Origin of the sequence: Polycladomyces zharkentensis (assembly GCF_016938855.1) — a bacterium.
Lineage (GTDB): Bacteria > Bacillota > Bacilli > Thermoactinomycetales > JIR-001 > Polycladomyces > Polycladomyces zharkentensis.
In genome coordinates this window covers 765-58,435 of sequence record NZ_JAFHAP010000017.1, presented here as the reverse complement: position 1 = coordinate 58,435, position 57,671 = coordinate 765, and the positions used below count along the sequence as shown (strand labels likewise).

The 57,671-nt window shown below is 50.4% G+C and carries 49 protein-coding genes and 1 pseudogene; 11 read left to right on the top strand and 39 right to left on the bottom strand.

Annotated features, from left to right (window positions below; translation table 11 throughout):
* Nucleotides 1–637: 637 nt before the first annotated feature.
* Entirely contained in the window at nucleotides 638–1,102 is a 465-nt protein-coding gene (locus JQC72_RS15270) for a hypothetical protein (protein WP_205497153.1), read from the bottom strand.
* A gap of 448 nt (nucleotides 1,103–1,550) precedes the next feature.
* The gene (locus JQC72_RS15265) at nucleotides 1,551–1,838 is read right to left on the bottom strand and encodes a hypothetical protein (RefSeq protein WP_205497152.1); all 288 of its coding nucleotides are present in this window, start codon (nucleotides 1,836–1,838) and stop codon (nucleotides 1,551–1,553) included.
* 618 nt (nucleotides 1,839–2,456) lie between these two features.
* Here JQC72_RS15265 and JQC72_RS15260 point away from each other — a divergent pair.
* Nucleotides 2,457–3,188 carry a hypothetical protein gene (locus JQC72_RS15260; protein ID WP_205497150.1) on the top strand — a complete coding sequence of 244 codons (732 nt, stop codon included), beginning with the start codon at nucleotides 2,457–2,459 and terminating at the stop codon, nucleotides 3,186–3,188.
* Nucleotides 3,189–3,573: 385 nt separating this feature from the next.
* Here JQC72_RS15260 and JQC72_RS15255 read toward each other — a convergent pair whose 3' ends face one another.
* The 11 genes from JQC72_RS15255 to JQC72_RS15205 all read right to left on the bottom strand — a co-directional run bounded on the left by JQC72_RS15255 (nucleotide 3,574) and on the right by JQC72_RS15205 (nucleotide 16,007).
* Nucleotides 3,574–5,019, bottom strand: a complete 1,446-nt coding sequence (locus tag JQC72_RS15255) for an MFS transporter (protein ID WP_205497148.1) — start codon at nucleotides 5,017–5,019, stop codon at nucleotides 3,574–3,576.
* 68 nt (nucleotides 5,020–5,087) lie between these two features.
* Nucleotides 5,088–6,893 (bottom strand): thiamine pyrophosphate-requiring protein, encoded by a 1,806-nt coding sequence (locus JQC72_RS15250; protein ID WP_335342485.1) that lies wholly within the window; start codon nucleotides 6,891–6,893, stop codon nucleotides 5,088–5,090.
* A gap of 44 nt (nucleotides 6,894–6,937) precedes the next feature.
* Complete coding sequence (locus JQC72_RS15245) at nucleotides 6,938–8,440, bottom strand: aldehyde dehydrogenase family protein (protein WP_205497260.1); 1,503 nt, start codon at nucleotides 8,438–8,440, stop codon at nucleotides 6,938–6,940.
* On the bottom strand, nucleotides 8,440–9,648 hold the full coding sequence (pobA, locus tag JQC72_RS15240) for a 4-hydroxybenzoate 3-monooxygenase (protein WP_205497143.1): 1,209 nt from the start codon (nucleotides 9,646–9,648) through the stop codon (nucleotides 8,440–8,442). The genes JQC72_RS15245 and pobA overlap by 1 nt, the downstream gene beginning before the upstream one ends.
* Before the next feature lie 46 nt (nucleotides 9,649–9,694).
* Nucleotides 9,695–10,498 carry a DODA-type extradiol aromatic ring-opening family dioxygenase gene (locus JQC72_RS15235; protein ID WP_205497141.1) on the bottom strand — a complete coding sequence of 268 codons (804 nt, stop codon included), beginning with the start codon at nucleotides 10,496–10,498 and terminating at the stop codon, nucleotides 9,695–9,697.
* A gap of 32 nt (nucleotides 10,499–10,530) precedes the next feature.
* Nucleotides 10,531–10,722, bottom strand: a complete 192-nt coding sequence (locus tag JQC72_RS15230; RefSeq protein ID WP_205497139.1) for a 4-oxalocrotonate tautomerase — start codon at nucleotides 10,720–10,722, stop codon at nucleotides 10,531–10,533.
* A gap of 23 nt (nucleotides 10,723–10,745) precedes the next feature.
* Nucleotides 10,746–11,480: a 2-keto-4-pentenoate hydratase gene (locus tag JQC72_RS15225; RefSeq protein WP_205497258.1), complete on the bottom strand. Its 735-nt coding sequence runs from the start codon at nucleotides 11,478–11,480 to the stop codon at nucleotides 10,746–10,748.
* A 284-nt stretch (nucleotides 11,481–11,764) separates the two neighbouring features.
* A complete protein-coding gene (gene dmpG, locus JQC72_RS15220; RefSeq protein WP_205497137.1) occupies nucleotides 11,765–12,793 on the bottom strand; it encodes a 4-hydroxy-2-oxovalerate aldolase in 1,029 nt (342 codons plus the stop codon).
* Nucleotides 12,794–12,804: 11 nt separating this feature from the next.
* The gene (locus JQC72_RS15215) at nucleotides 12,805–13,689 is read right to left on the bottom strand and encodes an acetaldehyde dehydrogenase (acetylating) (RefSeq protein ID WP_205497135.1); all 885 of its coding nucleotides are present in this window, start codon (nucleotides 13,687–13,689) and stop codon (nucleotides 12,805–12,807) included.
* A gap of 30 nt (nucleotides 13,690–13,719) precedes the next feature.
* Nucleotides 13,720–14,520 (bottom strand): 2-keto-4-pentenoate hydratase, encoded by an 801-nt coding sequence (locus JQC72_RS15210; RefSeq protein ID WP_302104922.1) that lies wholly within the window; start codon nucleotides 14,518–14,520, stop codon nucleotides 13,720–13,722.
* A gap of 11 nt (nucleotides 14,521–14,531) precedes the next feature.
* Nucleotides 14,532–16,007 carry an aldehyde dehydrogenase gene (locus JQC72_RS15205; protein WP_205497133.1) on the bottom strand — a complete coding sequence of 492 codons (1,476 nt, stop codon included), beginning with the start codon at nucleotides 16,005–16,007 and terminating at the stop codon, nucleotides 14,532–14,534.
* 308 nt (nucleotides 16,008–16,315) lie between these two features.
* Here JQC72_RS15205 and JQC72_RS15200 point away from each other — a divergent pair, with 308 nt between their 5' ends.
* From JQC72_RS15200 to JQC72_RS15190, 3 genes are all read left to right on the top strand, one after another.
* On the top strand, nucleotides 16,316–17,092 hold the full coding sequence (locus JQC72_RS15200) for an IclR family transcriptional regulator (RefSeq protein WP_205497131.1): 777 nt from the start codon (nucleotides 16,316–16,318) through the stop codon (nucleotides 17,090–17,092).
* Between the two features lie 32 nt (nucleotides 17,093–17,124).
* The gene (locus JQC72_RS15195; RefSeq protein ID WP_205497254.1) at nucleotides 17,125–18,090 is read left to right on the top strand and encodes an amidohydrolase family protein; all 966 of its coding nucleotides are present in this window, start codon (nucleotides 17,125–17,127) and stop codon (nucleotides 18,088–18,090) included.
* Between the two features lie 387 nt (nucleotides 18,091–18,477).
* Entirely contained in the window at nucleotides 18,478–18,687 is a 210-nt protein-coding gene (locus JQC72_RS15190) for a hypothetical protein (RefSeq protein WP_205497129.1), read from the top strand.
* A 316-nt stretch (nucleotides 18,688–19,003) separates the two neighbouring features.
* Here the strand turns inward: JQC72_RS15190 and JQC72_RS15185 are convergent, their stop codons facing one another.
* Nucleotides 19,004–20,497: a family 10 glycosylhydrolase gene (locus tag JQC72_RS15185; protein ID WP_205497126.1), complete on the bottom strand. Its 1,494-nt coding sequence runs from the start codon at nucleotides 20,495–20,497 to the stop codon at nucleotides 19,004–19,006.
* Nucleotides 20,498–20,503: 6 nt separating this feature from the next.
* Nucleotides 20,504–23,368 carry a D-alanyl-D-alanine carboxypeptidase/D-alanyl-D-alanine endopeptidase gene (dacB, locus tag JQC72_RS15180; protein WP_205497125.1) on the bottom strand — a complete coding sequence of 955 codons (2,865 nt, stop codon included), beginning with the start codon at nucleotides 23,366–23,368 and terminating at the stop codon, nucleotides 20,504–20,506.
* A 201-nt stretch (nucleotides 23,369–23,569) separates the two neighbouring features.
* Here dacB and JQC72_RS15175 point away from each other — a divergent pair, with 201 nt between their 5' ends.
* Entirely contained in the window at nucleotides 23,570–24,094 is a 525-nt protein-coding gene (locus JQC72_RS15175) for a VOC family protein (RefSeq protein WP_205497252.1), read from the top strand.
* 121 nt (nucleotides 24,095–24,215) lie between these two features.
* On the opposite strand, the gene JQC72_RS15170 is transcribed toward JQC72_RS15175, so the two are convergent.
* The 10 genes from JQC72_RS15170 to JQC72_RS15125 form a co-directional block, all read right to left on the bottom strand.
* Nucleotides 24,216–24,569: a nuclear transport factor 2 family protein gene (locus tag JQC72_RS15170; protein ID WP_205497123.1), complete on the bottom strand. Its 354-nt coding sequence runs from the start codon at nucleotides 24,567–24,569 to the stop codon at nucleotides 24,216–24,218.
* Nucleotides 24,570–25,022: 453 nt separating this feature from the next.
* Nucleotides 25,023–25,502, bottom strand: coding sequence for a DUF600 domain-containing protein (locus tag JQC72_RS15165; RefSeq protein WP_205497121.1), 480 nt, complete (start codon nucleotides 25,500–25,502; stop codon nucleotides 25,023–25,025).
* A 394-nt stretch (nucleotides 25,503–25,896) separates the two neighbouring features.
* Complete coding sequence (locus JQC72_RS15160) at nucleotides 25,897–26,358, bottom strand: RidA family protein (protein WP_205497119.1); 462 nt, start codon at nucleotides 26,356–26,358, stop codon at nucleotides 25,897–25,899.
* Nucleotides 26,359–26,526: 168 nt separating this feature from the next.
* Nucleotides 26,527–28,140: an N-acyl-D-amino-acid deacylase family protein gene (locus tag JQC72_RS15155; protein WP_205497117.1), complete on the bottom strand. Its 1,614-nt coding sequence runs from the start codon at nucleotides 28,138–28,140 to the stop codon at nucleotides 26,527–26,529.
* Nucleotides 28,141–28,151: 11 nt separating this feature from the next.
* Entirely contained in the window at nucleotides 28,152–29,240 is a 1,089-nt protein-coding gene (locus tag JQC72_RS15150; RefSeq protein ID WP_205497115.1) for an alanine racemase, read from the bottom strand.
* A gap of 67 nt (nucleotides 29,241–29,307) precedes the next feature.
* Complete coding sequence (locus tag JQC72_RS15145; protein WP_205497250.1) at nucleotides 29,308–30,639, bottom strand: GntP family permease; 1,332 nt, start codon at nucleotides 30,637–30,639, stop codon at nucleotides 29,308–29,310.
* 217 nt (nucleotides 30,640–30,856) lie between these two features.
* A complete protein-coding gene (dgoD, locus tag JQC72_RS15140) occupies nucleotides 30,857–32,005 on the bottom strand; it encodes a galactonate dehydratase (protein WP_205497113.1) in 1,149 nt (382 codons plus the stop codon).
* A 206-nt stretch (nucleotides 32,006–32,211) separates the two neighbouring features.
* Complete coding sequence (locus tag JQC72_RS15135) at nucleotides 32,212–32,850, bottom strand: bifunctional 4-hydroxy-2-oxoglutarate aldolase/2-dehydro-3-deoxy-phosphogluconate aldolase (protein ID WP_205497111.1); 639 nt, start codon at nucleotides 32,848–32,850, stop codon at nucleotides 32,212–32,214.
* A 5-nt stretch (nucleotides 32,851–32,855) separates the two neighbouring features.
* The gene (locus JQC72_RS15130) at nucleotides 32,856–33,806 is read right to left on the bottom strand and encodes a sugar kinase (RefSeq protein WP_205497109.1); all 951 of its coding nucleotides are present in this window, start codon (nucleotides 33,804–33,806) and stop codon (nucleotides 32,856–32,858) included.
* Between the two features lie 49 nt (nucleotides 33,807–33,855).
* Nucleotides 33,856–34,605 carry an IclR family transcriptional regulator gene (locus JQC72_RS15125; protein WP_205497107.1) on the bottom strand — a complete coding sequence of 250 codons (750 nt, stop codon included), beginning with the start codon at nucleotides 34,603–34,605 and terminating at the stop codon, nucleotides 33,856–33,858.
* 258 nt (nucleotides 34,606–34,863) lie between these two features.
* Between JQC72_RS15125 and JQC72_RS15120 the strand changes: the two genes are divergently transcribed.
* Complete coding sequence (locus tag JQC72_RS15120; RefSeq protein ID WP_205497105.1) at nucleotides 34,864–35,331, top strand: DUF4871 domain-containing protein; 468 nt, start codon at nucleotides 34,864–34,866, stop codon at nucleotides 35,329–35,331.
* 46 nt (nucleotides 35,332–35,377) lie between these two features.
* Here the strand turns inward: JQC72_RS15120 and JQC72_RS15115 are convergent, their stop codons facing one another.
* The 4 genes from JQC72_RS15115 to JQC72_RS15100 form a co-directional block, all read right to left on the bottom strand.
* Nucleotides 35,378–36,778 (bottom strand): L-cystine transporter, encoded by a 1,401-nt coding sequence (locus JQC72_RS15115; RefSeq protein WP_205497104.1) that lies wholly within the window; start codon nucleotides 36,776–36,778, stop codon nucleotides 35,378–35,380.
* Between the two features lie 217 nt (nucleotides 36,779–36,995).
* A complete protein-coding gene (locus JQC72_RS15110; protein ID WP_205497102.1) occupies nucleotides 36,996–38,738 on the bottom strand; it encodes an ABC transporter ATP-binding protein in 1,743 nt (580 codons plus the stop codon).
* Nucleotides 38,695–40,491: an ABC transporter transmembrane domain-containing protein gene (locus tag JQC72_RS15105; protein WP_205497099.1), complete on the bottom strand. Its 1,797-nt coding sequence runs from the start codon at nucleotides 40,489–40,491 to the stop codon at nucleotides 38,695–38,697. The genes JQC72_RS15110 and JQC72_RS15105 overlap by 44 nt, the downstream gene beginning before the upstream one ends.
* Before the next feature lie 883 nt (nucleotides 40,492–41,374).
* Complete coding sequence (locus JQC72_RS15100) at nucleotides 41,375–41,899, bottom strand: GNAT family N-acetyltransferase (protein ID WP_205497097.1); 525 nt, start codon at nucleotides 41,897–41,899, stop codon at nucleotides 41,375–41,377.
* Between the two features lie 239 nt (nucleotides 41,900–42,138).
* Here JQC72_RS15100 and typA point away from each other — a divergent pair, with 239 nt between their 5' ends.
* The gene (gene typA / locus JQC72_RS15095; protein ID WP_205497249.1) at nucleotides 42,139–43,965 is read left to right on the top strand and encodes a translational GTPase TypA; all 1,827 of its coding nucleotides are present in this window, start codon (nucleotides 42,139–42,141) and stop codon (nucleotides 43,963–43,965) included.
* 428 nt (nucleotides 43,966–44,393) lie between these two features.
* Here typA and JQC72_RS15090 read toward each other — a convergent pair whose 3' ends face one another.
* The 3 genes from JQC72_RS15090 to cas6 form a co-directional block, all read right to left on the bottom strand.
* Entirely contained in the window at nucleotides 44,394–46,970 is a 2,577-nt protein-coding gene (locus JQC72_RS15090) for an enoyl-CoA hydratase-related protein (protein WP_205497096.1), read from the bottom strand.
* A gap of 711 nt (nucleotides 46,971–47,681) precedes the next feature.
* Nucleotides 47,682–47,966: an AbrB/MazE/SpoVT family DNA-binding domain-containing protein gene (locus JQC72_RS15085; RefSeq protein WP_205497094.1), complete on the bottom strand. Its 285-nt coding sequence runs from the start codon at nucleotides 47,964–47,966 to the stop codon at nucleotides 47,682–47,684.
* Nucleotides 47,967–48,362: 396 nt separating this feature from the next.
* Nucleotides 48,363–48,848 (bottom strand): CRISPR-associated endoribonuclease Cas6, encoded by a 486-nt coding sequence (gene cas6, locus JQC72_RS15080; RefSeq protein WP_205497092.1) that lies wholly within the window; start codon nucleotides 48,846–48,848, stop codon nucleotides 48,363–48,365.
* A gap of 50 nt (nucleotides 48,849–48,898) precedes the next feature.
* Here cas6 and JQC72_RS15075 point away from each other — a divergent pair, with 50 nt between their 5' ends.
* On the top strand, nucleotides 48,899–49,066 hold the full coding sequence (locus tag JQC72_RS15075) for a RuvA C-terminal domain-containing protein (protein WP_205497090.1): 168 nt from the start codon (nucleotides 48,899–48,901) through the stop codon (nucleotides 49,064–49,066).
* 335 nt (nucleotides 49,067–49,401) lie between these two features.
* Here the strand turns inward: JQC72_RS15075 and JQC72_RS15070 are convergent, their stop codons facing one another.
* From JQC72_RS15070 to JQC72_RS15055, 4 genes are all read right to left on the bottom strand, one after another.
* A complete protein-coding gene (locus JQC72_RS15070) occupies nucleotides 49,402–49,740 on the bottom strand; it encodes a hypothetical protein (RefSeq protein ID WP_302104916.1) in 339 nt (112 codons plus the stop codon).
* A gap of 352 nt (nucleotides 49,741–50,092) precedes the next feature.
* A complete protein-coding gene (locus JQC72_RS15065; RefSeq protein WP_205497086.1) occupies nucleotides 50,093–51,331 on the bottom strand; it encodes an MFS transporter in 1,239 nt (412 codons plus the stop codon).
* 152 nt (nucleotides 51,332–51,483) lie between these two features.
* Nucleotides 51,484–51,669 carry a zinc ribbon domain-containing protein gene (locus JQC72_RS15060; RefSeq protein ID WP_205497084.1) on the bottom strand — a complete coding sequence of 62 codons (186 nt, stop codon included), beginning with the start codon at nucleotides 51,667–51,669 and terminating at the stop codon, nucleotides 51,484–51,486.
* A gap of 7 nt (nucleotides 51,670–51,676) precedes the next feature.
* Complete coding sequence (locus tag JQC72_RS15055; RefSeq protein WP_205497082.1) at nucleotides 51,677–51,814, bottom strand: helix-turn-helix domain-containing protein; 138 nt, start codon at nucleotides 51,812–51,814, stop codon at nucleotides 51,677–51,679.
* A gap of 93 nt (nucleotides 51,815–51,907) precedes the next feature.
* Here JQC72_RS15055 and JQC72_RS15050 point away from each other — a divergent pair, with 93 nt between their 5' ends.
* Nucleotides 51,908–52,084, top strand: a complete 177-nt coding sequence (locus JQC72_RS15050) for a hypothetical protein (protein WP_205497080.1) — start codon at nucleotides 51,908–51,910, stop codon at nucleotides 52,082–52,084.
* Nucleotides 52,085–53,042: 958 nt separating this feature from the next.
* On the opposite strand, the gene JQC72_RS15045 is transcribed toward JQC72_RS15050, so the two are convergent.
* The 3 genes from JQC72_RS15045 to JQC72_RS15035 form a co-directional block, all read right to left on the bottom strand.
* Complete coding sequence (locus JQC72_RS15045) at nucleotides 53,043–53,291, bottom strand: hypothetical protein (RefSeq protein WP_205497078.1); 249 nt, start codon at nucleotides 53,289–53,291, stop codon at nucleotides 53,043–53,045.
* A 305-nt stretch (nucleotides 53,292–53,596) separates the two neighbouring features.
* Nucleotides 53,597–54,244 carry a flavin reductase family protein gene (locus JQC72_RS15040; protein WP_205497076.1) on the bottom strand — a complete coding sequence of 216 codons (648 nt, stop codon included), beginning with the start codon at nucleotides 54,242–54,244 and terminating at the stop codon, nucleotides 53,597–53,599.
* 254 nt (nucleotides 54,245–54,498) lie between these two features.
* A complete protein-coding gene (locus tag JQC72_RS15035) occupies nucleotides 54,499–55,662 on the bottom strand; it encodes a homogentisate 1,2-dioxygenase (protein ID WP_205497074.1) in 1,164 nt (387 codons plus the stop codon).
* 557 nt (nucleotides 55,663–56,219) lie between these two features.
* Here JQC72_RS15035 and JQC72_RS15030 point away from each other — a divergent pair.
* Nucleotides 56,220–56,999 (top strand): ABC transporter ATP-binding protein, encoded by a 780-nt coding sequence (locus tag JQC72_RS15030; RefSeq protein WP_205497072.1) that lies wholly within the window; start codon nucleotides 56,220–56,222, stop codon nucleotides 56,997–56,999.
* Between the two features lie 300 nt (nucleotides 57,000–57,299).
* Nucleotides 57,300–57,671, top strand: a pseudogene (locus JQC72_RS16660) (helix-turn-helix domain-containing protein); the annotation flags it as partial.

The following is a 57,671-nucleotide window of genomic DNA, read 5'->3' as shown; positions in this document are numbered from 1 at the left end:
ATGGTGTGAAAGTAACTTCCTGCTCCGATAAAGGAACCACCGAAACCACCAGTTAAGAAACCACCAGCGAAAAAACCTCCAGTGAAGGAACCTATAACGGGTGACCGGGACTGCTCTGACTTTAGAACACAGAAAGAAGCACAACGCTTTTTGAAGCCCATCAACCCGGTGATCCGTTCAAATTGGATCGTGATCATGACGTATCGCCTGCAAGCAGTTGCCATGATAAACTTTGACGATTCATACGAGGCAAGGCACAGAATGGATCAACAACAACTAAAGAAGTTGGAGACTTTAGAGACTGGCGATCTGTTGATCTTCCCGTCATCCCGTTCATCTTTCCGAATAGATGTGGGACGAACTATCGATGGAACTGATCTCGGTTGGATCGTAACGATGGACGGGAAATCACCTTTCATAGGCAGAAACGCTGAAAAGGTGGTTGATATCTGCTTACGATTCCCCCGATTAATGAGCTGATTCTCAGCACTCTTTTTGATTTTGGAACCGTCAGAGGCCAAAATTCTGAGTCTCTGAAGGCGTTAAAACAGGGCTTCTTCAAATTCGGTGAGACAAGGAAAAGGGCAGCTCTCGCAAGAGAAGCAGCCCTTTTTAGCACTGGACATTTGATCCTGGACTATTCATATAGTTCGTCAATAATCAGCCATGACTTGTTCTTGAGATCAAACACATCATCCGCTTCATGGTGTCGAAGATAACAACGATAGGGAATTTGGTTTCCACCTGCTTCTTCAAAACACTCTATAAAGAATTGGAATATCATATCCGGGGCAATCTCATTTAGTTCCCTTTTTTTCCTTTTGTAAGTATCATTCTCGTCTGAATGAAGTATTTGTTGTAATTCCACATCAAAATTTACTTTATCCAATAAATCGCTTATTTTTTCATAACCATATTCTTCGCCCTCGACCATAGGAGTGATGCTTATATTAAATAACCCATTAAAACCACCATGGATTTCGAATAAGATGGTATCGACTGTCGAAGCATAGCGATAAGAAAAAAACTTTTTCAAACCTGCAATAAATTTATCTGTATGTTGATATATAATATTTTTTACTTCGGTTTGATCGATCATCATCGTATACCACCCCCCACCCCTTTCAGATCAGTGTGGCGAATGAAAATGATGAATAAGCCACGCTATCACAAACAGAGTCCCAAAAACTAACAAAACGTGCCAAATACTTCTGATTGTCTATTCCGTTTTTCCTCATAATCAGACCAGGAATTAATCAATGAATGACCAACCAAAGGAAACCAAGGGAATGCAAAAAAAGGCGTACGGCAAGAACAACATTCCCATAAAGATCATTCCATCATTAAACGTTTTTTGATCACCCATACTGATCATTGCCAATGCCATCAAAGCAGGAACACTAACAATCACGCAATGTATTTGCACTATACGAAATCCAATTTTTCGTAACCGCTCAAAACTAGACATCAACGAACAATTGAAAGAAAGGAGCAACTAAATCAGATGCCGCAATAAAAACAGGACAATGGTATCCATATCGTCCATCTCACTACGTTTGGGAATCTTGCTCATCTTTTTTGAACGACAGCACAATGTTTTTTAAAGCGAAGGACAACAGTGCAAACCAACCAATTTCAAGGGCGTATCCTCCGAAAAAGATCAGGTATGGCACATATTCCGGTGTAAACGGCGAATCGGTGGAAAATACTGATACCAATATGGGTCCGATAAGGAGTGCCATTACGAATGGAAGACCCATGATATAAAATCCGATAAGTAACCCTATCACGGAAATGATTACAAATATCCAAGAAGCCACGAGTTTGAACGATTTCACTTATCTACCCTCCATCAATCAATCGAAAAGCGAAATAATAACCCTCCAAATTCCTCTAAATAACCAGCCGATCCCCTGGAAAATCCATTTGATAAACCTAAACATGCTCCACAAATTCTCAACATCATGTTTGATTTCAACATAGTAATCCAGAAAAAATCTAGGTATTTTCAGTATAATGAAAAGCATGTGGTCCAACAAGATGGGGCTTGCCCTGACTCTGATTGTTAGAATCCGTTCATTGTCAAAAACCCGGAAACCAATACTGGTCTTTGGGTTTGCTTCTTCATCATTGTTTGCCTAGATTTTGATTTACTTTTTCTTTCACTTGCTGTCGCCCTTGTCTCACTCTGTCCTCCATCCGTTTTTTGAAGGCTTCGATTTCCTTGATCAGTCGGTCCCGTTCCTGGGAGTAAGTATCCAAGGTTAAAGTGATACTTGCTTGACCGAGTCTATTCTGATATGATCTTTTGATGAACCCTCGCTGGAGCAATAGGGATACACGGGTGTGTCTGAGGTCGTAGCGACCACCGCAGCAGACACCTTGATGTCGGGTGGCAGTCGTTTTCAGATGACTTTGCGTATTTGAAATGACGATTTTAATTGAAGAGGTGAAAAATGAGCTTCTTGAAATATCAACGGATTCCCTCCAAGCCATACCCGATCTTTAATCGTCAACCTTTGAAAATCCATGCGGGGTGGCGAATTCAGTTTACTTCTCTTTCCAATGATATGGATCCCCGCCAAGTTTCCCCTGATGATGAAGACGCATGGCTCGATTTTATGCAGGATCTAATGTATATCCATTATGATGAGACATTCGGATTGGATCTTGGCTGGTATCCGGAGGGGGATCCGAACGGTGCATTTGAGCTTCAACTGGTGACCCACAAGGACTTCAAAAAGCTCTTTTCCATCGAAACGAGGAGTTTGAACGAAGTACTCGATGGCATCGAAAAGATTACATGGGGTGTGAGCCAAGGGATTTTGCCCACTCGTGATCGTGAGTTTTCGATTGAACTGCTGGTTCCTCCGATTCGGTTGCAACCGATTAAATTTTATCAAGGGTGGACGGTTCGACATAACACCTTTACGGAAACAGACCCTATTAAAATCCCTCCCGATCGACCGGAGATGTGGACGAGCCTGACCGGGGACTTGTTACGGTTGGAAAATGACGACCATGATGAAATCCGTCTGGGGTGGGAGCCCGGCTGTGATCCCAATGGACGGTTCGTCCTACGGGTGTTCAAAGACGGTGACAAGGAACATCCGACTCGCACCATCGAAACGAGAAAGAAAGACGAGATCGTTGACTGGATTGAATGGGCAGAATTGGATAGGTTGTAAGAGTATTTTGGGATGATTTGAACCTCCCATCGAGCTTGTGAGTCCGTTTGAAGATGAAGTAAGGCATCCCTCCGGTCGGAGGGATGCAATGCATCATGAGCCCATGGTAAGAATTTTGCCCATTTGTTACCGGTAATGCGCCTTTCGCACTCCTCAAATCCGCCTTCGTCACCCGGCCGGCTTTCATTTTGACCCGTTTCGGCATCGCACCGTCTGCTTTCGCAAAGTCATAACCGGGAAACACAAATGAGGGGATCACCATTTGTTTATTATCTGTAATCAGACAAATAACCTACCAGCATCCGAATGAGCGGCCAGAATTCCTCAGTCACAGTTGAACAAACTGTAAACAGAGCCTTCGTCAGCGAAGGCTCTCAAAAGGTAATCATCTATTTTCAATCACTTGATGGATACTTTGCCCCATCGCAACACGTCTTTCTTTCACGAACAGTACCAACACGAAAAAGGAAAGGATGATCGCTGCGTCGAGGAAAACCGCCGGAGACCAACTGTTCGTCGCATCCCGCAATGTGCCACTGACAGCGGGAGAAAGAACAGCACCGATTTCCCCCACCAAGTTGGCCATCCCAAAAGTCGCTCCACGCTGGTTCGGTTCTGAAAGATCGGCGATGATGGCATGATAGATGGGCTGCATTGCGTTGAAAAACAGACTTGCAACGAATATCAACGTTCCCATTACGAAAGCGGATTTGCCTCCATTGATAAGATAGATACCGAAAATCAACGTAGTAATTCCCTGCAACAGGATAAACCAGACTAGAACAACCTTCCGCCCCCAGTTTTTCCGAAGGGCATAGTCTGCCAGCCAACCGCCGGCAGGAAATCCGATGATGCCTGCCACACCGTTAAAGGTGGCGGTCAGTGCCGCCTGCAAAAATGAAGTGTTTGCCGCTTCCGAAATGATGGATACCGACCAGAAACTGAAAAACCAAAGGTTCCAAAGAATGGCGATATGGCCGATATACATGATCACGAGGCTTCGATCCCGCAACACCTTGGACAGTTCCGTTCCCTTTTTGATATAAGCAAACCCGACCAGCATAAAGCATAAGACAAGTTCAATCACCGCCACTCCCCAGGAAGGCAAACCAGCCTGATCCGCAATGAAAAATACCCCCAAAATCGCCAGAAAGAAAAGAATGTTGTACTTTCCCAAACCGATCAGTGCGTCTCGATAAGATGCCTGATCGGATTTGTTTTTCAAGCAAGCTGAAACGACAACGGCGACAATCAATGTGACGATGCCAAAAGCGAAAAACACCATTCTCCACCCTTGTCCGTCACCCAACAGCGAGTTCCCCCATCGAATCAGATAGGGAGGCAACAATAAAGCGAATGTCACTCCGAGCGCCAGCCCTGTGATCACGACTCCCATCCCGAGACTGCGTTTTTCGAAAGGGGTCACCTCCGTGATCAAGGTTCGGTCATTTGCGTAGTATACTCCTTCACCCAGCCCCGTAAGAACACGCAACGCGACAAATCCGATCAGCGAGGACATGAAACCGCTTACAACCGTGGTGATGGCTGCCACAAACAAGCTGATCGTAATGATTCTTCGATGTCCAAATCGATCCCCGTAGTATCCGCCAGGAAATTGCGTGAGCATATATCCGGTGAAAAAGAGGCTCCCCACCAATCCACCCAAGGCATGAGGATGCTCAGCCGCCATCAAAAAGGAGACCTTGTTTTCAATCATCCAGGTGACGATCGGACCCGTAACAGCCCGGTCAGCGGCACTGACCGTCCAACCCAACAGTAACAAAAGCCAAACCGTGTGATAATGTTTCCACCCTTTCACGTTCGTTTGCATTTTAGCACCTCCTGAAAATGGATGATGATCCAAGTTCCCTGTTTTCCGGTATATTCTTCAAAATTATTTTAAAATTGCTGTTTTGAAACCTGTGGCAGACGGACATCGAGTACAGCCGATCTCCCTTCTTTCACGATTCGCAAAGCGCTTTCAATCGCTTCCATCAGTTCATCCGGCTTTTGTACCGTTCTTGCATAGGCACCGCCGGCCGCTTCGGCTACCTTCGCCAGCTCCGCCGATGGGTCGAAATTGACCCAGAATTGATCAGTCTGACTGGCAATCCCGTGAGGATGCACGCCAAGCGTTGACATTTTCGGCGCCCCCCACCCTCGGTTATTGTAAATAATGGTCAGAAATGGCGTGTTGTATTTTCGAGCGACCCAGTGAACGGCGGTGGGATTACTGAAAATATAAGATCCGTCACCGGTCAGGCACACGACCGTCCGATCCGGTGCAGCCAGTTTTGCACCGATCGCCGCACCTCCGTGCCACCCCAGGGAACTGGCTCCGCTGCCAAAGAGGGTTCCGGGTTTGTTTCGTGCCAAATGCTTCGAGACGGTTTCATAGTTGGTAATCGTTTCCGAGAGCACGATCGTATCGTCATCAATCGCCTCGCGTACACACGCTGTCAGAAACTGTGGAGTAATGATATCTGCTTCCTTCCATTGTTCTTGGCGCTTCCACTCTGCTCTTTGATCAGCATGAATATTCGAAAATTCCAGATAACGTTTGGTGACCGTATCCTGATCAATCTCGACACTGTCCAAATAGGAGTTGAGCTGCTGCAACGCTACCAGTGAATCCGCTTGAATGAAACGATCGGAGGGAATGTACCACAGCGGGATGTTTTCTTTTAAAGGATCCATATCGATATAATAAATGGTGCCATCTTTCCTCGGTTGATTTTTCAGCGGAATCCACGGTACATCACTGTCGATCACCAAAACGAAATCGGCTTCTCCCAAAATTTTGTTTTGGACCGGCGCATTCCACTGATATCCGACATGCAGCGGATGATCAGCCGGGAAGTTCACATAATTCGGAACGGATTCCAATACGGGAATCGCCAGTTTCTCACTCAATTTGATCAGCTCAGCGACAGCTTCCGTGTTTCTGCCGAGGTAAGAGGTCACGATTAACGGTTTTTTGGCTCGAAGCAGGTTTTCAGCCAGTTCCGCAACCAGTTGCGGAGGAACGGCACCGGGCACCAGCGGCCCCCATCCCTTCTTCTCAATGGCGATCGGTTCGATCTCTTCTTCCAATACTTCACGGGGAGCCATTAAATAAACCGGGCCTTTCGGTTCACTCTCCGCAATTTGCAGTGCTCGATAAACCAGTTGCTTTACATTTTTCCCTGTTCGGATTTCATTCTCGTATTTCATGTATTGTCTCACAATTCCGCGTTGGTCAAAAACATCTTGAATCCAATGAATGAATTCATTTCGACTTCCTGTGAGTTCCCCTTCCTGTGTAACCGGTGAAGCGCCTGCGAAAATCAGAACGGGAACCCTTCCTTTTGCTGCATTATGGATCGACCCGCCCAAATTTTGTGTCCCGCATTCGACATGCACAAAAACGGCTTGCGGCTTGCCGCTGACTTGGGCATAACCGTGAGCGGCGCTCAACGCCACCATCTCATGAGGACAAATCACAATTTGTGGGAAAAGCCTGTTTTGTACTTTTGCTTGCGCCCAGCTTTCAATCAAAGCCGGATGATCGCTTCCCAGGTTCGCAAAAATGTAAGAAACACCCGCCTCTTGCAACGCCTCCATCAGGGCAGTGGCCGTTGTGTACTTGTGAGGAGTCGACCGGACATTTGTCCCCCGCGACCCCGTCACAGCCGTGGATGGATTCCCGGAAGTGAATGGTGTCACCGTCATCCCTCCGATCCAGATGGTAAGTAAAACAAACGGATTCCTTATGAGAAAGGATAGGAACGAGGCTGATGCTGAATGGAGATCCATTTGATCGTCGTAAATTCTTCCAATGACCACTTGCCATTCAATCGTCCCAGACCGGACCCTTTCTCCCCGCCAAAAGGAATATGAGGCTCGTCATTAATGCTTTGATCATTGACATGGATCATTCCCGTGCGGATCTTCTGAGCGACTTGCAAACCCCTCTCCCAGGAACCGGAGAAAACGGATCCGCTCAACCCGTATGGAGAATCATTGGCGATCCGGATTGCCTCCTCTTCGTTTTCAACCGGGATGATGACAGCCACGGGACCGAATATTTCCGACTGGGCAATCGGCATATCATTTGTTACATCTGCCAAAATGAACGGACTCATCAAGTTCCCTCTTACTTCCCCTTCCAAAACGACGCGTGCTCCTTGTGAGACGCTCTTTTCGATCAACCCCAGAATTTTGTTGACCTGATTGCGATTGATGAGCGGACCGATCACCGTTTCGGGATCAGCCGGATCTCCCGCTTTCAGTTGCAATACTTTTTCCTTGAAGACATCGATAAACTCCACATACTTTTTACGGTCAACGATCAACCGATTGACCGCCATACAAATCTGCCCTTGATGCATGAATTTCCCAAATACGGCCGCTGACACCGCTTGTTTCACATCCGCGTCATCCAGCACAATGAACGCATTATTCCCTCCCAATTCCAGCGCTGTTTTTTTCAGATGCTGACCCGCAACAGATGCAATATGCCGACCTGCAACTGTAGAACCCGTAAAAGAAATCATTCCCGGAATGGGATGTTCCACAAAATAATCACCAATTTCACCCAGATCCGCTACCACTACATTGAAGAGCCCTTTTGGAAGCCCGGCCTCTTCAAAAATGTCCGCGATGACCAATCCGCCTGAGATAAACGTTTGCAAATCAGGCTTCAACACGACGCCGTTCCCTGTAGCAACGGCGGAAACGATCGAGCGCATCGCCAAATGCAGCGGAAAATTCCAAGGCGCAATCACGCCTACTACACCCACCGGTGACCGATATAGTCGGTTTTCTTTACCCGGAATGACGGAGGGAACCATTTCCCCATGCATGCGAAATGGATACGTGGCCGCTTCGCGCATGAATGCGGTGGCAATATCCAGTTCCACATTCGCTTTCGAATGCGTGCTGCCGGCTTCCTCGATGAGAAGCTGAACAAGTTCTTCTCTCCGACGTTGGATGATGGCAACCGCTTTTTCTATCACGCTCGCTTTCTCGGGTGCGGGCGTTTGTTCCCATTCTTTTTGCATACGACGTGCCGACTCATACGCTTCGTCTATGTCATGGCGGTTTGCCAATTTGATCTCCGCAAGAGCATCACCATGATACGGATTTTGATTGATATAACGCTGACGGCTGGACCCCTCCCTCCACACACCGTTAATGAAAAGTTTGTTCCATTTTGAATATTTCACGCCCGCTTCCTCCTTCTCATTGTTCACGCTGTTTGTGAATCTCATCATAGCGAGACACCCGCGGTTGTCTCAAATTCCATGGGCAAACCTGCATAGTTCTCGGCCAGACTGGTCGCTGCGGCCCGTGAGGAAGTGACATAATCCAATTCGGCAAGTTGGATGCGGCGATCAAATGGTGTATGGTCAGGGTGACGATGCAACAAAGACGTCATGTACCAGGAGAAGCGCTCCGCCTTCCATACGCGGCGCAGACAAATTTCGGAATAGCGCTCCAACAGTTCTGTTTTGCCGGACCTGTAAAAGGACTCGAGACCACGTGCCAACACCTGTACATCCGCAACCGCCAGATTCAGCCCTTTGGCACCGGTCGGCGGAACGATGTGCGCTGCATCTCCGGCCAGAAAGAGTCTTCCGTACTGCATGGGGTCACAGACAAAACTGCGCATGGCGATGATGTTCTTTTGAATGATGGGACCCTCGATTAACTCCCAACCATCATGAGTCGCCAGCCGTGCATGCAGTTCCTCCCAAATCCGGTCATCAGGCCAATTGGCAATATCATCACGAGGATCAACCTGAATATACATCCGCTGGATTTCGGGTGAACGCGTGCTGACCAAGGCGAAGCCGCGTTCGTGATTGGCGTAGATCAACTCGGGCGCTGACGGGGGAGCTACGGTCAGAATGCCGAGCCAGCCAAACGGATAAATTTTCTGGTATTCCTTGCGTACTGTCTCCGGAATTGCAGGCCGGCTCGGACCATGAAACCCGTCACAACCCGCAATAAAGTCGCAGGTGATTTCCTGCAGCTCGCCGTCCTGGTCCTTGCGGAACCGGATCTTGGGTGTCGGTGTGTCAAGCTGGTGAAGACTGACGTCGCCCACATTGAAAATGATTTCTCCACCCGCCTTCAGTCGGGCAGCCACAAGATCCTTAATAACCTCGTGTTGGGCATAGATCGTCACGTTTTTCCCGCCAGTAAGCTCGTGGATGTCGATCCGGTGTCCCTTGCCGTTGAAACGCAGTTCAATCCCGTGGTGAAAATGCCCCTCCCGCATCATCCGCTCGCCGACGCCCGTCGCGTTCAACAGATCTACCGTACCCTGTTCGAGCACGCCCGCACGGATGGTTCCTTCAATTTCTTCGCGGGTGCGGCTTTCGATGATGATCGACTCGATCCCGTAAAGATGCAACAGATGTGAGAGCATCAGTCCGGCCGGACCTGCTCCGATGATTCCAACCTGTGTGCGCATGTTGACACACTCCTTCGTGGTTGTAATCAAATTGTGTTCGCAAATTTTATTTCGGTTGAAACGCCATCACCACATTGGCGCTGCCCGACGATTGGCCATACCCGTAATAGGCGCTTTCATAGTTTCCTTCCAACACTCCCAGCAACATCGCCAAATGACGTCCCCCGGACTCAACGCAAGCCGCTCTGGCATATTGAGGCAACATGTTCCATGCAGATGAGAGATCATTGTTATGCAAATACTCTAAAAATTGCCGATCCAAAGCTTGTTCAGCAGCTGTCGGCATTTTCTCGGGGCCTCGTACAAGATTATGGGAAAGGGCGCCACTGCTGACAAAGATTACGCGTTTCTCACTCTCACGCAACACCTTTCCGATTTGCTGTCCCCACACATAAGTTTCTTCCAGATTTGCCGCCCAACAAACGGAAAGATCAATAACCGGTATATCCCCATTCGGCACCAGATACCGAAGAGGTACCACTGTACCATAATCCCATACGTACGTTGGATCGTTCACTTTGACAACAGGGAGACCCGCCTTTTGCCCCGCTTCCACCAATTGGCCGGCCAGCTGTTCATCTCCGGGATACTGATAGGGCACGTCGGAGATCAGTTCGGGACATTCAAAAGCGGTTAAAACCCCTTTGTGCACCGGAGTGGCATCGACAAAATGATGGAAACTGGACAGCCAGTGACAGGATACGAGCACGATCGCATCAGGTTTGATTTTTTCAATGATCCTTGCGACTGAATGCATCCCCTTTACGAGTTCTTTTTGGAACTCCGGAGTTCGATCCTCGTGACACATGCGAGGTGTATGGGGTACAAGCAATCCCAATTCAATCGACATGTTCAGCTCCTCCCCAATCTATTATTTTGTTATCAATTCTGTTGATCGGACACAGGTGTTCCCCCGATGCCCCAGTGCGTTTTGGGTATCTCGGTTACAATGACCCGTACCGATTCTTTCGGAACCTCCAGCGTCGTACAGATCGTTTCCGTCACGTTTCGGATCAGTGCTTTCACCTTCTCTTCGGGTCTTCCCTGTAAAATCTGGATATTGACAATCGGCATGGTAACCTCCGTTCACACAGTTTTTATTCCGTCACTTGAAAACCGACTTCGCCCAACCCGTCGAATTTGGCTGAAACCGTATCCCCCACAGCCAACATCACGGCGCCCGTCACGCCTCCGGTCAGGATGATATCCCCTGCTTTCAATTTTTCGCCCTTCCTGGCCAACATGTTGGCCAGCATGGCGACCGAGTTGGCCGGATGTCCGACAACTGCGGCACTCGCCGCCAGATCTTTGATTTCTCCATTGATGGACAATGTCACACCGACCAAATCCAGTTCCAAGTGGTGAGGCCGTGTCAGACGGGAACCAAAAACCACTCTTGAGGAAGAAGCGTTATCCGCTATCACATCAGGTAACGTAAACCGGAAGTTCTCGTAACGACTGTCGATAATTTCAAGCGCAGGCATCACATACTCGGTAGCAGCCAGCACTTGGGCGCCCGTCATGCCCGGTCCTTCCAGATCCCGTCCCAAGATAAAGGCGATTTCCGCCTCCACTTTGGGATGGATCAACTCTTGCATCTTGACGGTACCACCATCAGGCACCAGCATATAGTCAAAGATATAGCCGTAAATCGGTTCGTCCACGTTCATCTGCTTCATTTTCGCCTGACTGGTTAAACCCATTTTCGGCCCGATGATGCGATGCCCTTGTTGGCGTTTGATAGCAACCAATTCTTTCTGCACTTGATAGGCGTCTTCCACGGAGAGATCCGGATAATCAGCCGTAATCCGAACCACTTCGCGCCTTTCCATTTCAGCATGGTGCAAGAATTCGGCGATCGATCGGAAATTGACCCCATCCACTGTGAATCCTCCTTCAAAGTGTGGCTGGTGAATGCCGTCCAATTGCTTTCCCGGTTCGCTCCACCTGCGCCCTCAAGGAAGCCGGTCATGGCGCTTCAGACCCGAACGCCGGACGCGGGCAAAGTGCGTTTCGCTTAGAGAAAGTTGCCCGCGATTTGCACCCCTGCGCTCTCCGGGGCTTCGCCCGGTCGGACCTGGTAAGTCGCTCATCCGGGAACACAATTGCTCACGCCCTAGTGCGCCACGGATTTGAGTTTTTTCTTTGCAATTTCCGCTGCCACGTCCACGATCATGTCTTCCTGCCCGCCCACTACTTTTCGCTTGCCGAGTTCAACCAGAATATCCCGGGAATCGATTCCGAATTTCTTGGCAGCCCGTCTGGCATGCAGCAGAAAACTGGAATAGACTCCGGCGTATCCCAATACCAAACTGTCTCTTGTAATCTCCTGCGGTGCTTGCAGAATCGGTGCGACCATTTCTTCTGCCAGGTCCATCATTTTGTAGAGATCAATCCCTGTTTCAATTCCCATCCGATCCAAAACAGCAACCAATACCTCTGTCTGCGTATTTCCGGCACCCGCTCCCAAACAACGAACACTGCCGTCAATCCGGGTAGCCCCTTCTTCAATCGCAGCCAGTGTATTGGCCATCGCCAGCGATAAATTGTTATGACCATGGAACCCGATGTTTGCGCTTACACTTTGTCGGAGAGCACGAATCCTCTCCCGTACTTCCTGCGGAAGCAGGGCGCCTGCAGAGTCTACGACATAAACAGTATCCGCTCCGTAACTTTCCATCAACTTGGCCTGTTCTACCAGTTTCTCAACCGGAGCCATATGGGCCATCATGAGAAAACCAACGGTTTCCAGTCCCAGTTCCTTCGCCAAAGCGATATGTTGCGCTGACACATCCGCTTCCGTTACATGTGTCGCGATTCTGGCCATTTTGGCTCCAATCCGGGCAGCCTGTTTCAATTCTTTCATCGTACCGATCCCAGGCAGCAACAACACTGCCACTTTCGCCTGTTTGCAAACGGATACCGCCGCTTCAATCAGTTCCAGTTCGTTTGTCCGGGAAAGCCCATACTGTAAGGATGAACCCCCCAGCCCGTCTCCGTGAGAGACCTCGATGTAAGGCACATTGGCTTGATCCAAGGCTTTTGCTATCCTCGTTACCTGTTCGACCGTATATTGGTGAGCAATGGCATGGCTTCCGTCCCGTAAAGCCACTTCCGTGATATGGATGTCACGCTGTTGAGTCATGGGATTCCCCCCTACACAGCTTGTTTTTTCAACCGGTGTTTGGCAAATTCTTCTGCCACTTTCACAGCGGCGGCCGTCATGATGTCGAGATTTCCCGAGTATTTCGGCAAATAATCGCCCGCCCCCTCCACTTCCAGGAATACAGTCACTTGATTTCCGTCAAATATCGGTTCGGTACGTAAACGGTACCCGGGGACATACGACTGCACCGCCGCTACCATCTCTTGGATCGATCGTGCAATCGCCGCTTCGTCGAAACCATCCTCTTCGACCAGGGCGTATACGGTGTTCCGCATCAAAATCGGCGGTTCCGCCGGGTTCAAAATGATAATCGCCTTTCCTTTTCGGGCACCTCCGATCACTTCAAGACCGCGGGCCGTCGTTTGCGTAAATTCATCGATATTGGCCCTTGTTCCCGGTCCGGCACTGCGACTGGAGATCGTTGCCACGATTTCGGCGTACTGAACCGGACTGACTCGGTGAATGGCATTAACGATCGGGATGGTCGCCTGTCCGCCGCATGTAATCAGGTTGACGTTGCTTTCCTCCAGATGTTCCCCCAAGTTGACCGGAGGCACAACCAATGCGCCCACTGCAGCGGGCGTCAGATCGAGGACCATTTTCCCCGCTTCTTTCAACCGTTGGGCATGTCGAATATGTGCCTTGGCCGATGTTGCATCAAAAACAATGTCGGCCAGATCCGGATGGGCAAGGAACCCTTCAATTCCCGTATCAATCACTTCATACCCATGTTCTCTCGCCAGTCGCAACCCATCCGACTCCGGGTCAATCCCGATCATCGCGGTCAACTCCAACACCTCGGAACGTTCCAGTTTCATCATCAAATCGGTACCGATGTTTCCCGATCCAAGAATGGCTGCTTTGATCTTGGACATGGTTCACACTCCCCTCCTGTCGGACTTGACTTATCCTTCACCGTCAAACCGAACGCCGACTTCACCCAAATGGGCAAATCGCGCCCGGAAATGATCTCCCGGTTCCGCATGCACGGCGGCAGACAGCGCACCGGAAAGAATCACTTCCCCCGCCTTCAAGGAAATGTCAAATTCATACAGCTTGTTGGCCAACCATGCGACACAGGCAGCAGGGTGACCCAAGGCAGCCGCTCCCACCCCCGTGTTCATCATCTCGCCATTTTTGTAGAGAACCATCCCCACCTGTGCGAGATCCAGTTCGTCCACCGCCAGCGGTTTTCCACCCAGAACATAAAGCCCGGAGGAGGCATTATCCGCAATCGTATCCTGCAATTTGATCTTCCAGTCAAGAATACGGCTATCGACGATTTCCAAGGCAGGTACGACATATTCCGTTGCTTGCAGCACATCCATGACGGTGACTCGCGGCCCTTGTAAATCTCTTTTCAGAACGAAAGCGATTTCAGCTTCCACTCTCGGCTGCAACACTTGACTCCATGAAATGAGACCATGATTTTCGATCACCATGGAATCCAACAAATGTCCGTAATCCGGTTGATCCACCCCCAGCAATTGTTGCATCGCCAGGGAGGTCAAGCCAATCTTCTTGCCCGTGATCCGACTGCCCGCCTGCAATTTTCGCCGGACGGTGCACAATTGAACCTGATACGCCTGCTCCACTGTCAACTCAGGATCCTGATCGGTGAGAGGCGGAACGCCTTGGCACCGTCTCTCCGCCTCCGCCAGTTGTTCGGAAAATCGAATGATTTTCTCATCATAAACCAAGCGCAACCTGACCCCTCCTACAACTTGATGCAGACATTGGTCAGCTCAGTAAAGAACTCGAAGCTGTGGATACCGCCCTCGCGACCGATCCCGCTTTGCTTCATCCCGCCGAACGGCGTGCGGAGATCGCGTAAAAACCAAGTATTCACCCAAACGATCCCCGCTTCGATCTGACCCGCCACACGGTGAGCGCGACGCAGATCGTTGGTCCAGATCGAAGCGCTCAATCCGTAATGCGTATCATTGGCCTGTGCGATTACTTCTTCTTCCGAGTCAAAAGGCAGAACGGTAACAACCGGCCCGAAAATCTCTTCCCGCACGACACGGCAATTGCGGTTTAATCCCACAATGATCGTCGGTTCAAGATAGTATCCTTTATCCAAGCCTTCAGGACGACGACCGCCGGTCAAAATCTGCCCGCCTTCCTCTTTTGCCAATTGAATATAGCCGGTCACACGTTGGTAATGTTCTTCACCGATCAGTGCCCCTACCTTTGTATTGGGATCGAATGGATCGCCGACAACCAGTTCCTTTGTCCTTGCCACAAACTTCTCCAGAAACGCTTCGTAAACAGGCCGCTCCACATAGACGCGGGAACCGCACAGACAAACTTCCCCTTGGTTGATAAAACTGGATTTCAGCGTGGTTTCAACCACTTCGTCCAAATCAGCATCAGCAAAAATGATATTCGGGTTCTTGCCGCCCAGTTCGTATGAAAGCTTCTTCAACGACTGTGCGGCTGCTCTCATGATGATTTTTCCTGTTACAGTCTCCCCGGTAAAGGAAATCGCGTCCACATCCGGATGTTCCGTCAGCGCGGAGCCGGCTGAATCGGGGCCGAAACCATGCACAATGTTGACCACTCCATCCGGCACTCCTGCTTCGCGGCAGATTTCAGCGAGCACGGTTGCCGTCATCGGCGTCAGTTCAGCGGGTTTAATCACGGCCGTATTCCCTGCCGCCAGACATGGTGCCAATTTCCATGTGAGCAATAACAGCGGGAGATTCCATGGCGTAATCAGCCCTACGACACCGACGGGACGACGAATGGAATAATTCAGGGCGATGTCATCCGTTTGGTAGGCTTCTGTTCCGATCCCTCTCAAGTAATCGGCAAAGAAATGAAAGTTGTAGGCAGAACGCGGAATGTCGATCGTGCTGGCGAGCCAGTAGGGTTTCCCGGTATCCAGCGATTCTAGCCTCGCCAATTCTTCCTTTCTTTCAAGAATGATGTCTCCGATCCGGCGAATGACGGATATTCGATCATGGGTGGACATCTTTTTCCACGGTCCGTTCAAAGCTCTTCTGGCTGCTGCCACAGCGAGGTCAATTTCTTCTTTTCCGCCTTCGCAAACCCTGCCCAGCACTTCTTGGGTGGCAGGGTTGATATTGTCAAACGTTTTCCCGCTTTTGGAAGCCATATATTGTCCGTTGATAAAATGCTTGCAATCGAATGGGTTCACACGCTGTTCCACTTTTGGTTGTACTTGCATCAGTGCGCCTCCCTCAAGTAAATATGCGAAATGATCCGAATTCAATATGTTTTCTTACTTACATTTTTCATCGTAACGATCGATTGTTTATTATACAAGACCTATGTTCTGATATATGCAACAAAAGTGAATTTTTTTATTCATCGATGATACCCGCTGCTGATGAGATGGATGTAACAAGCTATTTTTTGCTGCAACCCCTTAGATGTTTCACTTGTTGATTTTGTTTTAATATTCCGATACAATCAAATGTGTATCATGAAGGGACCTTGTTCTTATATATGCAACATGAGAAAGGGTCAAGCACAATGAAAAACAACAAGAACCAGGAACATCTGCTGTCATCGGTGAAAAACGCGCTTCGTATCTTACGGAGCTTTTCTCTCGAAGAACCGGAGAAAAAAGTAACAGACTTGGCCGCTTCCCTGGGTTTGGGGAAAAGCACGGTCAGCCGTTTATTGGCTACACTGGCCAGTGAAGGTTTTGTTGCAAAAGATCCGGAAACACAAAAGTACCGGCTCGGTTTAACGATTCTTCATTTAAATACGATCGTCACATCAAACCTGGAGATAAACCGGGAATCACTTCCGATTCTGCAAAGACTGGTCAATGAGATTGGGGAAACTGCACATATTGCGGTCATGGACGGGCTGGACGTCGTCTACTTGAACAGGGTGGAGTGCAAACATCCCGTGCAAATTTTATCCCATGTCGGAAGAAGAAACCCCGTTCACTGCACCAGTTCCGGAAAAGTGATACTCGCCCATCAAGAGGAGAACCTGATCGAGCAAGTCATTGAAAAAGGACTTGAAAAATACACGGTCAAAACAATCACGGACCCGGACGATTTCCGGGACATTCTGAAGACGGTAAAAGAACAAGGATATGCGATCAGTATTGAGGAACTGCGTGAAGGTGTCGCATCAGTGGCTGCACCGATCCGGGACTATACCGGCAAAGTGGTGTATGCGATCAGTGTAATCGGCCCGATCCATCGAATGAATCCCCACAACACGACGATTATCAACAAAGTAAAAAACGCCGCGAAAGAAATCTCGGAAAGACTGGGATACTGGAAAAATTAGCAAACCTGTTTGTTTGAAGGGGCGTGATCCGCTTGTATGACCTGCACACTCACTTTATTCCGCAAGAGGTTTTGCAATGGTTGAAGGACAACCGACATCGGGTCAATGCCAAATGGGAAAAAAAAGGTCCCGATCAGGCGGATTTTCTGATCGTGAACAATCAATGGGGCTTTGAGTTGAAAGAGACTTTTACCAACCCCGGACGCTACCTGCAAGAGCAAGCAAAAGCCGGGGTAACCCACTCCCTGGTTTCCCCTGTTCCCCAACTGTTTTTGTATGCGTTTCCGGAAGAAATTACATGCGAGGCCTCAGCTATCTACAATCGTGCGCTCGCCCAATGGGTTGGTCACCATCACAACCGGTTGTCCGCATTGGCGACGATTCCTCTCAACAATCCCATGAAAGCGGCAAACGAATTGAGAAACGCCATGAACTTGGGATTAAAGGGAGCGATCATCGGTCCCGGACTGTCGAATGTAATGTTGACGGACGAGTTTTTCACTCCTTTTTGGGAGGAAGCCAATGCGCTAAAAGCGATCATCTTCATCCATCCGCTCCTGTGCGAAGATCCGCGATTAAAAAAGAAAATGATGCCCAATCTGATCGGGGTTCCCTGGGAAACCGCCGTTTGTGTTACGGATCTGCTACTGAGCGGTATGCTTGACAGATATCCGGACGTGAAAATTTTGTTGGCGCATGGCGGAGGATTTCTCCCCTACCAAATCGGCCGACTGAACAAAGGCTACGAGAAATGGCCGGCTGTTTCCGCGTCGTTGCAAGCCCCTCCCACAGAGTATCTGCGTCGTTTTTGGTTTGATAGTGTGCTATGGAACCATGCGGCTTTGCGTTATCTGATTGAAATGGTGGGAGAGGACAGAATCGTTCCCGGAACCGATTTCCCCTTTGATCTCTGCGATTGGCCTCCTGCATACGCTAACGACAGCGGTGTGCAGTCTCTTTTGGGCGATGATGGTCACCAAACGGTATCTGAGGAGTAATCTCTGCACCTCGTGGCGAAGATCGTTGGGCGGTTACCGATACAGGATGTACTTTGTACATACCCGAGATGATCAACTCATTGTCACCTTTCTGTGGCAAATACACTTGACATGCAATCACTTGACTGGACTGGATGGGCAAAATTGGACCAATTATATACCCCTTTTTGAATAAGGAGTAACACCCGATTTCTCGTTGTTTGAAGATAAAGAGAGTCAGCCCTCCGGTTGGAGAGCTGACACAATTCCGTAACCCTTCCTTATTGACCGTTTCATTTGAGACAGTGCAACCAATCCGGCTGTATCATTCCATTTACAACGAAACGTTTGCGATTGTATGTTTTTTCCGAATTGGTTATCATCTTAAAACAGGAAGGAGGTATGGATATGCCAAAAGATACAGGAGCCAATCGAATCAATGTCCGCACCAGCCCGGAATTGAAGCGCCGTGCGCTGTGGGCTGTTGAAAAAGGAGGTTTTAAGGATCTGACGGAGTTGGTCAATTTTCTGCTTCGTCGATATGTGGAGGATCTGGAAAAAAAGGAGCTCGTCCGGTTGGAGCAGGAGAAGTTTCTCGCTACTCAAAGCAATCATTAGAAAAAGGCATGTGGCTCTTCAGTTATTGAGCTTTTAAGTTTGCACAGGAATGGAAGAGAATATAGAAAGTCAGACAGAGATTGGGGAAGAGCGCGTCTTTGTGTTCCTTGCCACTACTCCAGAAGTGCAAGGCCCATGTCTTGATGTGCTGGCACACAGCTATATGATGTGCTTTAATCTGACAAGCTCCTGATCCGTGTGTAGCGAATTTCGTGCAACTGCTCCTGCTTGCCAACAGTCTCAGGCAGCCCTCCGACTGGAGGGCTGTCATCGTGTCGGAACGAAACGATGTCTGACAAAAGAGTAAGTGAACCCTTCACCTCATCATCTGCAAATCCGCCTCTGTCACCCGGCCGGCTTTCACTTGGACCACTTTGGGCACCGCGCCGTCCGCTTTCACCAGATAATAACCGGGCGGCAAGTCGGACAATCCGAAAAATCCACTGCCGTCCGTCTTGCTTTCATAACGCTTCAAGCCGTGCCCCTTGATCTCCACCGTCACACCGTCCATAGGTTGCCCCTTGGCATCTGTTACTTTTCCCATCAAATAACCCTTGGCAGGATGGGATTTCCACGGCATGTCCGGAATCTCCGCCCGTTCGGCAAATACCGGCTCCCCGTACGGGTTGGGTTGCGACAGTGCCGTGTACAACGAGTCGTTGGGAAGATTGTCCTTGTTGGTTTCCGCATAGCTGTACAAACTGACTCCCGCGGCGCGATGACCGTTGGCAGAGGGCATCTGCGCCCTTTTTACCTGCGCCAGCGTGCCGGAGATGGAATTGAGGTACACACCGGGACCGATGACGATCTGCCGACCATACTGGTGATCCTTTTCCCATTCGATCCATTGATCGTACCACAACTTTTGCGTCTCCACGTGTTCCCGGTCGTAGTTCATGGGGATGGCCATGTCAATCCATCCGTTTTGCAGCCAGCCGTCCCAATCCTGCATCACTTGCGTGTAAGGGGCGGATTGCCGGTATTCTTCCGGTGACGACGGGCCCGAACCCCAAGCGATCACCGCGGCGGACACCTTGATATCGGGACGGATGGCGATTGCTTTCAGATAGACTTTGCGCATCAGAAAGGTGACTTGTTCCCGGCGCCACGCTTTCCATCGTTCGTCCTGCGGGTCGGGCAGGCCGGTGGTTCCCGTCTGTTGTTGAAACCGTTCCACGCTGACGGGATTGTAACCCCACTCCGGCCCCATATACCGCACCAGGTCCAGATGAATGCCGTCCACATCGTATTGGCGGACAACGTTGAGATATTGTTCCACCGTGTAATCCAACGCGTCCGGGTGTCCCGGATCCAACACATAGTCGGCACCGTTCCGGTTCACCCCGTCGACCCGGTTCATCAGCCAGTAGTCCCGTCCCCGTGCCGACGGGCCGTGCGTATTGAACACATGTTGGGGCGACTTGGGGGGAGTGGCCGAATTCCAGATCGGCAATGTGGCCAGCCAAGCATGAACTTCGATCCGCGGCCGGGCTTGGTGCGCTTTTTCGATCAGGTAGGCCAATGCGTCAAATCCCGGTTGCAACGCGGGATCTTCGGTACGGGGCTCCAAGGCTTTGTTGAAATACGCATCCCCGCGCCGGCGCACCTGCACGATAACCGCATTCGCATGCGACTTCTGCACGTCAGCGATCAGCTTGTTCACTTGTTCAGGCGTTTTAAACCCGTCGTGAAACGCGTCCACCCAAAATGCGCGAAATTCCCGGGGTGGTGTGTCCGCCAGCGCCGGTTGCGGAACCAGCGACATCCACAGCCAACCGAACAGGGACAGCCATACAAACCATGTGCGCATCTCCCATTACTCCCCTCGTTGGAATTCGGCCAGCGTCACACCGATCCGATCCTGCAATTGGCGGAGTGAACCGGCGGTGTATCCGTTCATGATCATCGAAAACACCAACCGTTCCCCATCCTTGGTGCGTACATACCCGGACAAAGCGCTCACGTCGGTCAACGATCCCGTTTTGGCCCTCAGGTTGTTGGCCGCCGCGGTGTTGCGCATCCTGCTCTGTAACGTGCCGTCGACACCGGCCACGGGAAGCGAATCAGTAAACGGAGCAGCGACGGATGAATGGGAAACGGCCATCAACAATTGCACCAACTCCTCAGCAGACAATTGGTCCTGCCTGCTCAATCCGGAGCCGTCGACCAAATCCGGTCGAACGTTCAATCCCAATTGGCGCATGTAGGAGTTGATCGCCTCCACGCCGGCCTGTGCCGTGCCCGATCCCGCTTTTTCCAGTCCCAGCACCCGAATCAACATCTCGGCATAAAAGTTATCGCTGTTTTTGTTCATATAGCGGACGATCTCGGACATCGGCGGAGACGGATAATCGCGGACCGGTTCGGCTCCCCGCGGCACAGTTCCCGCCCGCGCAGCACCGGGCCGGTCAAAAGAGATCCCCGCATTTTCCAATTGCTCCCGCAAGACTTCACCCGTATACAAATGCGGGTTTTCCACGGGAACACGCGTGTAGTCTCCCTGAAAGTCCAGGGGGAGACTGCCCGATACCCGGATCGTGTTGGTTCCCCGATCACGGGAGATGGAGAGCGTGTTTTCCGAGCCGGCTGGACCGGTGACGGCGGTGTTGATCACATCGACATAGCGCGTCTGTGGTGTCAAGCTGAGCCGGATCGGGTCACCCGCTTGTCCCCCGGGCAGGTAGTCCAGCCGAACGGTTCCCCGGTTGACGGACAAGGCCGTGATCTGCGGCTGGTAGTATTCGTTTTCGTCATCCCAAGACCATCCGCGACCGTACACATCGTCCGTAAACGCCGTGGTGTCGACGATCACGTTTCCGGTGACCCGCTTGATTCCCGCGGCTTGAATATCCTTCACCATCTGGTCAATCGTGGAGCCTTCCTGCACACGGAGCGAACCTTCCGTGGCCAAGGTGGGATCGCCTCCCCCTTGCAAAATCAGATCACCGTACAACACACCATCCCGAATCGGGCCGGTTCGGAACAGCCGTGTATGCAGACGGGCGTCCGGTCCCAACAACCCCAACGCCGCGGCCGAGGTAAACAGCTTGGCGTTGGAGGCGGGTGTCAGCAGGGCAGAGCCGTTTCGCTCGTACAGCAAATCCCCGCGATCCAGCGACTCCACCATCACCCCGCTGACGACTCCCCGGTAGGGTTCAGCATCCAACAGCGGGTTCAACCGTTCCGTTAACAGATAAGCGTCTTCGGGCGGCAATTCCCCGGGATCGGGCAAATCCGGATACGTGGTCGCCGCCACTGCGATGCGATCCTGAAACGCTTTGGACAACGCCTTTTCCTTCGCACCCCTGATCAACACGGCAAAAGCCAATCGTTCCCCCGAACGGGACGTGGTCATCCCCACGAGTCCGAACTCCCCTCCGGTCTTGGCCCGTACGTTGTTTTCCGCAGGGGTCCCCGTCATACGGTTTTTCAGTGTCCCGTCCACACCGGCCACGGGCAGAAACGACCAGAAACGCTCCCGCGCCGGATGCTTGTCCATCGCCATGAGCAACTGGATCAAATGATGGGGCGCCACCACGTCCTGACGGGACAAGCCGGACCCGTCCACCTGACGGAAGTCGATGTCCACTCCCGCACGCGCAGCGAAATTGCGAATCGCTTCGATCCCTGCTTCCGCACTGCCGACTCCCGTTTCCGTCGCCCCCAGCCGCTTGAGCAACATTTCCGCGTAAAAGTTGTCACTGGTTTTCATCATCCGTCGTAACAACTGATCCACGGACGGCGATAACACTTGGAAGACCCGCTCCGCTGAGGAAGGCAATACGCCCGTTATCACCTGAGTGGAGGGAGAGAAACGAATCCCCACCCGGTTCAGCTGTTCCTTAAACACCCAACCGGTGAACAAATCCGGTTGTTCCACCGTTCTTCTTACCGTGACACCCGTATGCTCCTCTCCGATTGTTCCGGTGATGACGATTTCATTTTTGGCGCGAGTCCGTGCAATCGTCAGCTGCTGTTGGTCCCCCTCCACTGTCTGCGCCCGATTGATCACCTGCACATAATCCGGTGCGGGTGTCACCGTCACGCGGGGGGCTTGTCCCGTGTGACGTCCCGGCTTCACTTGTACGCGCACCGTATTGTGATCCACCGATAACGCCCCGATCTGTGCGCTGATCGGATACGGTTCGTCATCCCACATCCAGCTGGTGCCCAGACGCGCTCGATCGAAGTACCGGTCATCCACACCGATATTCCCTTCCACTTTGCGGATGCCCCGGTCCGCAAGCGATTTCGCCAGTTTTCGCAACTGCCTTTCGTCCAATGAAGGGTCGCCATATCCCTTGAGCCATACATTCCCCCGCAAGATCCCGCCGGGGGTGAGAGTACCGTCCAACCACACCTCCGTAGGGATCTGCGCACCCGCAGGCCAACGGTCCAATGCCGCCGCTGTCAACAGCAGCTTTACCGTCGAGCCCGGCACAAACGTGTTGTGCTCCCGAAGTGCAGACAGGGTTCGACCACGCTCGAGTGACACCACCTCGTAACCGACCAGCATCCCCCTGGTCTCGGGGTTTTCTTGGAGTTCGGCCACGTAGTGTTTGAGTGTCGCATCCAACCGCTGGTCCGCCGACACCGTTCCCGCCCGAACGGGCAGACTGATACCGGAAACAACCAGTAAAACGGTCAACCATACGGCCAACCACTTGCCCCAACGCTTCATGTACTCCCCTCCTTTGTGACGGACATTTCCATTATAACTGAATATTCTTAAAAATTTTATCAAAATTTGTCGGAAAATCCTTGGTTGGACAGGATCTTTGAGGTGAAGCAGCACGACTCAACAATGATGTTTATCAATGATGAAAAGTGGGTAATCCATCATTGCCGCTTCATTATATTTGACCCGGAGGGATCACCAGTGATGAAACTCCCCGTCAAAGGCGTGTCGGAATTGGTTTTGGAAGTGGCGGATATGGACCGAGCCGTACACTTCTGGTCGGAAGTGCTCGGGTTCCCCATCGTGGATCAATGGAAATGGGAACCCGGCAAGAGCGGGTTCCGAGCCGAGCAATTTGTGAGCCGCCAACATCCGTATGTCTGGGCAACCTGGCTGTATGTCGGGGGAAACACCCGGTTGGGGTTGTGGCTTCCCCGGAAATGGACACCGGAGGAACGCAAAATCCAACATCAACCCGTTACCTCCTGGCCATCTCCCGAGCTGTACGATGAAGGCGGCAAACATGTGCATTTTGCCCTGTACATTGAGGAAGAAGATTTCGACCGCACTTTTGAACAGTTGCAATCGCTCGGCATTCCCGTCACCATCCGGCAATTTGAACCGGAATACCGGGCGCTCTATTTTAAAGATCCGGACGGAAACGTAGTGGAAATGTACACCCGATCCATGGCCCAATCCTATGCTTCTCCGGCCCGTGTTGATACATGAGGGTGTGCTTTCTCCCTGTCCTGTATTGTCGCAATCCATGCGATGGAAGCCAAGGAGTCCACAATTGAGACTTCCAAGCTACTGAAAGATGGCGCGACACATCCTTCACTCCCGTATCTTATCACAGTTGTACATACCATACCTGTTGAATCAGTCCATCTCTCACTTCGTAAATGGCGATCGCTTCCAACGGCTCTGCGTTCCGTCCGGTGATTCGCTCATGGTCGATCACATAAGGACCCATGGTAATTCGTTGAATCAACTCGGCGTGTATTTGGGGATTTTGTTCGAACAGTCGTGCATAATGTTCTCTCATCTCGTCGAGACCGGACATGACGGGTTCACAGGGATGGTCGTACACCATAACATAAGGGCTGTAAACTGACAGAAACAGCTCCAAATCATGGTGGTTGTAGGCTTCCAACTGGATTTGCACCAATTGTTCAGGTGCTTCCGGTTTCGCTGTTTTCATCATGGATTGTCTCCTTCCCCACCCCGGTTCCCTTTTTATTCTTTCTTCTCCCCCGCAATTCCTACCGATGGGACAAAACTTTACCAATAATCCAAATAAAATATGTACCAAACAGGGCGGTTGAAATTCCTGTACATCTTGCAGCAAAAGACAGCGACAGCATATGGCTGGATACATGAATAACCACCAGCTACTCTATATCAATATTGTTCAGTACAGGGTCGGTTCCGGAAAAGAAAAACCACCCACGAATGATTTTAGCGCATGTTCCACAAGTGACATAAACACCTAGAACCACAAGAAACTGGCCTATGAAGTAGTACTTCCTAAACATGCGCTGACAGTTGAGCATAAGGGGCCGACCACTCATTCCATTCAAAATACGCTTAAAACAGCGATTTCACGCTATTTCTTACGTGTGTTATCGCTCTTGATCCTAACCCTATAACTCTCTCATCAATCACCTGTATTATTTTCTTTACTCACTTCTTCAAACCAAGAAAGAAAAATATCTTCTGGTAATAGCATTTCGTCATTAGACCAGACTAAATCATACTTATATGTTGCTCGTAGTTTGTTCTCTTTTACATTGTAATGCATTTTAATTTCAGTAGGCATCTCCCTATTAAATTCTTTACATTTCTTATGAATCTCCTTAAAATAATTAACTCCTATTCGTAGCATACTCCATTGTCTTTCTCTTGAAACATCATAAATTTCATTAGGTTGTCCATTAAGCTCTTCTAATGCCTCGTTTAGTTGGTGTTTACGAACAACCTTACCGTTAATTTTATAGAATACATCAAATGAATACGCTCCTTGTTCAAAGGAACAGTACATATAGATATCATCTGCTCTGTCATTAACATACTCTAAACAGATCGCCACAATATCAGCTTGTAACTCTGCAAGATAATCTTCAAATACTTTTTTCATGTTTTCCCACTCCTAATTCTGGATATGTATAAAACGTTCTTCCTCATCAATTGAATACTCTACATCAAAACTACTCGGCCTTGGTCAAAAACGAGAAAAGGGTGGCCGTGGGACGTATCACGTGGTCTTGCTACCGCCCTGTATGCTCTTAATATCAAACTACGCCCACCTTCATCTATTTACACTATTCGATGTCGGGGACATTCGACAATAAACGCGCGTTCCTGCTGCGACATAAAAAAGCCATTAAGTCTATGAAGGAGTGCTTCATAGACTTAATGGCTTTTTGCTTGACCTTACAGCAGTTTATGGTAAAGGTAGGTTACAGGTATGGGTGGTTTTTCCGTCCTTCACTTCGTACGGAGTCTTTCCTTCATGATTATCTTATCATTTTTTATTCAATTTCGACAATCATCTCGATTTCAACAGGTGTATCAAATGGAAGTTCATTTGCGGAAATCGCAGAGCGAGCATGACGACCTTTCTCTCCGAATACTTCAACCAGCAAGTCAGAAGCACCGTTTACGACAAATGGTTGCTCCACAAAACCGTCTGCAGAGTTAACAAAGGCAAGAAGTTTTACTATTTGTTTCACCCGATCCAGATCACCAACATGTTCTTTTAAGACAGCCAACAAGTTTATCATCACTTGTCGGGCGGCTTGATAACCTTGTTCTACAGTAAGATCACTGCCGACTTTTCCCTTGTACAGGAGTTCACCGTTGACACGACAGTCCGCTCCGGATAAAAATACGAGATTACCAACCGTTTTCGCGGGAACATACTGTGCTACCGGTTTTCTGACTTTTGGCAACTCGATTCCCATTTCTTTCAGTTTGTTTTCGATCATAGACATGGTTCATAACCTCCTGGTTCGTGGTCTGCCATTTGCTCTACAGATCATGAATTCATTGGCGGAATAAGCTGATTCATCACTGCTCCTTACTGATCTGTCAACTTCTTACGCCAAACCATGGGATGATACCAAACAGAGGGAATTGGAAAATCTTTTCTTGTTGAAAACCTAATGATCACAACAAGCATACAGAGAACGATGAGCTTGAATGACACAACCCCCGTTTGCATGAAGGTTTTTCTTATGTTCAATTGTCTTCACTCCATTGACAATCACGTGGCGAATGCCATCCGGATAGCTCATCGGTTCCTGATAGGTCGCTGTATCCATGATCTGATTCGGATCAAAGATGGTGATATCAGCATGGTAACCCGGTCTCAGCAATCCGCGTTTGCCGAGGTTAAATCTTTGCGCCGGGAAAGAAGTCACTTTGCGAACGGCTTGCTCCAGAGACAATATTTTTTTCTCGCGAACATATTTCGCAAACAGTCTGGGATAAGTTCCATAAAGCCGTGGATGCGGTTTACCCGTCACGCAGCCGAGGCTGTCAGAGATAATAAGAGAGTGATCATACTTGATGACTTGTTCCACGTCATCATTGGACATATGGAAATACACAATCGATACATTTCCCTCCTCTTCAAGCAGCAAATCCAGTGCCGTATCACAAGGGTCCTTTCCCAACTCCTGACTGATGTCAAGAATGCTCCGCCCTTCCAGGTGCTGATTCTTTTCTGATACGGATGAAACGATGACACTTTGCCATCCTGTCGATACGATCAGATTATCCCAATCTTCCTGCTCCTCACTCATCTCTTGCTTGATACGCTTGCGTAGAGACAAGTCCCGCAGTCTGGACAGGCAAGCCTCTACCCCGCCTTCCAGTGCCCATGGCGGCAATAATGTGGTCAACATCGTTGATCCTGCGTTGTAAGGATATACATCACAAGTGACATCCAAGCCTCTGGCACGGGCGTCATCGATCAGATGAAGCGCTTCTGCAACACTGCCCCAGTTGCGTTTTCCGGCAGCTTTCAGATGGCTGATGTGCAATGGTACACCGCTTTTCTCTGCAATCCAGATGACTTCTTTGATTGACTGAATCAAATTGTTTCCTTCTCCTCGAATGTGTGAGGACAATAATCCGTTATATTTGGGTAAAACGCTGCACAGTTCCGCCAACTCCTCTTTGGAAGCATAGCGGCCCGGTGCATATAACAATCCGATCGATAAACCGATCGCTCCCGCCTTCATCCCTTCTTCAAGCAAATCCTTCATGTTCTGCATCTCACGCTTTGTGGCCGGACGATTTTCAAATCCCATAACGGCAATACGCAAAGCGCCGTGGGCAACGTAAGTTGATACGTTCTCAGATATGCCGGCTTTCATCAGTGTTTGAATGTATTCCTCCACAGACTCCCACGGCCAAGCCCACGGAGTGTTGCCGATCACAGGTTCAATATAACGTTTCAACAAGTCCCCACGCTCTTTGACAAACGGCGCCGGAGCCAATCCGCAGTTTCCAACAACCTCCGTGGTGACACCTTGCTGCAGCTTCACATCGTGATGAGGATCTTGCAATACGAGAAGATCGGCGTGCGAGTGCCCATCGATAAATCCCGGCGAGACGATCTGATGACCGGCGTCAATCACTTCTTTCGCCTCAATATCAACCAAACCCACATGCGTAATCATTCCATTTTTAATTCCCACATCCCCCCAAAACCAAGGATTGCCGGTTCCATCCACGATTCTGCCGTTTTTAATCAATAAATCGAGCATAAGCTCCCTCCTCAGTCCAACTTTCCGCGTCCGGCCACCGTTACCTTGGTCAGTCCTTGCTCGTTTTTTATATACACATGATTATGAAGATTCACCGTGCTGCAAATATGGTTGGGGATCACCTCAAGCCTGTCGCCGATTTGAATGTTCTCGTCGCCCGGGAGTGTAACCATACCGTGTTCTTCCGTTAACCTGTCAAATATCGCTTCCGGCAGATTCGTAATATATCCAAACCCGATTAAATTGGATGGCCAGGTATGGGGTTGCACATCTGTGGCAAATGTTTTACTGCCGCCGTCAATAATGAGCAAGTTTTCCGATGGTTTGCTCACAACGGAAGTCAAAACGGTCGCGGCACATTCATCTAATCTGCATACACCAAGATTGACTTGCATCATGTCGTAAAATACATAGGTGCCTGGTCGAATCTCCGTTACCCCTTCGACCTGTGCGGCGTACTCAGCTGTCGGGGTCGATCCAACGCTCACATCTTGTATATCGATTCCGGCTTCCCTCATTTTATTTGCCAACGAAACCATCAGTTTTCCTTCTTCCAATCCTGCCTTCTTCAAATCACGTGTCGGTTTCCCTTGGAAAACAGCTCCACGAAACGTGTAAATCCCGCTTAACCGAAGGTTGTCAAGCTGGTTGATCTCGTTTGCAAGGGCTACAGCCCGTTCGTATAACACACCTGTCCGTTTTAGTCCCGTATCCACCTCAAGACGAACAGACAGCGTATGATGATGCTTTTTTGCCAGTTCTGATAACTTCTTCGCACCTTCAATGCTATCCACTCCAACGATCAGATTGATGTTTTTGCTTAAAGCAATCGCCCGTTCAATTTTCGATTCGATGACCAGCGGATAGGCGATGAAAATATCATGAATGCCATGCTCTGCCATCACTTCCGCTTCCGATACTTTCGCGACGGTAATGCCGGTCGCACCTTCCGCAAGCTGCTTCTTTGCGATCTCGGGAATTTTGTGTGTTTTTACATGCGGCCGCAGTTGAACCCCATTCTTTTCGGCGATTTGCGCCATTTTTCTAATATTTTGTTCCATTTTTCGTTCATCAATGATCATACACGGCGTTTCGATCATCTCGTATCCCTCCTTTTTTGATGATGGATGGCCGTAACAGCCCTTCACATTCACAGTCTGCAAGATGCTACGACACGATGATGGAGAGAAGGAGTATCAATATCAAAGCCACAATCGACAAAATGGTTTCCATCACCGTCCACGTCTTTAACGTATCTTTTACGCTCATGTTGTAGTATTCCTTGATTAACCAGAAACCGCCGTCATTTAGATGAGACAAGATGAGCGAACCGGCGCCGGCGGCAAGAACCAAAAGCTCCGGACTGGTTCCGGGAACCGCTGCCGCGATGGGTGCAACAATTCCGGCTGAGGTCATCATGGATACCGTAGCAGAACCAACGGCTACCCGAATCAATGCGGCAATTAACCACGCAAGAACAAGAGGAGAAATGGACGAATGAACCGCCAAACCCGCGATATAATTGCCTACACCGCTGTCAATCAAGACATTATTGAGCGCACCTCCGGCACCGATCACCAATAAGATTGTAGCAGCAGGACCAATACATTCATTTGAAAATTTTAATATTTCATCTTTCGTAAATCCTTGGTTGGAACCCAAGGTAAAGAAAGAAACAATAGCGGAAATTAACAAGGATGTGATCGGGTGACCAATAAAGTCAATCCAGGAACGCACGGTATGATCTTTCGGCAATGTGACATCAGCAACCGTAGCGCACAACATCAGAATGACCGGGAGCAGGATGGTGAAAAGTGTCATGCCAAGACCAGGAAGCGGTCGGTCCGTCTTTTTGGATGCCATTTGATCCATTAATTCCTGTGAAGGGGCAGCCTGCACATATTTACTGACCCAATTTCCAAATATCGGTCCCGCGATGATCGCAGAGGGAAGAGCGACAATAATCGAGTAAAAAATCGTTAAACCCACATTTGCTTTAAACATCTCAATGACAGCCATCGGCGCGGGATGAGGCGGTACAAGGCCATGTGTAGCCGAAAGCCCCGCCACAAGAGGAATGCCGAGTTTCACAAGATTGGTGCCGGTTCTGCGAGCAATGGCAAACAACAATGGGATCAACAAGACAAACCCGACTTGCAGGAACAAGGGAAGACCCACGATAAAAGCGGTAAACATCATCGCCCAGTGTATATTTTTGGTGCCAAAAAGCTTGATCATGGACTGGGCAATCCGTTCGGCCCCGCCTGATTCCGCCATCATTTTACCTACCATCGTGCCCAAGGCGACAATGATCGCGACAAGACCGAGTGTATTCCCCACCCCTTCCTTAATGGAGTCTGCGATTTTGGGCAAAGGCATCCCCATTGCAACGCCGACAAACGTGGCGACAAAAAGTAGGGTAACGATCGGATTTAACTTAAAGTAGCTGATGAGGACAAGCAACAAAACGATCGCAATGAACGTAATGAGCAAGGGCATGAAAAACACCTCTCTCCGTTGATTGATCACGCGTGACTTGCTCCGCACGGCTGAAGCACCGGAGGCACTCCCTTCGGTCGCCGTGGGCTTCTCGCTTCATCCGGTGTGGCAACCCACATCCATCCACGAAGGGGTCAAGCAGGGAAAGAAAGCGCTTCCATCAAATCGATCAGATTTTTTTACCTTTAGAGAGGGTACGTTCGGGAAATCTCCTCACTTACCATTCGGCCACACTGCCGTCCGGGTGGCGCCAGACCGGATTTTTCCAATCATGACCGATTGCGGCCATCTTGCGCACATGTTCTTCGTTGATTTCAATGCCGAGCCCCGGCCCCTGCGGAATCTTCACATATCCTTCCTCATAGCGGAAGACGGATGGGTCGACCAAATAGTCCAACAGGTCGCTGCCTTGGTTGTAATGAATGCCCAAACTCTGCTCCTGGATAAATGCGTTATGTGCCGTTGCATCCACTTGCAAACACGCGGCCAAGGCAATCGGTCCAAGCGGACAGTGCGGCGCCAACGCCACATCATACGCCTCCGCCATCGCCGCGATTTTCTTGCATTCCGTAATGCCACCCGCATGGGAAAGGTCCGGCTGGATAATGTCTACATACCCGTCGGCCAACAGTGTTTTAAAATCCCATTTGGAAAACATGCGTTCCCCCGTGGCAATCGGAATCGAAGTAAGATGGGCAAGATCTCGAAGCGCCTCATTGTTTTGCGGCAGAACCGGTTCTTCGATAAACATCGGATGATAGGACTCCAACTCTTTGGCCAGAACTTTGGCCATCGGCTTGTGAACCCTTCCATGAAAATCGATTCCGATGCCAATGTGTTTGCCGACCGCTTCCCGGATTGAAGCGACCCGTTCAACCACCGCCTCCACCTTGGCATATGAATCAATGTATTGCAGTTCTTCGGTCGCATTCATCTTGATCGCCGTAAACCCCTTGTCGACCACCTCTTTGGCAGCTTTGGCAACATCGCCGGGCCGGTCCCCGCCGATCCAGGAATAAACACGAATGGAATCGCGGCAAGCGCCACCCAGCAATTCATGGACAGGTGCTTGGTAATATTTCCCCTTGATGTCCCACAGAGCTTGGTCAATCCCGGCAATCGCACTCATCAGGATGGGACCCCCGCGATAAAATCCCCCGCGGTACATCACGTTCCAATGGTCTTCAATTTTGAGCGGATCTTTGTCGATCAGGTAGGTCATCAGTTCATGAACAGCCGTTTCCACCGTGGCGGCACGCCCTTCGATCACAGGTTCCCCCCAACCGACAATCCCTTCATCCGTCTCAATTTTCAAAAACAGCCACCGCGGTGGCACTTTAAAGGTTTCATAACCCGTGATTTTCATTTCCGTTCACTCCTTTTTCCGAAATCGTGTTGGGTGTTGGGGCTTTTGCATCCCGGTACATTCACTCTCCATATGTCGTTTTTGTCCCGGATAAAGGGATTCTCCCTATCCATTTTCGGTTGGTATCCTCTTGTTTCTGCCCACTGAAGTTTGGGACCAAGTCACCCGTCGGACGAAAGTTTACCCGCCCCCTCTTGGCAAAGTCTTCATGGCTGTCGTACCTGTCTGACCGAATCAACGAATTGCGCCGCCCTTCGCTTCAGTTCCTGAAGATAGACCGAATCCACCCTCGTCGTTTTAGGGACGAGCGCTCCGCCCAATCCAACGGCGATGACGCCATTTTGGAAATACGCACCGATATTGTGGAGCGTGATCCCGCCGGTGGGAATGATCGGGATGTGCGGCAATGGATCACGAACCGCCTTTAGATACTCCGGTCCCAAAACACTGATCGGAAACACTTTCACCGCATCCGCCCCTTGTTCGTAAGCGGTCAAGATCTCGGTCGGTGTCAACACTCCCGGAATGCTGATGGCCCCATACCGTTTCGCCATGCGAATCGTCTCCACATTGAGCGACGGGGAGAAGATGAACCGAGCCCCAGCCATCAACGCCAACCGGGCCGACTCCGGATCCAGCACTGTTCCCGCCCCAATCAGCATCTCCCGGCCGAATTCCGCCAAAACACGCTCGATCACATCGCCAATGCCGGGGGTGTCCATGGTGATCTCCACGGTTCGAACGCCTCCCTCATGCAAGGCCCCTACGATTGAAACGATGTCTTCCGGCCGGTGTCCGCGAATGATGGCAATAATTCCGTTTTCCTTTATTTTCTCAATACTCATTCCAATCACCTCACCACATCTTGTCCGCTTCCATTCATAAAACGCAGCAGCGTTTCACGAAGCGGCAGTCCTTCATAATCTCCCTGAGCCATGACCACCATGGCGGCAACTGCACAGGCCCGTTTCACCGCATCCGCCACTTCCAACCCTTCCAACATGCCCGACAACAAACCGGCAGCAAATCCATCTCCCGCACCAACCGGGTCGACCACTTCCTCCACCGGAAATCCCGGAACATATCCTGACCCCTGTTTTGACAGATAATAGGCTCCCGCTGCTCCCCGCTTCACCACAACCAGTTGGGCCCCCATCTCCATGAAGCGCTCAGCGATGGCTTCCGCGTCATTCTCCCCGACCAACAACTTCCCTTCATCCAAGCCGGGAAGCACGATATCTGCTTGAGCGGCCATTTGCCCGAGCACTCTTTTGGCCGTGTCCGCATCCCATAACTTGGCACGATAATTGGGGTCAAACACCACTTTGATGCCATGTTTTTTTGCCACCCGAATTGCCTGGAACACCGCCTCGCGGCAACTTTCACTCAACGCAGGCGTGATTCCCGTGAGATGCAAGTATTTCGCTTGTGCGATATATTCCTCGTTCACAAGTTCCGGACCCATCAGACTGGCAGCGCTGGGTTTGCGGTAATAATGGACGCGCAATTCTTTTTTATGTACATATTCTTTAAACATCAATCCCGTGGGGGCTTGAGGCGTCATTCGCACTTGGCTGGTGTCGATGCCTTCCCCGCGCATCATTGCCAAAATCGCTTCGCCAAACTCATCCTGCCCCAATTGACTGATCCATCCGACACGATGACCCAGCCGGGAAAGACCGATCGCCACATTGCTTTCCGCTCCGGCGATGCTGAGCGAAAAATCCCGGGCATATCGGAGCAACCCCATCTTTTTTGGGGTGAACAACACCATGGTTTCCCCAATGGTCACGACATCCACTCGCTTTTCCTCCTTTGAAGGCCGGCAAAACCCCATTGCCACCGGCAATTCAGGAAAGGTAGCCCATTTTTTTGGAGATCATTTTTGCCGTATTTTTCACATGAAACACGATATAATCATGCCTTTTTTTCATCCGTTCTTTGGGTCCGGCCACACTTACCGCCGCGATCACTTCCCCGGCCGCGTCAAAGACGGGCGCGGCAATACAGTAAAGGCCCTCTTCGTTTTCCTCGTTGTCAATGGCATAACCCTGCGCTCTATACCGGGACAAACACGATTCCAACTCCTGGCGATCCGTGATCGTATTTTCCGTGATCGGGTTAAGCGGCGTCCGTGACAAAATCTCGTCCCGCTTGTTTTCCGGCAAATAGGCCAACATCACTTTGCCGAGTCCCGTGCAATACATCGGTTTGCGTGAACCGATCTGAGCACTTGTCCGAACTGAGCGATTCGTGTCTACCTTGGCCACATAAACCATTTCATTTCCCAACAAAACCGCCATGAAAACGGTTTCTTTCACCAGTTCAGCCAAACGCTCCAACGGCACCCGCGCATCTCGGTACAAATCCATCGATTCCATCGAACGGGTTCCGAGCTGAATCAGCTTTGGCCCCAATTTGTATTTTTTCAAATCGGTCAGTGACAGGTATCCGTACTCATGCAACGTTTTCACCAGATGAAATGTACTGCTTTGAGGAAAACCTAAAGCGGTTGCAATTTCCTTTATATTCAAGCCTTGTGGATGACCCATCAGCAACTCAAAGATCTGCAATACGCGTACGGCCGATTTGACCGACATGTGAGTCCCTCCATATTCACATATGTGAATTTATTTCGCATATGTGAATCTTTGTAGGTATCATAACATCGTTTTCGTTTTTCTTCAATGCGTTTTTTGCATAATTCGAAAATAACATAATAAAATAGCCGCCGATTTCTTTATTGCCTGGATCTTCGACGACTCGATGACAAAGGGAACCCATTTTGTGTTAAAATCAGGAAGCGTTCATGAATCTTTTCCTCATCTCACCACAGGAGTTGATAAATTGCATGATTATTGTTAATTTTCGTTTTTTTGTCTTTGTTCCTTGCAGGGTGTACCCATGCAGAATCAACTGTCACGATTGACAAAAAACCAAAAGCAGCAACGCAAGCTTTATCCAAACAATGGCGAGCGAGCCCCACTTTTAGTGTGACCAGCAACGGTATCACGGTTCAGTGGATTGGTGAAAAGGGACGAGTGGCTGTTACAAACTTTCCATTTATCGCTGGTCAAACTCAAAAGTACATGTGGTTGTTTTGGGGAAATGAGAATGAAATCATCGGAAAAGATTACAAGGTGATCGCAACCAGTGATCGAGGAATTCAAAAAACCGTTCTTTCAGGCCAGTCGCTCAACGGTCCAATTTGGGGTGCGACCGCTTCCTCACCTTCTCTGATCACTTTGCCCACCAAAGGGATGTGGCGGCTTGACGCCTATGTGAACGATCAATTGCACGGCACCATTTTTGTCGAAGTGAAATAGAGACAAATCTGTATAGAGAGGGCAACCGCGGAATCGGTTGCCCTCTTCAAGCATGAAGTGTCGTTGCTTCTTCTGCTTGACCTTTTTCATTGTAAACATGGATATCGAGCTCTTTGACCGCTTTGCTTGTCAACAGCCCTGCGATCATGCTTCCGCTCACGTTTAAGGCTGTACGCCCCATATCGATGAGCGGCTCAACGGATATGAGCAAGCCGGCCAGGCCTACAGGCAAGTTCATGGTGGAGAGCACCAGAATTGCGGCAAACGTAGCACCCCCTCCTACACCGGCCACACCAAATGAACTGATGGCCACTACTGCGATCAAAGTCCCAATAAAAGACGGGTTGAACGGATCGATGCCTACTGTTGGCGCGATCATGACCGCCAACATCGCGGGATAGATCCCGGCACATCCGTTTTGTCCGATGGAAAGTCCGAATGAACCGGCCAGGTTGGCAATCCCTTCGGGCACTCCCAATTTGTTCGTTTGTACCTCGACATTCAGCGGCAAGGTTCCTGCGCTTGTACGTGATGTAAAGGCAAAAGTGAGAACCGGCAGCACTTTCTTTACGTAAGTGATCGGATTGAGTCTCGAGACAGTCAGAAAGAGCAGATGAACCAAGAACATCAGAATCAGGGCTACATAAGATGCCATCACAAACTTGCCCAACTTCAAAACGGATGCGACATCCGTCGTCGCGACGGCTTTTGTCATCATGGCGAATACCCCGTATGGCGTCAAACGTAAAATGAGCGTTACCACACGCATGATGATGGAGTGAAAGGCGTCAACCATTTTGGCAAACAATTCGGCATGTGCCGGATGTTTCCGCTTGACTCCCAAGAAAGCAATCCCGATGATCGCGGCAAAGATCACCACGGCAATCGTTGAAGTCGGTCGGGCTCCAGTGAAGTCCAAAAACGGGTTTTCCGGCAACAATTCGAGAATCCTCTGCGGAAAGGTCTGATCTTGAATCTCGCCGAACTTTTGCTCCAGTTCTTTGCCCCGGCTGATTTCCATGTCACCTTTATCGATTTGTACGGCTTCCAGATGAAACCCCAGGGCGGATGCGATTCCGATCGCCGCGGCAATGGCTGTGGTCCCTACGAGAATCGCGATGATCAGCACGCTGATATTCCCCGTATTGCCCGCCAATTTCAATTTGGTGAAAGCGGACAGGATCGACAGGAAGACAAGCGGCATCACCACCATTTGCAGCAATTTGACATAGCCGCTCCCGGCAATACTGAACCAGTCTATTGAAGATTGCAGGATCTTAGAGTCCGAACCGTAAACGTATGGTAAGGCAAAGCCGACTGCAATCCCGGCTCCCAGTGCCGAGAAGACGCGAACAGAAAAGGAAATGTGTTTCTTTTGCATCCAATACAAGCCTGACATGATCAACAGAAACAAGAGAATGTTCACCAAAACCCATACAGCACTCATCATCAGACCCTCCTATATTCCGTCATGCATTAATCAAAATATAAGCCAATTATTCCGATTGATCAAGTAGGAATGATGGTGGCAAACACTGCAACAAGGCATATCCGGGAAATTCGGGGTTATGGCCCTCGCGTTTGGGGTGCGTTCAGTCAATCCTGTACCGGGCGGCCTTTTTCCTCATCAGGTTCGTTCATGGCAAAAAGGCCACCCTAGCAGATTAACCCACTTGCTCTGTCATGCCCTGTTGCAACAGATACATCTTATAATAGAGTCCTTTGCGGGCGATCAGCTCGTCATGAGTGCCCCTCTCCACAATCTCCCCCCGGTGCAATACCAGAATCAGATCGGCATCCTGGATGGTGGACAACCGATGGGCAACGGCAATCGTCGTTCTCCCCTGACGCATGTTCCGCAGTGCCTGTTGAATCGCCTCTTCCGTTTCGGTGTCCACATGTGCGGTTGCCTCATCCAACACCAGAATTTTCGGCTCCCGTGCCATGGTCCGCGCAAACGATAACAACTGCCGTTGCCCGCTGGACAGGGAGGCTCCCCGCTCTCCCAGTTCCGTTTCGTATCCCTTGGGCAACCGGCGGATGAATGCGTCTGCCTGTACAAACCGTGCCGCTTGTTCCACCCGTTCGTCCGTTATATCGGGGTCCCCCGTTCGAATATTTTCCCTGACCGTACCGACAAAGAGAAACGGGTCCTGTAACACCAATCCCATCTGACGCCGCAGTTCCTTGTCGTCATATGCGGTGAGCGGAACCCCGTCGATGAGAATCTCCCCCTGCCGCAACGGATAAAACCGCATCAGCAGATTGATAATCGAACTCTTGCCGCTACCCGTGTGTCCGACCAGTGCCACAGTTTGTCCCGGTTCCACCGCGAATGAGATGTTACGCAGAACATCTTGTTGTCCGTCGTAGGAAAACGTCACGTTGCGAAACTCAATTCTGCCACGGGTGATGACAGGTGTTTCATTCCCCGTTTTCACAGGAGCCAGATGATCCTCGTCCAACAGTTGAAATACCCGTTCGGCGGAGATGATCGCATTTTGCGCCTGCGACAACTTCAGCATAATCTGGATGAACGGCTCAAACAGCCGTTCCAACAGGTTCAAAAACGCATACATCGTCCCGATCGACACGACCCCGTCAAACGAACGAATGCCGAATAACGTCAATACCACGATCAAGGCGATGAGGTAAATGGCATCAACGGCAGGGCGAAGCAACAGTCCGGCCAACCGGATGTTACGCATGTGTGCCCCGTACAATTCCATGCTGCTTCGCTCAAATTCCCGCCGCATCCGCCGTTCCTGGCTAAACGCCTGGATGATGGACATGCCCTGGATCGTTTCATTCAATTTGGCGTTGATCTCGCTCACCATTTGCCTCACCCGACGGTATGACAGGGCGCTGAAATGCCGGTATGCCTGCATCACGCCCCCGATAAGCGGCAAAATGATCAGACAGGCGGCGGCCAATTTCACATCCAGCACGAACAAGGCGACAAACGCGCCGATGATAAACACGATGTTTTGGATGAACGTGGACAGGACGCTGACAAACAGATCCTTCACAGCTTCCGTATCATTGGTGATGCGGGAAATCAGCGATCCGCCCGACGTACGGTCAAAAAAGGACAGACCCAGACGCTGCACTTTGGCAAAGACGTCAACGCGCAGTTGCTGTACCACCCATTGGGCGATCCGGTGAAACGACAACAGTTGAAAATAGGTTAACACGACCGAAATCACATACAGGGCGAGATAACCGGCGGCAAACCCCCACAATACCTCTGTATCCAGTTTGCGGGGGGTCAGATGATCGTCGATAAACCATTTGATCAAAACCGGACCGGCTACACTGGCACCGGTTGCCGCCAACAAAGCTGCTACTGCCCACCCCAACTCCTTACGATGAGGTCGGAGATATCGAAACAGACGACGGGCGACCATTCTCCTTTCCTCCCTTCTCCACCAGCAACTCCAACTGCTGCCGTCGATACATCATTGCATACCATCCGTTTTGGGCCATCAACTCCTCATGTGTGCCGAATTCCGCGATTTTTCCGCCGTCCAGGACAAGAATCAGGTCTGCATGTTCAACCGCACTCATCCGATGGGCGGCAATCCAGGTAGTCCGATCGGTCCGGTATCGGCGGAGCGCTTGCAGGATGTTTTGCTCGGTCTCCGCATCCATAGCGGATAAAGCGTCGTCGAGGATCAAAATGGCCGGATCGCGCAACAGTGCGCGGGCGATGGAAATCCGTTGCTTTTGTCCACCGGATAAGGTGACACCACGGTCACCCACTACTGTTTCGTAGCCGCGGTCAAGCCGGAGTATATCCTCGTGAATACTGGCCAACCGGGCCACATTCTCGATTTCCTCCTGCGTGGCTTCCGGTTTGCCGAAAGCGATGTTCTCCGCAACGGTAGTCGAAAAAAGGAAGTGATCCTGCGGCACATAACCGATAATTCCCCTCAGGACTTCCAATCGGTAGGCAGACAAGGGATGTCCACCCAACCGGATGACACCGTCCGTCACATCCCACTCCCTGAGCAACAAGCGAAGCAACGTGGATTTCCCGCTGCCCGTCTTGCCCACCACCCCTACAGTTTGGCCGGGCCTTACATGTAAATGTATCTGTTGCAACGCTGGGGAGGTTTGTCCGTGGTAGGTGAAAGAGTTGATGTGCACCTCCATTTCCGTGGAGGAAATCCGGTCCAATCTCGCCTGCTCGTCGGTAATCTCCGGTTTCACTTCCAGCAGGGAACGAATCCGATCGTACGAAGCGCTTCCCCTCTCCAGGATGTTGATCAGCCATCCGAACGCCAACAACGGCCAGATCAACCGCCCCAGGTAAATGGAAAACTGGGTCAGCTCACCGACGGTGATCTCACCTTGTACGACGTAATAAGCACCGACTGCCACCGTCAGAAAAAACGAAAAACCGACGATCCCCGAGATGGTAGGCTCAAACAAGGCATCCACCCGGGCCACTGCAATATTTTTGTCCGCCACGTCGCGGGTCAGCCGACGAAACGCCTCCGTCTCCGCTTCTTCCAGCCCCATCGCCTTGATCACCCGCACGCCGGAGATGTTTTCCTGCACTTTGTCGTTCATCGTGGAGAACGCCGCCTGCGCCCGGTGAAACCGCTCATGCAGCAACCGGCCGTAATGGCTGACAGCCCACGCCATTACAGGCAACGGTAACAAGGCGATCAGCGTCAGTTTCCAGTGAATGGTGAATGCCATCGTACAAACCACCAGACCGCCCAAAGTCAGCGAATCCACCAAAGTCAGTACGCCCTCGCCCACCGTTTGCTCCACAGCGCTTACGTCGTTGGTGGCATGCGCCATCAAGTCGCCTGTTCGTCTGCGGTGAAAAAAGGACGGCGGCATAGACGTGAAATGCTGATACAACCGTTCACGCAACCATTTGCCCAGACGCATCGACGCCCCGAACAACATGACCCGCCAGACGTACCGCAAGATATAGATCAGCACCCCGGACAATGCAAGCAATGTCATCCATAACCCGATCATACCGGAAGTCAGCGTCCCGCTTTCGATGGCATCGACGATGACGCCGATCACATAGGGAGGAAACAGTTCCAACAATGCGACGAAAAACAGCGTCAACACGCCGATGGCGTAACTCCTTTTCTCCTGACGGAAAAACCACCCAAGTTCCCGGAAAATCCGCATTTTCTCCCCCCTGTCCACGAATGGAAGGCACAAAAAAAACCACAGGCACGATCCGCGCCCGTGGAATGATCAACAGTGCCGTTCCATTCCCAAATCCATCAGGGCGGTATTGCGCCATTCGCCTTCATTTGATTGGTTTTCCCCATCATCCGTCGCATGGCACAAACCCCCTTTCATGAAGATACAATTGCAATTGTACAAAAAATTTGAATGGTTGTAAAGAGTTAGTTCGCATATCATGGATCATTACCCGCGAAACAATCAATTACCTTTTCAATCAGGCTTATCATTATCTTTGTGAAGCCAAATCATCATTAGCCGAAGAAATGGCTGTCCGAAAACCCAAGCTTTTCCCGTTATCCCCTTCACTTCATATTTATTGATCTGTGCTCATCCTGCCGGTACAAGAACTCTTTTTCGTTCCCATTCTATTAACCCAATCAAATCCTATCATTTTTATATAGATCAGCATTAACAAAAAATCGACTTCCGTTGAGTTGCGTGTGGGTAATACCACTGGCACACCACTCGCTCGATCATTGTCAATGCCTATAACTCTCCTGGAGCAGCAATGTCGGAGGTGCGCCTGCAACACTGTATTTCACGACCACGTTTCAAATTGATGAACCGAATGGGGTGGTAACACTTACTATTCCTACAGGAGTGTCAAGTTTTATTATCCGCGTCTCATCTCCCGCCGCAGCAGGGTTCATCAGCGATGTAGAACTTTATGCTCAAGGAAGAGACAGCGCCGGAAACTTTGTACCCGAGCATGCATTCCCTCGACGTTTCAAGCGGTATCGTTTCTGCAACGTAGCCCCTCCTTCCCGGAGCGAGCCGTTAGTCCCATTATGCAGAAAAAATAGAATAAACACCCCGTTTTCTAGTCAACCAGACGGCCGAGCAAGATAAAATCGTAAAACCGCCCGTCGATCTGGAGTGCCCGCTTCAACACCCCTTCCCGTTGAAATCCCATCTTTTCACACAGACGGATGGCCCGTACATTATCCGAACGTGTTCTCCCGTTGATCTTCCGTATCCCCGCCCGCGGACACCAGTTCAGCAGTCTTTGAATCAATTTCGTACCGATACCGTATCCCCAATAATCCCGCAAGACGGCAGCCCCCGCCTCCCCCACATGCCGGGTACGCCGGGTAGTACCCCCGCTAAACGTCAGCGTACCTACAATCTCTTCCCGCGCTTGGGCCACCAAAAACAATGTATTGGAACGAGCGGCCATCTCTTCAATGAATCGTTCCTCCCGTTCCAGCGTCCACTTTATCTCGTCCGATTGCGACGTCAAAAAATCCGACTCCATCGCCGTTTGTCGCAGACAGGAAAGAATGGCCGCGGCATCCTTCCTTTCCGCTTCCCGAATCACGATCCGCTGTCGAAGGCTCGGCTCCATATCCCATTCCACCTTTCCCACCGATTCACGCTCGATTGTGTCCGGTCAAACCTTTTGTCCGATACCTGACCGAAAAAACCGGTTTTGATCTGTATACGTTTCACAGTCCGTTCATTCCTTTCATCTCCTTCACCCCGATTGACTATGGCGGAATCCTTCTCTCGTGTGATACCATGTCATTTAGTGAAATCCGCTATTTTGGCAGTGGAGGAGGAACAGGGGACAACCCCTTGACGGACATGAAACAACCGAGTCAGATTCGCAACATCGCTATCATCGCACACGTCGACCACGGCAAGACCACACTGGTCGACGCCATGCTGAAACAAAGCCGTATTTTCCGCGAAAACCAACAGGTGGCGGAACGCGTGATGGATTCCAACGAATTGGAACGGGAACGGGGCATCACAATCCTTTCCAAAAACACCGCCATCGAATACAAAGGGATCAAAATCAACATCGTCGACACGCCGGGGCACGCCGATTTCGGCGGCGAAGTGGAGCGTGTCATGAATATGGTGGACGGGGTACTGCTGTTGGTGGACGCCGTTGAAGGTCCCATGCCGCAGACCCGGTTTGTGCTCCGTAAAGCGTTGGAACGGGGGCACAAAGCGATCGTCGTCGTCAACAAAATCGACCGACCCAACGCCCGGCCTGACGAAGTGGTCAATGAGACCTTCGATTTGTTCGTCGATCTGGGTGCCACGGATGAACAAGCCGACTTTTCCGTGATCTACGCCAGTGCGATCAAAGGATGGGCCGGGACGGAGCCGGACCGTTTGGCAGATACGTTGGAGCCGCTGTTTGAACGGATCGTAGCGGACCTGCCCGCACCGGACGTCGACCCGTCGGGTCCGACGCAGTTGCAGGCGACATTGATGGGCTACGACGAATACAAAGGGAAAATCGTCATCGGACGATTGAACAGCGGGACGATCCGCCGCAATCAAAATGTCTTGTGGATGCGGGCGGACGGGACTTCCCAACCGCTCAAAGTGGCGCAAGTATTCACCCATCGCGGGCTGAATCGGATCGAAGTGGAGGAAGCCGCGGCAGGGGATATCATCGCCTTGACGGGACTGGGCGACGTCGGAATCGGGGATACGATCGCCGATCCTGATGATCCGCGACCGTTGCCGCCGATCAAAGTGGAAGAGCCCACCCTGCGCGTCACGATCGGTGTCAACACCAGCCCGTTTGCCGGACGGGAAGGCAAATATGTCACCTCCCGCAAACTCCGGGAGCGCCTCTATCTGGAAGCGGCCAAGGATGTTGCCCTGCGCGTCTCCGACACGGACTCGCCGGACGTCTTTCTCGTGGCCGGTCGGGGAGAGCTTCATCTCGGCATCATGATTGAAAACATGCGCCGGGAGGGGTATGAATTTCAGGTCAGCAAACCGGAAGTCATCATGAAGCGGATCGACGGTCAGCTGTGCGAACCGTTTGAGACGGTGGAAATTGAAGTGACCAGCGAGCATCAGGGAGCCGTCGTCGAACTCCTCGGCCAACGAAAGGGACGAATGCAGGATATGCAAATCCGCGAGGACGGGATGGTATTTCTTCAATATCTCGTTCCTACCCGTGGCTTGATCGGTTTCCGCCAGCAGTTCCTCACCGCCACACGCGGCGAAGGAGTGATGAACACTTTGTTCGCCGGTTACGAGCCTTACGTGGGCGAGATTCAGACCCGCAATTTCGGTTCGTTGATCGCATGGGAATCGGGAGTGGCCACCACTTACGGTCTTCATGCCGCCCAAGATCGCGGTCAGTTGTTTATCGAACCCAACACCGAGGTGTACGAGGGCATGATAGTCGGCCAACACATCCGGGAAACGGATCTGGAAGTCAATGTATGCAAGAAAAAGCAACTGACCAACTTCCGGGCCGCCGGATCGGATGAGGCCCTCCGTCTGGAACCGCCGCGCAAAATGAGCTTGGACGATGCCATCGAATATTTGGCGGATGACGAATTGCTGGAAGTAACACCCGTCGCCTTCCGTCTGCGTAAACGCTATCTGACCAAAAGCGAACGGAAACGCGCGCAAGCGGTAAAAAAAGAGGGCTGACGGCCCCACACGTTGAAACCACACACGGCTCCGACCCCCCCCCGCTTATGGAGGCGGGACCGGAGCCGTCAGCAAATTTACAGTCAGCGCATCTCCACCACCGCCACCTGTTTGGCAATGGGTGACTGCCAACTGAAACAGGAAAACACCAAAGAAGCCGCACGCTTCCCTGCCGGACATCCCCTACAAGCGCCAATACACGTTTCTTCATCAAAAGATGGGGACTACGGCACATCATGTAACCTCCCTGTGTCCCCATCCTGTTGGATGTAATGGCAGTGGTGCACCGTTTCAGTTCAACATACACAGAAGACCCGGCATCCGCACTGGGATGTCGGATCTTTTTTTGTCCAAATTGCGTTTGAACGGACCGGGGTGCGGGTTGAGATCGTCTCCCCCCGATTTCACCGGCCCATCCTCATGAAGGATCAACACCGTGAACTCCACGCTTCGTACAGTTGATCCACCGTGAAAAGATCGGCCAACGCAGTAGCGACGCTTCCTCTGTGATCCGTTTTCGCCATTATGAAACGTCGTTCTTCCCGGAAAACTCCGTTTTCCACCCATTCCAGCACGCGTTGCACGTCTTTGGCATCGGGAAGCCCACATCCGACGATGGTCGCCGACGGTGTGACGATTCGCCTCTCCGGTTCCATAATAGCGGAAGCGTAAAAGCTGTACCGTTTACCAGACATATTCTCACCAAAAACGACGCGCCCCGACTTCGGTTTGACCAAGTGCAGGCTGATTCCCAAGGCATCGTGAGCAGCCCGATCCACCACCACGTCCGCGTACCCCTCCGGATTCTGCATCGTTCGCAAATGTTCACCGATCATGGTTCGCAAAGGGCGAATCGTCCGTTGTTCGAACAGTTGTCTCGTCAACACCCAATCCTTTTTCCTTTCCGAAGGGTTCGGCAAATAGGGAACCGAAGGCGGCCAATCAAATTCTCCGGGCCAAGAGGCCTCACACTCCTCGATGCTGATAATGCCCGCCGCATGGGCGCCAATCCGACCTTGCAGCCACCGTTTCTGTACTTCGGATTGGGTCACGATCACCAACTGATCCTGACGCCGCTCGGCGGCTTGGATCACCCGCCAACCGAACGGGTCCAACACCTCCTCCCGATGCCGACCCACTCCGTAGAACAAGACAACCGACTCACCGGGTTGCTCCAGCAAGACAGAAGGTGAACGCTCACCTGTTTTTCCGATAAACGTCAGTTGTTCCCCTTCCCGGGCACCCGCCACCACCAAGAGTCCGCCGTCCTTCAACAGTTGGTAAGCTCTGCCGAATGTGCGTTCCCCGTAGAAAGTGGCGGTCCAATCTGCCAGCTCCCCACGATTGCGACGACGAAAATCCTCCATCACTTTTTTCCCAAGCTCCTCCCACCTGCGCCAAGCGGAGGAGTCGGCCGGGATTTTGGTGAAAACACCGCGGTAACGTAAATGACGCAGATCCAACGCCTCGGCTTTCCTTTCCTCCGTTATCCGCCTTTCCTGATCCGACGACGTCATCACCGTCACCTTCCCTTCATCATGTTGAACCACGGTGAAACAAGCCAGCGCCGAACTGTCGTCCAAACCGTCGATCCAAACACGTCCCCTTGCCCGATGCCGAGTGATTCGGTATGCCTTCATCCACGGAAGCAAATCGGCCGCCTCCGCAAAAGACAAATTGGATGGTTTGGCAAATACCTGTTCCGCCTTTACCGTCACAAACTGTCCTTCCGTTTCGTATGAACCACCGGGGATGACAACAACGGCATCTCCTGCATGGATCACCTTTTCCTCCCTTACTGCACGTCCCGTTTCCACCACCAAGCCGGAGAGATTCGTCCCTCGAGACAACACATAGACCAACACTTCCGTCGGACCGGGTCTACGTACGGGTATCACCGTTACCGGATCGGTTGTCCGGTACTGCCAGGACGGCACCGGCGAAATACCCGGATAAAAGGGGGAGTCAGGCGGAAATAACTGACCGTCGCGAATCCACTGTTCTTCTTCCTCCCGTGTCAATGACCGGACGGAACCGCTCCATTGCGGGAACTGATCCGCTTCCGAGCGTCGGGTTTGCGTGGCCCACCATTTCCGTTCATGGTCCAGCCCCGCCGAAAATCCTTGTTCATAACCGGTTTGAATCAGCGTCAGGATTTCCTCGAACCGTGAATGCGGTACACCTGTTCCCGCCATGATCCGTTCCCACTCTTTTCTGTCTTGTAAAACGAACGGCCTGGGGCGTTCCCAATCATTCCGCCATGCCCTGCGGCGCACAAACGCTTCGGCGAGTGGCCCCTGCCCGGCCGCAGCCGCCGCTTTCGCCCAGGCCACCGCCAACGGTATAGCTTCCCCTTCACAGCATTGGTCTACCCATCCCGTCTCCTCCGCTTCCCGCGCCGTCATCGCACGATCGGAGCAAAGCCAGGTGATAGCCCGTCCGAGGCCGTCCATCCCTTTTTGCAAGTGGGCGATTCTCACCAGACGTTGAATAACACCCGTTCCTCGCCTTAGGATGAAACGTGCCGATTCGCTGGCCACGACTGCGTGCGTACACAGCGCAACCGCGCACCCTATCCCGGAGACCGTCCCGTCCACTGCTGCTATCATGGGCTTATTCATCCGTTCCATGAACGCCAATCCCGACTCGAAACGCTCCCGCCACTCCTCCTGGAGATGGATGGAGGAAAACAGGAAACGACCGCCCTGGCAGGCGAAGATCAATGCTTTCAGTTCATCACGGTCTGCCAATTGCTGCATCCATTGTACCCACTCCTGAATGGCTGATGGGTCAGACGAACCAGATGTGGGTGACAACACGGCGACCGTACGCCCCGGTGAAACTTCCCATTCCATCATCCGAAAATGGTCAGTGGTTTTCACTTGCGGCCGGATTCCGGTTTTGGATCGGACCCGATTTCCCGGACGAACAACTTGGAGCGATGCACGCTGATCCGAATCGAAGGTAACAGAGACGGTTTTCCCGTGAGTTGTATGAGTGGTCATGGATGATGTCCTCCCACCGGATTGTTTTATAACAATTCCCGATCATTTCTTACTGTTATAATACAAAGCCTCATCACTCTTTGACAAGGGTTTTGGCGCAATTTTTTCAAAAAAAATTGCCCCTTTGTCAGGGGCGGAGAGAAAGGTTATGATGCGCGCGACTTGCATTGTTTCTCGATATGGTAAGTACGGGTGGATATCCAATTTTGGTTACCGAACGCGAATCGCTGTCCGGGAACGTATGACCGTTTGGAACAGGTTTGATCACCCGATCGCTTCATGGATTTGCTAAGGATGGAGGCTGCACGGGAGATGGTTCGCACAAAAAACACCGACCGCTTTTCATGGTCGGTGTTTTCAAGTTGGACTCATTTTGTCTGAATCCTGTTAATAACCCCCACCTGATTCGGCAGAAACAAAAATGGTTGCGATTACCAACAGGAAAATGAACAGTCAACGCAACCCGAAACCACCAAAACCGGAACCGTAACCAACAAACTCGAATCCGCTCATATATAAACCTTTTTCCATGAAGTTTGGAGGTTTCGTTCCCTCATAGGCAGTTCAGAAACTTGGACGGTTTTGAGAAAGGCTGTCGTTTCGGGATTTTTGATACCTTCTAGGTACTGGATGAAGTGGATCTAATCCTTAATCTTGGGTGAAAATACTACGGCGGAGAGAAAGACATTGGAGTCAATCAAGATACGGATGTTACTCCTCTCCCTTCAAGCGATTCATGTATTCCTCTGCATAGTCGGAACGGTCGTTTTGAATCGATTCATAATCCTCTTTGGTAAGCCCCGCCTCCAATGCTTCCTTCTCGAATTGACGCTCTAGCTCCTCCACCCGCTTCTGAAACTCTTTGGCACTTTGCAAGATCACCTGTTTGCCTTTGCGAAACAGAATCAACTGATCCCCTTCACTTACTCCCAGTGCATCTCGGAACTCCTTCGGCAGGGTCATCTGCCCTTTCGATGTAATTTTGACTGTCTTCATATGCATTTCTCCTTGTTATCCTTTATTTCCTTACCTCCTTACATCAGTTATTGGTACCCCAATAACGAGGGTTCAACAACAAAACCGGAAATAGGTAGTCAAAACTGGGTGGCTCCTTTGTCTGCATGGCAGGAAACAGTGTTTCAATGCCTTATAGGTACCTAAAACCCGTTCAGATGTTGATCTCTTTGGTTAATTCCCCTTAGGTACTCTATAAACTCTCTGTTTCCGCCCTCCAGCACAACGACAAACTTATGTTTCAATCCCTTATACTATAGAAGTAGCTTAGGAACATCCGATTAAAGGATTTGCTGAGACTGGAGGAAAAGTTAATAATCTCATTTGGGGTAAGTCCCCCGGTGATCAGTGGTTTCCCCAAACGGATCAAACGCATAATCAGCATGCTTTTTTACCTTCTTGGACATTCACCTGTTCGATGCATCCAAAACCCAGGCTACCCTTCGCTCCCAAACCCGTATCCAATGCAAGAGATAAGAGTTTGGGATCATCTGCTGACAACCTGAATTTCCCGACATATCCTTTGATGATGATCTCTTTATAAAAGGAGACGCGTTGCTTAAATGAAGCCACCGGTTGAATGTCAAACCGCTCGGTAATGGGATTCGATTGATACACGAGTTGGTACTTTTTCAACATGTTCCGTTGAATCTGCTGCTGGAAGTCTTTTGTCAGCGGGTGATGATACAACAAAGAAGGGCAGTTGCGGATCAAACCACAGGAACGAGAACGCGTGGATTTCCTCGATCCGTACTCTGTTGTCTTGGGACAGATGGCCCAAGACCGTTTCGGGCCATTCAAAATGGCCTTGTAAGCAAGGTCATTCCAATAAATTATTGGGCACCTGAATGTATTCGAAAGCATGTTTTCTGTTCAAAATATGACTGATAATCACTTGTAAAGGGTGCTCGTAAATGAACCATAATCATATAATCGGTTATGCGACATTGGCATTAAAGAACCTGGGGTATTCCAAAGATGAGATTTGGAAAGTGATTCACGAGATGCACAGGCTGTTTGATTTTAAGTCGGAAGAAGAAGCCGCTGAACAAGCCGATTCTTTTCTACGAGAAGACAGTTAATATGGGCAGGCGAGCGAGAAGCGATCGGCCTCAACCTGGTGGCATGAACTCCCTTTCCCCATCATGATCAATCCCGGGAAATCCCGGGTTGTTTTGCCACTACTTCAGTCAGATTGTTCTTTTCTGAATCAGTCTCGTCATTCTGAAACATCGCATCATGTTGGAACCTTGGGCATTTTCGGTATAGTGCCTGCCCTGGTTTTTGGGCAGGTTATGCCCGCTAATCGACGTGCAATCCCTGTCGGGGGAAGGATTCGTGCTTAGACACCATTTTTTACCAATCCATGATCCGTAACGTATCCGCCCTTACGTACCGTAAAGGATTGTCAATGACATCATGTAATTCGCATCACGAATTGTTCCGCGTTTTGTAAATGTAATTCAGCATCATCCTGCCAACGTATGATGTTTTCAATAAACGGTTTGTAAGAAGCAGTGGCGGCATTCCTCATCACATTCAATCCGGTACGAACGTTGCGATCTCTCTGTTTGGCTTTTTGAATGCAGGTGATCAGGGTTTTCAATATGGATGGTTCACGCTCTCCGTTCAGCAACCTTTGTGCGGATCCGGTTGCCGTAATACGATGGTAGGACGCCGGAACAAGATGGGTATGCATTTCCGCATTTCCTTTTAAATCTCTGGTTTCAGGAATATGAAACAACTGCGTGCTCATGGAACAAACCATCTGTTCGCTGTAAAGGCTACGGTACAACTCAGCCGCTACAGGATGCCACTTTCCATTTTGTCTCAACAAAAACACCTTCCAAAATAGTATAGATCAAACGCCTGTAATATTGTATGTCATATTACTTGTTTGACTTCCCAAATCCAACCGTGAAAAGACCCGGATTAACCGGGTCTTTTCACGGATCTTTGTCCCTCACGTGACACTCTCCGTTCTCTGATATTTCTGCTTGTATATGAACTTCTCTTCCTTTTCTCAGAACACTTCCGCAAAATCCTCTGTTAGCCCTACTCTTCAACGCCGTATGAACTGCCGCAATGTGGGGGGCCGTTCTTATAAATTAGGCCGGTTTCTTTGCATCAAGATTCCATTCTTTCACTTTTTGGTCAGAGGGAAGAAAATAAGTGAGCACACCAAGGAGCGGGAGAAAGCCGATCCACTGCATCACGTGCGAGAGACCCATGACGTCGATCATTTTACCCAACCCTACCGAACCGACGGCTCCCATGCCGAAGGCAAATCCAACGGTTAGGCCGGACACGGTTCCTATTTTTCCCGGAAACAGCTGCTGTGCGTATACCACTGTGACGGAAAAGCTGGATAACAGGATAAAGCCGTTCAATAATAAAATCGCATAAGCCCATGTTGCACTCACATAAGGCAGGAGCAGGGCGAGCGGAGCAGATCCGAGCATGGAAAAATAGATGATTCTTTTCATGCCGAATCGGTCTGCCAGCGGTCCGCCGAAGAAGGTTCCAACTGCTCCGGCCACCAAAAAGAGAAAAATGTAAAGTTGGGCATGCTCCAAAGAGAGTTTGTACCGTTCCATCAGATAAAACTGATAGTATGTGCCGATTCCGGCGATGTACCATGACCGGACGAAGATGAGAAAGATGAGCAGAACCATGGCGAAAAGAAGCCTCTTTTTCTTCCTTCTGTCCTGAACCGATAACGTTTTTTCTTTTTTGGCAGGGCGCGGGTGGGAAAGAAGATAACCCTGATACCATCTGGCGATGAATAATTGGATGACGAGGGCGATGCCCGCCACCAGCGTAAACCAGATGGCTCCTTTCTGCCCGAGCGGGATAAAAATCAGGTAAGTCATCAAGGGAGCAAGCGCTTGTCCCGTGTTCCCCCCAACCTGAAAAATGGATTGGGCCAACCCTCTCCGATTTCCGGCGGCCAGATAGGAAACTCGTGAAGATTCGGGATGAAAAACGGCAGAACCGATTCCCACCAGCACAACGGCCAACAAAACAAACGAGTAGCTGGGAGCAAAAGCCAGACACAACATTCCCAAGCAGGTGGAAGCCATACCGAGCGGCAACATGTAAGGAAAGGGACGTTTGTCCGTATACCAGCCAAACACCGGCTGTAAAAGTGAGGCGGTAAAGTTGATCGAAAAACCGATCCAGCCAATCTGCGTGTAGGTCAGGTGCATAGAATCTTTCAAGATGGGAAAGATCGCGGGAATGACTGATTGTATGGAGTCATTGAACAAATGGACGAGGCCAATCAAAAAAAGGATATGATATAAGGTTGGGTTCTCATTTACTCTTCCTGTTGATGTAAGTTGCATACATCGATCCCCTATTCGTTAAGTGACTTGCTCCCCACGGCTGAAGCACTTAAGGCACTCCCTTTGGTCGCTGTGGGCTTCTCGCTTCATCTGGCGTGGCAACCCACATCCATCCACGATGGCTTCGTCCAAGCCTGGAAAAGGTTTCATTCTCATTGTACGTATTTCGGTTCAAGAACGGTTCCCATCGCTCGATGCAGGATATTTCTTGCGGCATTGACATCTCTGTCTGCCACATATCCGCATGAGCAACAATGGGTACGTTCTTTTAAGGCCTTCTTTACGATCCGACCGCACTTGGAGCAAACTTGTGACGTGTGGCGAGGATCCACTTCCATCACTTGCTTACCGGCCCATTCTGTAGGCGAACTTTCGTTGTTCAAGCATGGAGTTGTATAACCAGCGACACATGCCCAGTGTCCATTCGATCTTCTCGATTTGCTCTTTTGTTGGTTCCAGCTTGAATTTGTAGGTTCTCATCATTATGATCACCTCCTTTAATGTCGCTTAACGACATCATATCATTTTTGATTAGGTCGTCAACGACATGATATGATGAGAAAGAGGTGATGAATGATGGCAAGAATCAAAGAAGGTCGTGCTGAATTACACACAACCGTTGATGCTGATTTATTAAAGCAGATCAAGTTGCTGGCAGTAGAAAAGGATATGAAGTATGGGCGCTTGATCGAGGAAGGAATGAAAATGGTCCTTGAGAAATACGGGAAATTGTCGGACTTGCGAGAGGGCTGAAGCCCTCCCGCGTCCGACGCTCGCTTTCATCCCAACCCTAAAGGGCTGGGTTTTCCCGCTCGCTCTTTATAACATATGACCCGCGTCGTAGTTAACATAACATTTTGTCATATTTGTAACTTTGTCCACGAACAATACGGATTGATTCCATTTTATAACCAAATCCGGCCCGCGAACAATGCGGGTCAGAAATGATTGAATATCCCGGATAGTGGCCAGCATGATGAATCACTAACAGAAAAAAGACTGCCAAGCATCACTACATGAAAACAATCTTCCCTATGCAGAACGTTTGGTGCAAGGCCGCTGCCCATTTCGCTCTGTTGTGATCCCCTTTCCCTGCCATATCTAAAGTAAACTCTTTCATATGTATTTAATCGGTTTAACAGAATGTTCAAAACCGAGACAAGGAAAAAGTATTTTCGTGTATAATTGAGCTAGCGTCAGATGTTTATATGACCTCAAGGGGGGCATACATCAATGGAAGATCAACAAATAAACTATTCAGACCATAAAGAAGAACGGCATAATAGCTCGGATCATCATTTATATGAGAAATTCCTGGATCAACCGACGAAAAATGGTATTGTCAATTTCATCAAGCGATTATCTTATTCTTCCCCCTCAAAAGAAACACAGAATTAAAGAAACAAGGTGGGAAAAGTATTGGAAAAGCCATTCAATGAAATTGTAACCATAGCCTGTCAATGTGGTAATGTATTTCAAGTCGACAAAAAAAAGTACCTTCAAAGCTTTCTCCAATGCCCTGCCTGTGAAACCATCATCCATCCCAATGACCATTTTGAGGATAATAAAAACGAGTGATCTGCGCAGTAAAGAAGTAGATGAGCGTATAAGAGGGTGTTGCTCACTCGGTTTGCGCCCTCAGGGGGGGGCCGACAACTTCGAACCGTGGGAAGGAAGCGGGAACACGAAAAAGCGAAGGTTCCTACCTCCGCTATTTCGGATTCCCGCTTTTTCTCTGCATCTCCGGCAGTTGCTGGAATGTTGAGCTTCCGGGTGGTGTATTGAACTGGTTCAGCGCATCACGGACATCCCTGCATTCATTCTCCGTTACGCCGATGCCCACGATTTTCCCATCACCATTTTCAAAGAGGAGCGATTCATCGATATCACCCAGGACAATCACGCGTATACCATCAATCGATACCATCACCAGCTCGTCGCCTTGGAGACGATTTCCCACCGGCTTCTCCCATTGACACTTCGACCACCAGGAACCCTGAAGGTCCTCAAGTTGCCCTGCCAGGAAACGGGTTGCGCCGTATGGCTCAGGTACGATTGGCGAACGGACATCATGTTCCCGGAACAATCCAGCGATAGGCGATACAGGTTGCCGGAAAATGGGAAATGATCTAGGACATGCAGATGGGGGAACTGTACGTGGACCATCCCTTCGACGCTCCGGAATACATCCGGCTGATTCTGAACCAGGCTGCCATCGCCCGAAAATGGTTGCGCCGGTTGCTGAGCACATTCTCGGATCACACACTACTCCTGTTCCCGTTTCCGCTGTTGCCACTCTTCGTACGACAGACGCGGCAAAGAAAAAGTGCGACCAATCGTGCTGTAGGACGTTCCCGCCAGCCGCCCGATCGGATCGAGCAGACGGGTGTCGATCCGCCCCTCTTCCAACAAGTCATCGCGCACATGGAACATGACGACCTGGCCAATAATGAGATCGGTGTTGGGGGCATCCGGTGTTCCACCCATCGGCAGAATCCGATCCAGCACACATTCCATCTGCACTTTGGCCTGTGCAATTCTCGGCGTTTGGATCTTGACGCTGGGCACCAGATCGAATCCGACCTCTTCCGCCTCACTCTTGTCCGGCGGGAAATCGACAGCGGTTTGGTTCACCCGCTCCACGTTCTCCCCGTCTACTACGTGTACGACGAATTCCTTCGTTTCGGCAATGTTGCGCGTCGTGTCCTTTTGTACATTACCCGGTTTGCGTCCAACCGAAATGCTCACCATCGGCGGTTGGGTCGAAACCACGGTGAAAAAGCTGAACGGAGCCGCATTGACCACCCCGTCGCCACTTCGGGAGGTGACAAAGGCGATCGGACGCGGCAATACACTGCCGATCAACAGTTTATAGTTTTCGTGTCGCGACTGTTGTTGGGGATCAATTTGCATGAGATCACTCCTTCGTCTTGTGCGTCTGATCCACCCATTTGATCGATCCATATTGTCTGTTTCTCTTACCCGGCTACTCCATCTGCCCCGAGCTGGAAACGCAGACGCGGGCAAAGCAAGCTTGCATCTGGAGGAAGTTGCCCGTGACGGGTTCCCATACTTTCTGTCTTTCACTCAGAAGTCGTAAGCCTGCGACTGCCCGAGAAAGCGTTACGGCCTGACGATGGATCAGACACGCCATCATAACGAACCCCCTACGACTTCGCGGGCAACCAGCTCTTCAGATAGCCGGGGTCTTCCACCGCCAACGCCGAACAGGCCACACGGAGGGGCCGGAACGTATCCACCATCACGGCCAGCTCCTCGGTCCGATCCTTACCCAGGCTGTTTTCAATCGCTCCGGGATGCGGGCCGTGGGGAATGCCGCTGGGATGCAACGTGACCGAACCGGACTCGATCCCGCGGCGGCTCATGAAATTGCCTTCCACATAGTATAGCACTTCATCGCTGTGTACATTGCTGTGATAATACGGAACGGGGATCGCCTCCGGATGGTAATCGAACAGGCGCGGCACAAACGAACATACCACAAAGTTGGGTCCGGCAAACGTCTGATGCACCGGAGGGGGCTGGTGAATTGATCCGGTGATCGGCTCGAAATCGTGAATGCTGAATGCGTACGGATACAGATAACCGTCCCATCCCACCACATCAAACGGATGGAAATCACAGCGATAGGCATGGAGTTGGTTGCGCGCCTTGACGCGCACCTCAAATTCGCCTTCCTCCACATGGGTTTCCAGCCGCTCCGGACCACGAATGTCCCGTTCGCAATACGGACTGTGTTCCATCAATTGACCGTACTCGTTGCGGTATCGTTTGGGAATCGTGATTTCACCCGTGGACTCGATCACCAAAAAACGCGTCCGTTCACTGGACGTTACGAGCCGGTATGTCGTGCCGACCGGGACGACGATGTAGTCGCCGGGGCGGTAGGACAGAGTGCCGAACACTGTCTCCACACGCCCTTCTCCCTCATGGACAAACCACAATTCATCTCCGTCGCCGTTCCGGAAAAAATATTCCATCGTCTCTGTCGGCATACAAATACCGATGGCCACATCCTCATTGACCAGCAAGTATTGCCTCCCGTCGATCGGATCGCCACCGGGAGAAAGCTTTCGGGTGAGAAAATGGCGGTGCCGGTTGGCCCCTTCTTCTTCCACCTTAACCGTCCAATCGCGAAGCAAACGCGCATCGCTGATCTGTGTGGGCGGATGGTGATGATACAAGATGGATTGAATCCCCGAAAATCCTTTGGTTCCCATCACCTCTTCACGGTACAACCCACCGTCATCCTTGCGGAACTGCACATGCCGTTTGTGCGGAATCTCTCCCATGCGACGGTAAAAAGGCATCCTTCTTCCCCCCATCCCTCAACCGTCTGTCATGAAAACACATTCAATTCCATTTTATCAGAAATAAGCGAAAAAAGATCCCTTCCACATGGGAGGAACAGTGGATCACTTCTCTTGATTCAACTACCGAACAACTGCTTGAAGCAACGACTTGGCATCCTTTCATTCCATTCTTCTTTATGGAGATTTGGTTGAATGGTTGATCTGCCAGACAAACCCTGGTTATACTGATCTAAAATCAGGATTCTGCTCCCGCTATTCGTGACTTGCCCCACACGGCTGAAGCACGAGAGGTACTCCCTTGGTCACCGTGGGATACTCGCTTCATCCGACGTGACAGCCCAATCTATCCACGATGGTTTCGTTCAGGTGATTTTTCGTTTCACGCGTTTTTGCTCGTGCAATCGTTTTCAGTATTTTCCCACTCCTCGGTTCGATTGCACCCACATTCTGTCTGATTTGCGAGAATGACAAATCGTCGTCCAACGCTCGCTTTCATTCCAACCCTAAAGGGTTGGGTTTTCCCGCTCACTCTTGATAAAAAGGAGAGAAAAACATTGACGCCTGTCATTGAAATGACCGATGTTTCCTGGAAGAGAGAGAATCAAACCATCCTTCATCAAATCAATTGGCAGGTTCGCGAGGGAGAACACTGGGCGATACTGGGCCTGAACGGTTCCGGAAAAACGACGTTACTCAATATCATCAACGGATACATATGGCCCACAAAAGGGAGTGTTTGCGTGCTGGGTCACAAGTTTGGAGAAGTAGATTTAAGGGAACTGCGCAAATCGATTGGGTGGGTCAGTTCTTCTTTGCAGGAAAGAATATACGGGAACGACCGTGCCCAAGACATTGTGGTCAGCGGAAAGTATGCTTCGATCGGTTTGTACGAAAAACCAAGCGAAGAAGATTATGTTCGGGCCACACAGCTGATGGAACAATTGGGGTGCGGCCATTTGGTCGATCGTTCGTACCAAAGTTGTTCACAAGGCGAAAAACAGAAACTGCTCATCGCCCGTGCGTTGATGGCCTCCCCCAAACTGCTCATTCTGGACGAACCGTGCAGCGGACTTGATTTTCTTTCAAGAGAAGCACTGTTGACCAGTATCAGTCAATTGGCTGCAAAACCGGACGCACCCCACATGCTGTTTGTGACCCATCATATTGAAGAGATCGCTCCCGTTTTTACCCATACATTATTGATCCGCCGTGGCCGTGTATTTACAAAAGGAAGGTCGCAGCATGTGTTAAACAGCTCTACCCTGTCGGCTTTTTTTGAAACTCCTGTTCAAGTAGAATGGCGAAACGATCGGGCATGGCTTTCCATTCCTTGACCACCCTCATGCTTAAAGGCATCCAGAGGTAGAAAATGTCGATTTTGGTATTCGAAAAACCGTGTGAAAACCATCATCTCACAAATATACAAACCCAGCGCTTTTCCGCTGGGTTTATCATCATGCACCGAGAAGACTCCCGCTTCTATAAGCGGTGAGATGAATCGGTGCGTCGGACGCGAGAGGGATAGCCCCCTCTCGCGTCCGACACTTCCAGTCCTTTTCGAACAAGTTCCAACATTGCTGTTGTTCGATTGGCTATTCCTTTGCGTTCTCGGTACTTTTCAATTTCACGCAGTAATAACTGGGACACGAATATCATACGCTCAAGAAGATCTCATCAATCAAACATTTGGTTGTAGTCGCTTTGTTTTTAATCACTTTCTTGCTAAATGGAATGAAGCTGATTGACACAACTTAAAAAAGAACTGGAATGGTTGAAAGAAGTAGATTCAACTTCACTACAAAATTCCTTAAAACATCTGGTTGATGCATTCAAACGCTTTTTCAAATAACAGAATGATCGACCACGCTTCAAGAGTAAAAAGAATCCTGTTCAGTCCTGCACCAGTCAATGTAACTATCCCAAAAACGGAAAGCCATCGATCGAAGTAGATGGAAACAAGGTAAAGCTTCCTAAACTGGGGTGGGTTAAGTTTTCCAAATCCAGAG

Bases quoted from the DNA above. Each gene is read 5' to 3' on its own strand.
- JQC72_RS15125 (WP_205497107.1), bottom strand. From the start codon at position 34,605: ATGTCGGTCAAATCGGCCGTACGCGTATTGCAGATCTTTGAGTTGCTG.
- JQC72_RS15175 (WP_205497252.1), top strand. From the start codon at position 23,570: ATGAAACTCCCCGTCAAAGGCGTGTCGGAATTGGTTTTGGAAGTGGCG.
- JQC72_RS15145 (WP_205497250.1), bottom strand. From the start codon at position 30,639: ATGCCCTTGCTCATTACGTTCATTGCGATCGTTTTGTTGCTTGTCCTC.
- pobA (WP_205497143.1), bottom strand. From the start codon at position 9,648: ATGCGCACACAGGTTGGAATCATCGGAGCAGGTCCGGCCGGACTGATG.
- JQC72_RS15255 (WP_205497148.1), bottom strand. From the start codon at position 5,019: ATGCAAACGAACGTGAAAGGGTGGAAACATTATCACACGGTTTGGCTT.
- JQC72_RS15135 (WP_205497111.1), bottom strand. From the start codon at position 32,850: ATGAGTATTGAGAAAATAAAGGAAAACGGAATTATTGCCATCATTCGC.
- JQC72_RS15165 (WP_205497121.1), bottom strand. From the start codon at position 25,502: ATGAAAAAAGTATTTGAAGATTATCTTGCAGAGTTACAAGCTGATATT.
- dacB (WP_205497125.1), bottom strand. From the start codon at position 23,368: ATGAAGCGTTGGGGCAAGTGGTTGGCCGTATGGTTGACCGTTTTACTG.
- JQC72_RS15040 (WP_205497076.1), bottom strand. From the start codon at position 54,244: ATGCAAATTGATCCCCAACAACAGTCGCGACACGAAAACTATAAACTG.
- JQC72_RS15155 (WP_205497117.1), bottom strand. From the start codon at position 28,140: ATGCTCGATTTATTGATTAAAAACGGCAGAATCGTGGATGGAACCGGC.
- JQC72_RS15110 (WP_205497102.1), bottom strand. From the start codon at position 38,738: ATGGTCGCCCGTCGTCTGTTTCGATATCTCCGACCTCATCGTAAGGAG.
- JQC72_RS15200 (WP_205497131.1), top strand. From the start codon at position 16,316: ATGAAAAACAACAAGAACCAGGAACATCTGCTGTCATCGGTGAAAAAC.
- JQC72_RS15105 (WP_205497099.1), bottom strand. From the start codon at position 40,491: ATGCGGATTTTCCGGGAACTTGGGTGGTTTTTCCGTCAGGAGAAAAGG.
- JQC72_RS15215 (WP_205497135.1), bottom strand. From the start codon at position 13,689: ATGTCCAAGATCAAAGCAGCCATTCTTGGATCGGGAAACATCGGTACC.
- JQC72_RS15065 (WP_205497086.1), bottom strand. From the start codon at position 51,331: ATGCAACTTACATCAACAGGAAGAGTAAATGAGAACCCAACCTTATAT.
- cas6 (WP_205497092.1), bottom strand. From the start codon at position 48,848: ATGCTTTCGAATACATTCAGGTGCCCAATAATTTATTGGAATGACCTT.
- JQC72_RS15060 (WP_205497084.1), bottom strand. From the start codon at position 51,669: ATGGAAGTGGATCCTCGCCACACGTCACAAGTTTGCTCCAAGTGCGGT.
- JQC72_RS15235 (WP_205497141.1), bottom strand. From the start codon at position 10,498: ATGTCGATTGAATTGGGATTGCTTGTACCCCATACACCTCGCATGTGT.
- JQC72_RS15035 (WP_205497074.1), bottom strand. From the start codon at position 55,662: ATGCCTTTTTACCGTCGCATGGGAGAGATTCCGCACAAACGGCATGTG.
- JQC72_RS15190 (WP_205497129.1), top strand. From the start codon at position 18,478: ATGCCAAAAGATACAGGAGCCAATCGAATCAATGTCCGCACCAGCCCG.
- JQC72_RS15170 (WP_205497123.1), bottom strand. From the start codon at position 24,569: ATGATGAAAACAGCGAAACCGGAAGCACCTGAACAATTGGTGCAAATC.
- JQC72_RS15160 (WP_205497119.1), bottom strand. From the start codon at position 26,358: ATGTCTATGATCGAAAACAAACTGAAAGAAATGGGAATCGAGTTGCCA.
- typA (WP_205497249.1), top strand. From the start codon at position 42,139: ATGAAACAACCGAGTCAGATTCGCAACATCGCTATCATCGCACACGTC.
- JQC72_RS15205 (WP_205497133.1), bottom strand. From the start codon at position 16,007: ATGCAAGTACAACCAAAAGTGGAACAGCGTGTGAACCCATTCGATTGC.
- JQC72_RS15245 (WP_205497260.1), bottom strand. From the start codon at position 8,440: ATGAGATTCACAAACAGCGTGAACAATGAGAAGGAGGAAGCGGGCGTG.
- JQC72_RS15085 (WP_205497094.1), bottom strand. From the start codon at position 47,966: ATGAAGACAGTCAAAATTACATCGAAAGGGCAGATGACCCTGCCGAAG.
- JQC72_RS15270 (WP_205497153.1), bottom strand. From the start codon at position 1,102: ATGATGATCGATCAAACCGAAGTAAAAAATATTATATATCAACATACA.
- dgoD (WP_205497113.1), bottom strand. From the start codon at position 32,005: ATGAAAATCACGGGTTATGAAACCTTTAAAGTGCCACCGCGGTGGCTG.
- JQC72_RS15090 (WP_205497096.1), bottom strand. From the start codon at position 46,970: ATGACCACTCATACAACTCACGGGAAAACCGTCTCTGTTACCTTCGAT.
- JQC72_RS15055 (WP_205497082.1), bottom strand. From the start codon at position 51,814: ATGATGAGAACCTACAAATTCAAGCTGGAACCAACAAAAGAGCAAATC.
- JQC72_RS15050 (WP_205497080.1), top strand. From the start codon at position 51,908: ATGGCAAGAATCAAAGAAGGTCGTGCTGAATTACACACAACCGTTGAT.
- JQC72_RS15070 (WP_302104916.1), bottom strand. From the start codon at position 49,740: ATGAGCACGCAGTTGTTTCATATTCCTGAAACCAGAGATTTAAAAGGA.
- dmpG (WP_205497137.1), bottom strand. From the start codon at position 12,793: ATGACTCAACAGCGTGACATCCATATCACGGAAGTGGCTTTACGGGAC.
- JQC72_RS15185 (WP_205497126.1), bottom strand. From the start codon at position 20,497: ATGCGCACATGGTTTGTATGGCTGTCCCTGTTCGGTTGGCTGTGGATG.
- JQC72_RS15225 (WP_205497258.1), bottom strand. From the start codon at position 11,480: ATGGAAAGGCGCGAAGTGGTTCGGATTACGGCTGATTATCCGGATCTC.
- JQC72_RS15115 (WP_205497104.1), bottom strand. From the start codon at position 36,778: ATGAGTGCTGTATGGGTTTTGGTGAACATTCTCTTGTTTCTGTTGATC.
- JQC72_RS15100 (WP_205497097.1), bottom strand. From the start codon at position 41,899: ATGGAGCCGAGCCTTCGACAGCGGATCGTGATTCGGGAAGCGGAAAGG.
- JQC72_RS15230 (WP_205497139.1), bottom strand. From the start codon at position 10,722: ATGCCGATTGTCAATATCCAGATTTTACAGGGAAGACCCGAAGAGAAG.
- JQC72_RS15150 (WP_205497115.1), bottom strand. From the start codon at position 29,240: ATGATCGAAACGCCGTGTATGATCATTGATGAACGAAAAATGGAACAA.
- JQC72_RS15075 (WP_205497090.1), top strand. From the start codon at position 48,899: ATGAACCATAATCATATAATCGGTTATGCGACATTGGCATTAAAGAAC.
- JQC72_RS15260 (WP_205497150.1), top strand. From the start codon at position 2,457: ATGAGCTTCTTGAAATATCAACGGATTCCCTCCAAGCCATACCCGATC.